This is a genomic window from Pontibacter locisalis (assembly GCF_042684605.1).
Taxonomy (GTDB): domain Bacteria; phylum Bacteroidota; class Bacteroidia; order Cytophagales; family Hymenobacteraceae; genus Pontibacter; species Pontibacter locisalis.
The window spans coordinates 70,632-128,302 of sequence record NZ_JBHULU010000009.1; the positions used below are offsets into that span (position 1 = coordinate 70,632).

Below are 57,671 nucleotides of genomic sequence, written 5' to 3' on the forward strand. Positions count from 1 at the left end.
GGAGCTTAAGTATGATATCTAATTCCTGATCGCGAAACACGGCTCCCTTTTTGAACTCATAACTATTGTCAAAGCGAAGCACAGAGTCTTGCTGCACAACACGATATGTAATCATTTGTGCATTTTCTTTCGCTTCCTCCTCTGTTTTACCTTTAGCCTCGGCGTGTTGTATTATCTCAATATCACTTCCGTTAGACTCCTGCACGTCTATGTAGATGTTGTCGTAGTCTAGGTTGTTGTCATACGCATCCAGTACTATGGTCTCATAGCCAGCTGCAGGTATGGTCTTGGTTGTGATCACTTCACCGGTCCTGCGGAAATTGTTGCTAAACATCATGGCCGTTGCAATTAATGTGAACAAGCTTACAAGCCAAACACCAAACATTGACCAACCCACAATAGGACGGAGGAACGTACGCTTAATTAAAAGACTGACAGCCAGGATAATTAACAGTAGGAGTGGGATTAGCCCTACAATAAAACCTGCCACCAGTCCGAGCCTGGGAAACCCGTTCAGGATCACAGAAGCCGGGAAATCCCCCAGTACCAGGTACTCAGATTCCTCTATAAGCCCCAGTGAAACGAAGAATGCAGAGAATAAACCTATGGTTAAACCGATTGAGATAGCCAGAAGTATAACGCCTGCACCAATTCTTATCAGCGTTATCAGGAAAGCCAAGATGGGACCGAGTGCTTTGCCCATCCAGTTTATGATCTGAGAGATCAGGCGAATCGGGAGTAAGATAATCTTTGCCAATGTACTTTCTTCCCCATTGCTGTCGCGCATGTTCAGGTTGCTTTTCAGCGTCTGCTCGATGCCTGCCAGTGTAACAGGATCGCCCTGCATCTGCATGCGTTCGGTAAGTGTTACAGCCTCTGGCATAGCTATCCAGAGAACAATGTAAGCCAAAATACCAAAGCCACCTGCAAAAATAAGTACCAGGAAGATTACTCTGACTACAGCTACATCTACTCCAAAATATTTGGCAATGCCGCTGGCTACACCGGCCAGTTTCTTGTCTTCGGGATCCCGAAAAAGTTTTTTGACAGTAGTTTCTGGTAAGTGATCGTTCTGAGGCATTGCAATCCACAGCACTACATAAATAATAATGCCTGTTGCGGCAGAAACACCTGCAGAAACAACTCCTAAAAGCACTAGCAGCACAAAGAAAAGCCTGATCCAAAGTGGATCTACCTTGAGGTAATTTGCCAGACCGGCACACACACCGCTTATTACTTTGTGGTTGATGTCGCGGTAGAGTTTTTTTGGTCCAGTGGTGGTGTAGGCATTTTCTGCTTCAGGGCCAGGGGCAGTGTGAGGTATTTCCTCATCCATAGGCTCCAAAACTTCGAAATCTGTAACATCTCCCATTCTAGCAATTAGATACTGTACATCTTCTAGTGATATAACCTGTTTGCCAGGTGCTAGTCTGGCGGAGAAAATTTCGGCAATACGAGCCTCAATATCGGCAACGATCTCTTCGTGATCTTCATAATTAGAGAAGTACGTTCTGATAGAAGCCAGGTATCTGCTTAGCTGCTCGTAACCGTCTTCCTCAATGTGGAAGATGATGCCTTGCAAGTTGATACTTATATTCTTTTTCATAATTGCTGAGATTTCTTGTTTTGGATAATGAATTCGGTGGAGTCAACTAATTCTAACCAGGTAGCGCGGAGCTGCTCTAAGAAGTCGCGGCCGGTATCGGTGAGTTTGTAGTATTTTCGTGGAGGACCCGAGGTAGACTCTACCCAGTTGTACTCTAGAAGCGACGCGTTCTTAAGGCGGGTTAGTAACGGGTAGAGGGTACCCTCCACTACGATCATTTTAGCTGCGGTCAGCTCTTCCAGCATGTCAGACGCATATACTTCACCACGAGAGATAATCTCCAGTATGCAGAATTCGAGAATTCCCTTCCTCATCTGCACTTGTGTGTTTTCTACTTTCATGATGATTCTGTTATAATGTTGAAGCAAAGATAATATAAGGTACTATGTAAAGCAAGGTACTGTTAAGAAATTATTACGGAAGATTTTATTAATGGTTATCAGCTTGAAGATTTATGGTTATAATTGACTATTTTTGGATAAAAATATTATTTAGCAAAAGACAACTAAAAAGCTGCTGCTGGTGTTGAAGGAGCAGCTTTGGAAAGGCTAGTCGTTGATTTTCAGGATTAAACTGTCTTTCTTAAATTGCCTAAATAATAATTGATGCAGAACGCTTACCGGAGAAGTATGAACAGATTTACCCTTTCTTTCTTTGTGTTACTTATGCTTTTAGGCAGCCTGTCAACCATGGCACAGGTGGCTACTCCCAAGTATAGTAATGAATTCCTGAACATAGGTGTAGGTGCACGTGCGTTAGGAATGGGAAATGTTCAGGCTGCCATAGCCAACGACGCCACAGCAGGTTACTGGAATCCTGCCGGACTGCTTAGCCTGCGGCAGAAATACAACATAGCCCTTATGCACTCTGAGCTTTTTGCCGGCATAGCAAAGAACGACTTTGGTAGTTTTGCGATGCCCCTGGATACAAACAGCGCTTTAGCTGTTTCGGTAATCAGGCTGGCAGTGGATGATATTGCAGATACCCGTCGTCTGCAGAATGAGTATGGCTACATACAATATGACAGCATCAGGTTTTTCTCAGTGGCTGATTATGCTATGTTAGTTTCTTATGCCCGCCGCAGCCAACTAATTGAAGGTTTACAATTAGGAGCCAGTGCCAAGATAATTTATCGTAATGTAGGGGAGTTTGCCAATGCCTATGGCTTTGGTGTAGACGCCGGCGCTCAATTAACAAGAGGTTCCTGGCAATTCGGTCTGATGGCTAAAGATGTTACCACCACCTTTACTGCCTGGACGCATAATGTGGAGGCCCTGGAGGAGGCTTATCAGCAAACAGGGAATGACCTGCCGGAAAGTACTGCAGAGCTTACGCTTCCCCGGCTGGTTTTCGGAGTAGGCAAAACGTTCCGGTTCAATGATAAGCTATCAGCTATCCTGGCTACAGATCTGGATTTTACGTTTGATGGCAGGAGAAATGTACTGCTGAATTCTGATGTAGTGTCTGTGGACCCGCATGTTGGGGTAGAATTGGCTTATGCTAAAACGGTGTTTGTGCGCGGCGGACTTAACAACTACCAGGAAACACAGAGCTTTGACGGGAGTACCACTAAACGTATGCAACCAAATTTTGGTGTAGGTTTCACTACAAAAGGTCTGAATTTCGACCTGGCTATGTCCAGAGTAAATGATAAGGAGAGCAACGCAATAGCAGGAAGTGGTACATCATCTGTGATTATCTCTTTTGGTTACTCCTTTAACTAATAGTACAACCATAAGCTATCCAACCAATGCCCGATAATAAAATGTTGAAGCGGCTTATCCTTTTTTTGCTGTTATCTGTTACTGCCCTTGAAACTCATGCACAGCAGCGGTTCGGTAATGAATGGATCAACCACTCCCAAACCTATTATAAGATTAAGGTTGTACAGACGGGGCTTTACAGGTTAAACCATGCCTACCTGAGCAGTATTGGCTTATCGAGTGTAAACCCACAGCATTTTCAGTTATTCAGGAGAGGGAAAGAAATACCCCTTTATGTAGCTGGTGAAGCAGACGGTAGATTAGATGCACAGGATTTTGTTGAGTTCTATGGGGAGCGCAATGATGGTGTTTTAGATAGCGAATTGTATAAAGATCCTTCACACCAGGTACATAAGTTTGCGAGTTATTATACTGATACAGCCGCTTATTTCCTGACAATTAATCCCTCAGGAGGCAAGCGCATGCGGGAGGTAAATCCTACGGCCAATGGTAAATCTCCTGAGCCCTATCATTTACAGAAGTCATTCTATTGGGGGTTTCAAGATTATTATGAGGGAAGACGGTCTGATGGCTATACGCGCATGCCCTGGATGGATAAGGGAGAAGGTCGTGTAACAAATACCTCCCGTTTTGAAAAATCCTATACACTTGGAGGTATCGTTAATGTAGAAGCAACGGGGCCTAAGCCTCAGGTATACTACAGTGCCTTTGCCAGAAATTATATAGATCATAATTTTGCCATTAGAATTGTTGATGCTAATAATGCAGTAAGAGAAATTGCACGGCACCGGATCTATGGAGATGGGCATTTGTATGCAAAATATGTTGCTGAGTTCTCTGATATTACTCCTCAGGGTAATTTTACACTCAGATCATTAGCTGATAGATTGCCTCCATTTCCGAACGGTGCCGAGGATACCAGAAATCAGATAAGCGTTCCTTTTGCTATTCTTACTTTCCCCCAGAAAAGTATATTCCAGGGGAATTCTATGTATTTTTATACAGATTCATCCAGGACCGTTAGCCCTTATTTTGAGTTTTCAAATGCCCCGGCATCAGCTGTAGCTTACGACATAACAGATATTAACAATGTATTCCGTATAGCTGGACATGAGGTGAATGGCAAGCGGGGTTATGTTGTTGATGGCACTGATGGAAAGAGCCACAAAGTTTTTCTGGCAAATACCAATACTGTACTAACACCCCTGCCGGCCCAAAGGGTATCTTTCAGAAAAATAGACCCAGCGGCACACAATTTTATCCTTTTAACGAATAAACGACTGATGGCTCCTGCAAGTGGAGCATCTATGCCTGCTCCAAAGGAATATGCCGCTTATCGGGCTTCTCCCGCTGGGGGTGGTTATGATACTCTTTTAGTATTTGTAGATGATCTTGTGGAGCAGTTTCATTATGGTGAATTCTCCTCTTTTGCCATAAAGAACTTCCTGCACTTTATGTCCTCCACTCCCAGGAACAAACATCTGTTGATTTTAGGTAAAGGAATAGATCTCATGCGCATGAACTATAGGAGTACCGCTGCCAGGTCAATCGATCTGGTTCCTACAGGTGGTAGTCCTGCTTCAGACATAATCTTTTCTGCCGATTTTCACAACAATGATTTTGTGCCAAAAATACCTACAGGAAGGGTTTCTGCCACATCTCCTGATGATATCATTAACTACTTAAATAAGGTTAAGCAGTATGAGGCTGCACCAGAAGGCGTTGAGTGGCGAAAAAATATTTTGCAGTTAGGGGGAGGCAAAACGCTTCAGGAGATAAATTCAATATCTTACTGGTTAAAAGAGTATAAAGAAATTGCTAAAGGTCCCCTGCTTGGAGCTAATGTTATTGAGAAGTACAGACAAAATGTAAGTGAGGTAGTTGAAACAATATCCATTGCAGAAGAACTTAATAAAGGTTTGTCGCTCATTACTTTTTTTGGGCACAGTTCCCCAGGTACAACAGATCTTGATATAGGTTTTGTCTCTGGGCAAGGAACCAATTATAAGAATGAAGGTAAATACCCAGTCATGCTGATGAACGGCTGTAACGTTGGAGACGCTTTCATATCTGGAACCATCACCTTTGGTGAAGATTGGTTAAACACTCCTAATAAAGGCGCTGTAGGTTTAATTGCGCATACCGATGCTGGATTTCCTGATTTGCTAAACTTATATTCTAAAGCTTTTTACACTAAAGCGTTCCAGGATCCGGCTCTTTATGGTTCGTCTATAGGCAAGATTCAGCAGGAAGTTATCCGGAACGTAATGCTGATAACCTCCGGAACCGGAAACTATGATGGAGCGCTGGCCATGGTTACTGAAATGGCGCTTCAAGGTGACCCTTCTCTTAAGCTCTACAGCCCGAGTAAGCCTGATTATTATTTTAAAAACAAAAGCTTTGAGGTAAAAGGGACGGATGGTGAACCAGTAACGGCATCTTCAGAGAATTTTACAGTGTCCGTTAATGTAGGAAATCTTGGTAAAGCTATCAATGATTCTGTGTATGTAACAGTTAAACGCACATTGGCTGATAATTCAACCGTAGTGACCACAGCGCCTTTCAAGGTGGAGCCTATCATAAACGACAGGATAGTAAAGCTAACACTAAGCAACAAAGGACTTGCGGCAGTAGGGATGAACTCGTTCGAAATTAAGTTGGATGGTACTGATGCTGTAGAAGAACTTGATGAGACAAATAACATTGCAATATATCAGCACTTCTTTCCGGTTAGTGGCCTGAAAGCACTAAGCCCTGCAGATTATGCAGTTGTAAAATCGAATGAGGTGAAACTGCAGGTGCAGGCAACCCACGCTCTTTTGAACAAAGATGGCTACTACTTCGAGTTGGATACCACACAGGCCTTTAACAGCAGCCTTAAGAAGTCGCATTCCGTAGGGAATGCCCTATTGCCTTCCTGGCAAGTAAGTCTTCCTAAAGGAGCTGTAGACACAGACAGCACAGTCTATTACTGGCGTGTTCGTTTTCAGACATACCAGCCTGGTGAGGACACAGTTTGGACAACAAGTTCATTCAGGTATATGCCAGCGACTAATGGTGGATGGTCACAGAGCCATTACGGGCAGTTTACCGAAGCATCTACAGATAAGATTAAAAACGAAGGAGACAGGAATGTCAAGTGGGAGTTCCAGAAAACAAAGGTGGAAATTTCCGTGAAAACTGTTGGAGGAGACACCCGCTATACAAATCCTCCTCATGGTATTTTCTATAATGGACAAATGCTCTTTGAGGCAGCTTGTGGAAATCCCGGAGGTAGTGCTACTCCAAGAATTTTTGCAATTGTAGTGAATGATAAAACGTTGGAGATGGTAGAGAAGCTAGGAGCCTCTTTCTGTGCCAGTTTTCCTTACCTCTATGAGTTTGGGGACCTTAACCAGGCTGCCAATAGAGAGAAGATTGTTGCTTTCATGAATACAGTGCCAGAAGGCTATCATGTTGTGGCGATGAGCGTGAACAGAGTACCTTTCGAAAGCTTTACGGCTGCACAGAAAGCAGCATTTGGTTTGATAGGCTCTAATCTTATTCACAATCTTAAAAACGGTTACCCTTTTGCCATTGTAGGCCGAAAAGGAGCAACGCCAGGTACAGTCAACGAAAGAACAGGTGAGGATGGAGGGTCTACAACGATTACCTCACAGCTGCTTATCCTTGATGATATCATTTATTCACGGCAGCCAAAAGGAACTGTCACTTCCACCCTTATAGGTCCTTCGATGCAATGGAAGACTCTGCACCACAACATTGAACGCTATAAAGCAGGTAATGATACCTATACACTAAAAGTGATAGGCATTGATAAGGCTGGCCAGGAGCAAACTATAGTAGAAAGTGTAAATGGAAAGGTACATGACCTTTCAGCTGTTGATGCAAAGAGGTTTCCTTACCTGAGGTTATCTGCTACTTTAAATGATGAGCAGGATCGGACAGCACCGCAATTAAAGCAATGGTTTGTGCTGTATGAGGAAGCACCAGAGGGTATTATCATGCCTGATCTGGCAAAGGTTGGTGGAGAGGTGCTGACGCAGCAGGCGCAGAAAGGTGGAATAAAGGTACCGATGGCTTTTCAGAATATCACGTCCAATGCTTTCCGTGATTCTGTAACAGTAGAGGTAACTGTGCGAGGAGATAATTCCGAGCCTGTTATTTCAAGTTTCAAAATAAAGCCTGTAGGTGCTAATGAGACGGTCAATTTCGAGTTCTCTATGCCAACTTCCTCTATGGAGGGTGATTTCCGATTAAGCATGTATGTTAATCCACGTATTTTGCCGGAGCAGAATTATGCTAATAACATTTATGAGGTAAGCTTTCATGTGAATCCAAAGCTACACCCTATCATGGATGTAGCATTTGACGGCATCCATATCTTAGATGGAGAACTGGTGTCGCCGAGTCCTCTCATTAGTGTGACCTTAAAGGACGAGAATAAGTTTGCTCCCTTACAGGATCCCTCCTCAATGCTTATGACTCTAACAGACCCTAATGAAGTAGTGCGGGAGATATCCTTGATGAACAATGCGGCCGAAGTAAGGTACTTCCCTGCGGATGAGAAAAATGACTTCAGATTGGAATTTAAGCCGGAAAGGCTTGAGAACGGCGTTTATAAACTGGAAGTAAGGGCGAAGGACTCAGCAGGCAGAGCATCTGGTGTTACACCGTACAACATCAGGTTCGAAGTGGAAAATGCCTCTAAGATTACAAACTTTTATCCGTTCCCGAACCCATTCTCTACTAAAACGAACTTTATCTTTACCTTAACCGGTGCTGAGGTGCCCGAGAACATGAAGATCCAGATTTTAACTGTAACAGGTAAAGTAGTAAAGGAGATAATGAAAGAAGAGATCGGACCAATTCGCATAGGGAATAACAAAACGGAGTATGCCTGGGATGGAACAGATATGTATGGTGATAAGCTAGCCAATGGAGTATACCTTTACCGCGTGGTAATGAGCCAGGTTGCCGATGGTATGAAACACATGTATAAGATCGGAGACAAGTCCTTTAAGAATGGTTATGGTAAGATTTACATCTTACGCTAGTCCCTTATCATAAAACATAAAAGGCCGCTACTACAGCGGCCTTTTATGTTTTATGATAAGGTCTTTTTCCTCTTTAGCGTTAGAAAAGAGTAACTGTATTTATTTTTTTCATCCGGTTCATGATCTTCCTTCGCAACTAATTCCCAATCCCCTTCCTTGATTTGCGGAAAGTAGGTATCACCGTCGAAAGTATGATGTACTTTGGTAAGCTCTATGGTATCAACTAAAGGAAGTGCCTGTTTATAAATTTCAGCTCCGCCAATTACACAAACATCATTATCCTGCTGCTTTGCACGCTCAATGGCTTCTTTAACAGAATGAACCACGATACACCCCTCCGCTTCATAGTCTTTTTGCCGCGTAATGACAATAGAGGTCCGGCCCGGCAGCGGCTTACCAATTGACTCAAAAGTTTTCCGGCCCATCAGAATCGGGTGCCCTATGGTAAGCTTTTTAAAGTGCTTCAGGTCAGCGGGCAGATGCCAGATAAGCTGATTATCCTTCCCGATAACATTATTTTCTGCTGTGGCTACTACAATACTTACCATAACTCAGACATTAAAAGTATAGCCTCTAAGCAAATCCTGGATCGGCATACGCTTTTTCCCTTCCATTTGCAGGTCTAAAACAGATACGGCTCCATCCGCAGTTTGTATGTGCAGGAAAGTTTTATTGTCTGTGTGGACATAGCCGGGTTGAGAAGTATAAGCCGTATTATCCAACGCTTCTACTTTAAAGATTTTAAAATTTTTGTCCTGCAGCTGGGTCCAGGCAGCAGGATAGGGGCTCAGGCCACGAACAAAGTCCCGAACCTGCTCTGCAGGCTGATTCCAGTTTATCTGACAGGTATCTTTAAAGATCTTTGGTGCATGCTTTGTCTCGGTGGTAGTAACCTGTGGTTTTGGCCGTACCTCATCCTTTTCAATTGCCTGTACTGTCCGGAGTGCCAGTTCGGCTCCCTTATGCTTCAGCTTTTCGTACAGCGTGCCGAAGTCATCGTCTTCCATGATAGTTATACGATCCTGGAAAATCAGGTCACCGGTATCAATCTCGTGCTTCAGGAAAAAGGAAGTTACCCCTGTTTCTTTTTCCCCGTTTATGATTGCCCAGTTAATTGGCGCGGCACCACGGTATTGAGGCAGTAAAGAAGCGTGTATGTTAAAGGACCCCAGTTCAGGCATCGCCCAAACTACCTCCGGAAGCATTCGGAAGGCCACAATTATCTGAAGATTGGCATTATACCTGCGTAGCTCCTCCAAAAATACTTCTGACTTCAAGTTAGTTGGCTGAAGAACCGGAATATTCTGGGATACAGCATACTCCTTTACCGGAGACTGATGAATCTTTTGCCCGCGCCCTGCCGGTTTATCTGGTGCCGTGATAACAGCTACTACCTTATAATGATGCTCAACAAGTGTTTGCAGGGTAGGAACCGCAAAATCCGGTGTACCCATAAACACTATTCTTAAATCTCTTTTCATGTCTTATTTAAAATCGGGGTACAGCAAATACTGCTTGCGCATTGTCTTGTACTTTGAAAGTTCAGGCTCCCAACTGGCTCTGATCTCTGCCTCTGTTTTGCCGGACTTTACCTGCTCGCGCAGTTTTGATGTACCTGCCAGCTTCTCAAAGAAGTTATTGAAAAACTTATCTTTCTCTGTTGAGTTCTGATACATCTCCAGTAGGTAGGAAAGCGTGAAAGGTTGAGCATCACTTGGCTGTGTGAGGTCCATGCCGTAACAGGTTTGCCCCTTATAAGGCGGGTTAGTTGCTCCGGGGGTACTCACAGGCGTGAAGGAAAAACCCCTCCCGGTATAGTAGGGGCTACCGATAACCTGAAATGGCGTTGGCGTTCCACGGCCCACACTTACGTTTGTTCCCTCAAAGAGGCAAAGCGATGGGTAAAGAATAATACTCTGGTGGTTTGGCAGGTTAGGAGATGGCTTCACCGGTAAAACATAAGCTGTTTCGTGGGTATAGTTCGCTACAGGAACAACCGTAATGTTTGCCTGTTTCTGGTCCTTTAGCCATTTCTGACCATTAATCATCTTTGCAAGCTCTCCAACAGTTAGCCCGTGCACAATTGGGATAGGATGCATGCCCACAAAAGAGGTCTGCTCTTTCTCAAGCACCGGTCCATCTACGTAATGCCCATTCGGGTTAGGGCGGTCAAGGATAAGCACTTCCTTGTTATTTTCTGCTGCAGCCTCCATTACGTAGTGCATGGTGCTGATGTATGTATAGAAACGTGTACCTACATCCTGAATATCAAAAACCAGGACATCCAGGTCTTTGATCTGTTCCGGCTGCGGCTTTTTATTTGCGCCGTACAGCGAAATTATTGGAAGACCTGTCTTCGTGTCTTTCGCGTCTTTGATATGTGCTCCGGCGTCAGCTTCACCTCTGAAGCCATGTTCCGGGGCAAAAATAGTTTTGATCTCTACACCTCTGCTTAATAAAGTATCCACCAGGTGCGTTTCCCCAACAATAGAGGTCTGGTTAACCACCACACCCACACGCTTGCCTTTCAGCTTTGATAGGTATTGATCCATGCGCTCAGCACCCACTCTTAAAGGTTTGGCTGTGGCAACTGGTTCTGGAGAAACTTCCGTTTCGGAAGCGGCTGGCTGTGTGGTTGTAGCCTGTTTTGGAGTGCAGCCGTTAAAGGCAAGCAGCAGCGAAGTGTAAAGTATAACTAAGGGCTGTGTCATCATATTGAGGAATAAGTCAAAATTCATACCTATCTTTAAGGCTGTTTAGAAAATCAGGCGAGTGAACATCTCCAAGTACATATCTGATAAAATATCTGAAGTGCAGTCCGGCACGTTTACGTCGTCGGTTACAAAAATAGCAATTATCAGCATAGCTGCCGGCATTGCGATCATGATTGTGTCATTTGCTATTCTGGAAGGCTTCAGAAACGAAATACGTGAGAAAATTTTCAGCTTTAGCGCCCACCTGCAGGTAACGAAGTATGATACCAACAACTCATATGAGGGCGCACCCATCAGCAGTAACATTGGTATTACTGATTCTATTGCCGGAGTAAAAAAGATACAGCCTTTTGCTCGTAAAACTGCCATCATCAAAACAGATGAGGAAGTATTGGGAGTTGTGCTGAAAGGAGTAGGAGAGGACTACGACCTCAGTACTATGGAGCAGAACCTGGAAACAGGGGGGCTAATCAGTTATAATGATACTGCCTCTTCTAAAGAAGTTTTGTTAAGCCAAACCATAGCCGATAAACTAAAGCTGAAGGTAGGTGATGAGGCAATCTTTTACTTTATCCAGAATCCGCCACGGGCCCGGAAGCTGCAGGTAAAGGGAATCTTTAAAACAGGCTTAGAGGAGTTCGATGAGGTATTTGTGATTGGGGACATTCAGTTGATCCGGGAACTAAACAACTGGCCGGACTCAGTGGCCGGTGGTATAGAAGTGGTACTGAAGGATTTTAACCAGATAGATCGGGTTGCGGAAAACGTGTTTGATGAAATGAACTATGATTTACAGTTGGAGAAGATTACGGATCGCCACGCCCAGCTTTTTGACTGGTTAAAGCTTCTGCGCAAAAACGTCATAATTTTTCTGGTGCTCATCATTTTTGTGGCGACCTTCAACATGATCTCTACCGTTTTCATTATGATCATTGAGCGGATTAACATGATTGGTGTATTGAAAGCTGTTGGTGCCACTGATGCACAAATTAGAAAAGTCTTTTACTTCCGGGGCTTAAACCTTACACTAAAGGGAATGTTCTGGGGAAACATTCTCGGTCTTGGTTTCTGCGCCATCCAATATTATTTTAAAATTATCCCGCTTGACCCCGAGAATTACTACATGGATACAGTGCCTATCAGTTGGAACTTTGGCATTATACTCATTCTCAACCTGATAACGCTGATACTAACGATGCTGGCTATACTTGTACCTGCAGCGATGGTAGCCCGGATTAAACCTGTAAAAGCAATAAAATTTGATTAGTACTTTAACATAATAAGAAAGCCTCTGCAAAACAGAGGCTTTCTTATTATGTTAAACTTGTGCTGCTGAACTTACTTTACTGTTGTTCTCTGAATAGCTGAAGACCTCGCGCTTTGGAACAGGTAAAGCGATGTTGTGCTGCTCAAAGGTGGCTTTTGCCTTTTCTGTAAGATCCCAATACAAGTTCCAGTAATCGGTGCGGTTGCACCAGATGCGGGTACTGATAGTTATGGCATGTTCTGCGAAGTTTGTAACTACAATAGCAGGAGCCGGATCAGGTAGTACGCGTTCATCCTCATTTACCAACTGCTGAATTAACTGCCGCACCATGCCAATATCGTTATGCACAGATATGTTAAACAGAAGCTCGATCCGACGTGTGTTCTCCACTGAGTAATTCACTACTACCGTGGAAGCCAGTGGGCCATTAGGGAGATAAATTGTTTTATTATCAGGTGTTTTCAAAACGGTATTGAAGATATTTATGATATGTACTGTGCCTCCCTGTCCCTGCGCCTCAATATAATCACCAACACGGAAAGGTTTAATCGTCAGTATCAGTACTCCGCCCGCAAAGTTTGACAGGCTCCCTTGTAGAGCCAGACCAATGGCTAAGCCCGCAGATCCAAGAATGGCTATAAATGATGTCATTTCCACACCTATCTGCGCTATTACAAGCACAATCAGCAAAACCCATAGGGTTACTCCGATTATGTTGCTTAAGAATGGTCTCAGGGACTCATCTACTCCCTTTCGAGCCATCAGGTTAAAGATGAACCTGTTCAGCCGCTTTACTACCCAGATTCCAATAATAAGAATGAAAATGGCGATGATTAACTTCATGCCATAGAGCACCACAAATTCCAATACAAAGTTGCGGTACTTATCAATGTCAATCATAAAAATAAAATAGTTGGAGGTAAAAAAATAAAGGGCGCTGCCTGCTCAACAGCGCCCTAAATGGCATTTTAATCAAAAATCATCTTTAATGCAAAGGCTAAGGCAGGTGCCTGCTCTGCAAAATCAGGTTGGGATTAGGGCAAAGCTCCTCATACTTAGCTTTTTCTGAGCTAGTAGCTACTCCCGGGAAATCACCCTGTTTCCCTTCCATAGATTGCATAACCTGGAAGTGCAGGTGCGGTGGCCAGTTTCCATTTTCAGGGTAAGGGCCAACTTCTGCAATTTTTTCGCCCGCAGCAAAAGGTTTTCCTACCTGCAGCCCCTCTAGTGAGGTACGACTCAGGTGGCCATACAAAGTGTAAAACTTCACGCCTTCCAACTCATGCTCCAGAATAATGGTAGGGCCATAGTCGCCAAAATTGTCATTATCCTGAAAGCTATGAACGATGGCATCTAAAGGAGTATATACCGCTGTTCCAGCATTTATCCAAATATCTATACCTAAATGCAGGTTACGGCTTTCGGCCTGCACATCAAAGTGCTTGCTACGGCGGTAGATAAACCTGTCTTCCAGGTAGCCTCCAACCCCAACGGTTGCATTCTGCTCTTGCAGCATTTGCTGCACAGCATCGTTGAAAGCGTCGGTGTCTTGCAGATCAGTTTTCTTTAGCAGTGTATTTTGGGCTGTGAAGTCCAGGGTAGCCACTGCATCTGTATTCAGATCGGCATCCAATACACGGGTGAAGGCATGCCTGTGCCGGCTTAGTATTTCACTAAGATTTTTAGATTTATCCATAAGTAAAAGGAAGAAGCCGGGATGTAGCTTATGCAGGCACTGTTGCCTCTTCTTCTACATATTTAGAGAGTGTTTTAAGACTCTTTGTTTTCCCGAAAAGTTCTTCAGATTTTTTGCTGTAAGCCAGGGCTGCTTCCTGTAACGTTTCGAAAGTGCCCAGGTTGATACGCTGCTTGTTATGGTGGATGATAGCACGGTACTTTTGTGCCTCTTTGTGAACACCACGCACGCCCAGTTTATTCTCTGTTTTGGCGGTATTTCTAACAATTTTACATAGCGGAGCCCATTCAAGGTTCTCGCGTCGACAATCAAGTTTATTGCCATTTATAAAATGGACATATAGCTTTATGTCACTTTCCGGTTTTTCAAGCAACTGTTCTCCAATCATCTTGTGCAGATAAATGGTTTCGTTGCGGTACTTGCCGTTTTTCAAGGGCCAGTTCTTCTGAAAGAAGGCATAGCCATTGGAATGAATACGCAGGTGCTTCAGAAATTCTATCTGTTGCAGGTAAGCGTTGTTCTGGATGTATTCGTAGGTTCTGTCGTCTACGACTACGGTTTTTTCACAGTTTTTGAGTGTCAGTTTGTAGAGCATTATTGTATTTCACTAGTTGTTATTACAAAGAACGGAGGCATGACCATAAAACAATCGCACCTGTGTTGTACTGCTAGTAAGTACGATGCAAAGTTGCGTAAAATTTTAATATTAAACACAAGTTATATTGATTTATTTACATTAAATACAGGAAAATTTTAGTAAATAGCTAATTTTTCTGAGAGACCTTCTGAGAACAGTCCAGATTATTGTAACTTTCAGATCTTAAAAATGTTTAAAGCAAAATCTTTTCGATTAAAGCATCATATAAATGAGTAATCAATATCTTAACCTGAAGGTTGTTGAAATTACCCGGGAAACCTCAGACGCTATCTCCCTTCATTTTGAGCATCCTGAAAAGCAGGCTGTTTCTTACAAGCCGGGGCAGTTTTTAACACTGATTCTTACCATTGACGGGAAAGAAGTTCGCCGTTCTTATTCCCTGAGCAGTACGCCTCATGAAGCGCCAAGACTGGCTGTGACGATCAAAAGGGTTTCAGGTGGATTAATGTCCAACTATCTGCTGGACAATTTGAAAGTAGGAGACGAGATAAAAGTAATGCAGCCTATAGGTAATTTCTGCCTAACCTGTGCACCAGATAATCAACGTCATGTGTTACTATTCGGAGCTGGAAGTGGTATTACACCTCTCATGTCTATCCTCAAGACTGTTTTAAAAGAAGAGCCTAACAGCAATGTAACCCTGCTATATGGTAATAGCGATGAAGATTCGGTGATTTTCAGAGAGCAACTTCAGAAGCTGGAGGAGGAATACGCGGAGCGTTTAAATATCAAGTATATCTATAGCCAGCCAAAATATGACTGTGAGCACCGTGGCCGCATGAACCAGAGCATGATCATTAAGATACTGGAGCGCCTGCAGCTAGCTAAAATTGATAATGGCGTGTACTATATGTGCGGGCCGGAGGGTATGATGGATGAGGTAAGGCATGCACTGGATGTGCTGCATGTGCCTGCTGATCGTATTTTCAGGGAGAGTTTTGTTAGTAATAAACTCATAGAGCAGCAACAGCAGCAAGGTCTCCATGGAGATGTGTCTTCGTCGGAAGATGATGGGGAAATAGTGACGCAAACAGTAACCATTATTTATGAAGGAGCAGAGTATCATGTAGAAGTTGAGCCAGACCAGACTATTCTGGAAGCAGCTCTGGAGCAGGATGTCGATTTACCTTATTCCTGCCAAGCGGGGCTTTGCACCGCTTGTCGTGGAAAGTGCCTGAGCGGAAAAGTGCACCTGGATGAGCGCGAAGGTTTATCTGATGCCGAGCTAGATGAGGGGTATGTTTTGAATTGTGTAGGTCACCCGTTAACAAGTAATGTTGTAATAGAGATCGGTTAACCGCTTTTTTACGTATACATGGGCAGAGCCATACCTTTTTTAGGTGTGGCTCTGTTCTTTTTTTTGCACTTTCGAAGGAAGTGCTTATATTACATTTTTATCATATGTATTGTGATTATGACCATAGCCTCATCTAACTTAACCATACCTAAACGAAAGCCGCGCACCTATCTTGATGAAGATTTTAAGGTAAATAATTGGGAAACCATACAACCGTATTTTGAGGAGCTAAAGTCCCGGGATATCAACAGTGTGGTAGACCTTGAAAACTGGATGTCGGATAGGAGTGAACTAGAGAGCGTTTTATCAGAAGACTTAGGTTGGCGCTACATTCGGATGACCTGCGACACGCAGAATGAAGAAACCACAAAGGCTTTCCAGTATTTCGTGTCAGAGATAGAGCCAAAGATTGCCCCCCTTGATCATGAGCTAAACCTGAAGCTGATGCATTCGCCTTATGAGCCTGCTCTTGAGCGTGAAAAATATAGAATTTACCTGCGGGGCGTAGAACGGGCATTAGAAATATTCAGAGAAAAGAACATTCCCCTCAGCACTGAAATAATTACAAAGCAGCAGCAGTATGCGGCCATCACAGGCGCCATGACAGTGACACTGGATGGAGAGGAAGTGACGCTGCAAAGAGCCGCTGACCGCCTGAAACGTACTGACAGAGCTGTGCGTGAGGAGGCTTGGCGAACAGTGCAGGAAAGACGCTATGAAGACCGCGAAAAGCTGGACAACTTATTTGATGAACTGCTCAAACTGCGTCACGAAGTGGCGAAGAATGCAGATTTTGATAATTTCCGCGATTACATGTTTGCGGCCATGGGGCGCTTTGACTATACACCGCAGGATTGCTTTGATTTTCACGCTTCCATAGAAGAACTGATCGTTCCTTTGCTTACTAAAATTGATGAAGAGCGAAAGCAGAAGTTAGGTGTAGCGGAGCTTCGTCCCTGGGATTTAGATGTGGATCCAACAGGTAAAAAGCCACTGGAGCCCTTCCAGACAGGACAGGAACTATTGGAGAAGACTGTAGAGGTGTTTTATAAGCTAGACTCCTTTCTGGGTGACTGCCTTGCAACTATGCGTGAGATGGGGCACCTGGACTTGGAATCAAGAAAAGGAAAAGCACCCGGTGGTTACAACTATCCGTTGGATGAAATCGGGGTGCCTTTTATTTTCATGAATGCAACCTCCAGCCTGCGGGATGTGATTACGATGCTACATGAGGGAGGGCATGCCGTGCATTCTTTCCTTACCCGTGACCTTAAGCTGAATGCTGCTAAACACCCACCATCAGAGGTTGCTGAACTGGCATCTATGTCAATGGAGTTAATCTCTATGGATTATTGGGACATCTTCTTTCAGGACGAAGATGAGCTGAAACGTGCAAAGCGTACGCACCTGGAAAGTGTATTAGAGACTTTCCCCTGGGTAGCAACAGTGGATAAGTTTCAGCATTGGATTTACGAACATCCTGAGCAATCGCAGCAAGAGCGACATGCTGAGTGGGTAAAGATTTTTGAGACATTCAATCATAAGATCGTTAGCTGGGAGGCCATAGAAAAGTATAAGCCATACATGTGGCAGAAGCAACTTCACATTTACGAGGTTCCGTTTTATTACGTGGAGTATGCTATGGCCCAACTTGGGGCTATAGCAGTCTGGAAAAACTATAAAGAGAGTCCAGCTGAAGGCCTGGCAGCTTATAAGAAAGCCCTTAGCCTTGGCTACACCGTATCTATTGGTGAGGTATATGAGGCTGCAGGCATTAAGTTTGATTTCAGTACAGAGTACATTAAAAGCCTGGTGGACTTTGTGAAGGAGGAGATGTCAAAGATCTGACCTTATCTACATCAAACAAAAAGCCCCGCCGATATGGTGGGGCTTTTTGCTATGTAGCTTAAAAATAAACAGCCTTTGCTTTACAGCCGTACTTATTTATATGAAAGAAAAATTCAAACACCTGGGGGCTGCTCTGTTACTGTTTTTCCTGGCTTCTTCATGTACTACTAATCCTCTTCCGGGAGCAGAGGTAGATGAAAGATCAGTTGATGTAGTGGCAGACATGCAATTAGCTCCGAATGATGTAGTTGGTTCCTATCATGGGTTTATACCATGTGCTGGCTGTACAGCATCAGGTATTACTTATGACTTAGTGCTACTGGAGGATTTTTCTTTTGAGGAATCTTTGGTAGAGGGGCAGGAAGGTGTGCCGGTTACCCGTACCGGTACCTGGAGTATTGAAGATGGTATGGTTGTGTTAGGAGGAGAGGAGGCTAAGCGCACTCGTTTTTCCTTGCCTGCTGCCGGTGAGCTTCGGATGATAGACATGGCTGGTGAGCCTGTCAACAAGGAGCTTGAAGCACAATATAGTTTAAAGAGAAACACAATTTTTGAAGAAGAAGACACCCGGCTTTGGGATAACAAGCACAAGATAGGAGTAGATTTCGTTGCTACCGGGCATGAGCCAGGATGGGTACTGGAAATTGATAAGGAAAAGGAAATGTCCTTTAGAACAAGACCTTCAGAAAGTGTAGTTTTAAAAGCAATCGTTCCAGCTCCTACCTCAGAAGGTAATAAAACCAGTTATAAGGCAATGACTGACTCAGGAGAGCTTATTGTAGAACTCGTGGAGCAGAAATGTACAGATCGTATGTCCGGTAAGGAGAGGCCTTATACGGTTCGTATTAGTGCCAAAGGAGAGGTTTATACAGGTTGTGGAATGTTTTTGGGAAACAACCAAAGCAAATAGTTGTTATGTAGCTTTAGAAGACTGGTATAGCAGAAGCGCCTGTAAGAATTCTTACAGGCGCTTCTGCTATCTTTATTTATAATGGCTTGAACTGCTCAAACATCTGTTTGCAATCGTTACAGTAATGCATAGATCGGCAAAGTGTAGGGCCGAAAGGCGTGCGCATGGTCGTATTGTCGCTATCGCAGTACGGACACTTTGCATACTCTATAATGTCGAGGTCCAGGATCATATCATACTTTGGCGGCGGTGCCAAGCCAAACTCCTTCAGGTGCTGGCGTCCTTTCTCAGATATCTTGTTGCTATCCCAAGGATTGTCAAAGGTCATATTAACGGTGTGCTTGCTGATGCCGTATTTATCCAACGTGCGCTCCACGTCCTTTTTCATGTAGTCCATGGCAGGGCAACCGGCAAAGGTAGGGGTCATGTTCACCGTCACGTGGTCATCTTCCGATATTTCCACACCCGTGATCACTCCCAGGTCCACCAGCGACAACACCGGTATCTCAGGGTCTTTTACCTCCTCCAGCAGGGTTAATATGTTTTCTTTGGTTAGCTTCATTAGGTTATTCTACCATTCGGCAGTTGGGTCGATTTTAAACACTTCAGCCATTTCGTCCAGTAACGGCTGAAGGTGCTCTGTATGATTGCCGTAGCGTCCGCCGAGCTTAGGTTCTAAAGTGTTCAGATCAGGCAGTTTTAACTCTGTCTTTTCCAGTACCGCCTGAATGCGCTTCAGCCATTCAGCTTTCACGGCTTCTTCACCGGCATATATACCGGCATCTATCAGTTCCTGCTCATACTTTGATTGCTCAAACATACCCAACGCATAAGGTAACGCCTCGTTTAAGGACGATTGCAAACGAAGTACAGCTTCCTCAGTTGAGGTGCCTAAGTTTTTGATCCAGGTGTTAGCGTGCAGCACATGGTACTTCACTTCGCCTTTCAGTTTCATGGCTACCTTGGCAGTCGGCTCATAGCTCGACTGTGACAGCATCTCGAACCGGATGATCTCAGCATTATCGTACAGGAAGTGACGGATCAGGCTGAAGTCATACTCGCCGTTTGGCAACTCAACAAGCTGGTTATTATGAAACTGATTGGCATTGCGTGTAAAGGCAACGGTATCTGGCTCTGCTTCACCAAGCTCGTGCAGCAAGGTATAAAATGCAAGGCTATGGCCAATCTTGTCCTGCGCCATCGAAGAAAAAGCAATGTCTTCCTCCAGAATAGGGCCGAATCCGGTCCATTCGGAGTTGCGGTGGCCAAGTATCAACTGGTCGTCTGCCAGTTGATATAGCAGGTCTTTTATCGCTAGCTCGTTCATTATTGGGCGGGTGTGTTTTTACGTTCTTCTTTGTACTTCGTGATCTTGTCCATTACCTTGTAAGCAATGGCTTCGCGGTATTTCTTCTCCGGAACGGTGGTCCACATATCCTTGTCATCCTCCGCCGACTGCAGCACGTCCTTCGACTTCACTACCCACACGTTCACGATCGGTCCTTTCTCGCCAAAAGCCTGCTTTGCCTCCTGCAAGGCATCCAAGTAAGATGTTGCCATCACGCGGCCAGCATGGGTATGGGCTTTCCCGCGCTTCTTCAGGTGAAAAATTTCATACGACTCTGGCTGTTCACCACGCTCGGCAGACGCTTCAATGCGAAGAGTGTCATACACGTTCTCTCCATCATTGCCATAGGGCGTTACCTGGATATTCTCTGTGCGAACAATCCAAAGGCCAACGCAAGGAAACCGGCGGCTGTACTGCTCTTTCGCAAACAGAAATGCTACATCTTCATTAGGGGCATGCACCGGACCTACATAGGTGTGGGCAGCACCTTCCTTCTTTTGGTGGAAAGCTTCATATGTTTCAAACTGATCCATTGCAGGTTTTTCCTCCATTGGCGGTACTTCACCTTCCGGCAGGTTCAGTCGGGTTACTCTCGGGTCTAAGGACTTCAGGCTCATCTTCTATAATTATGAATTATAAATTAGAAATTAGAAATTAGAAATGGCGTTCAGAACTATAGTTAATACTCCAGATCAATTTCTAATTCATAATTTTGAATTTCTAATTTACCGTTAGGCTAACGGTTTTACATACTTGGCTTTCGGGTTAAGCAGGGCTCTGCGTACCCACGCACCACGCTCCTCAGCAGTGCGGCGTACGGCAAGGCGTTCAGCGTTGCAAGGGCCATCACCATTAATCACGCGCTTAAACTCGTCCCAATCCGGCTCAGTAAACTCCCATTGCCCTGTTTCTTGATTTTTCTTCAGGTTCGGATCCGGCACAGTTAAACCAAGTTCCCAAATCTTCGGCACATACATGTCCAGGAACTGCTGACGGCACTCATCATTAGAAGCCATCTTTACTTTCCAGCGCATCAGTGTCTCGGTGTGCGTGCTCATTTTATCGGATGGTCCGAAGAAAGTCATGATCGGAGGCCACCAGCGATTTAGGGCAGCCTGAATCATTTCGCGCTGCTTCGGTGAGCCTGTTGCCATATGCACCACGGCATCGTGGCCATACTTCAGGTGGAAAGCCTCCTCGGCACAGATACGCTCCAAGGCACGTGAGTAAGGGCCGTAGCTACCTTTCGCGTTCGCCATTTGGTTCACAATCGCGCCTGCGTCAATTAGCCAGGAAATAATATTAGAATCTGCCCAGGTAAAGGCAGGGTAGTTGAATACGTTGGAATATTTCGACTTGCCGTTAATCAGGTCCGTCAGCATTTGCTCGCGCGACTTACCCAATGTTTCAGCTGCGCTATACAATAACTGCGCGTGGCCTACCTCGTCCTGTACCTTGGCCATCTGCGCCATTTTGCGGCGAAAGCCAGGGGCACGGGTAATCCAGGTGCCTTCCGGCAATGCACCGATGATCTCAGAGTGGGCGTGCTGCTCAATCATTCGAATCAATTGTTTGCGGTATAACTCCGGCATCCAGTCAGTTGGCTCAATTTTCTCGCCTCTGGCAATGCGTGCTTCAAATTCGGCCAGTTTTGCAGGATCTTCTGTCTGCAGGTCGTCGAATTTAGTAGCCTCGAAAACGTTTCCTCCTCCGTACATAATATTTATAGTTTAAAGGTTCAGTAAAAGTGCCGGACCGCGTTACCAGTCCGGCAGGTTAGTTAGATTGTGTTAAGGTGTCAGGTATAGTTAATTCCTGTGAACTGGTCAGGCCGTTCAGCAGCATTGCTGAAAGGTTTTCAGCTATTTCTTCAGGTGTCATCTTGCCTTCAGGCTTATACCAGGTGTGTATCCAGTTCAAGCCTGATAATATCGTAAGAACTGCAAATTTTTCATCGGCCAGGAAGAACTCCCCCTTTTCAATTCCGGAGCGGATAATCTCCCTAAAGCGAGCCTCATACTTATCACGCAAGGCGAGGTAAGTGCTTAAGTGAGGTTCGCTTAGATGGCGCCATTCATGCAGGAAAACTGCAGAGGCAGCCGTGTTTTTTGTAAGTACTTGCACATGTGCAGCAATGGCAGCTTTTAAGCAATCTGTTGCTGTTGATTCAGAGCCTTCTGCCGTATCCAGGGCTTCAAAAAACTCATCTGCCATTCTGAAGCACACACGTTGCAGAATCTCTTCTTTAGATTTAATATGAGAGTAGATACTGGCTGCCTCAATGCCTAAAGCGTTCGCCAGGTCGCGCATCGATGTTGCCGAAAAGCCTTTTTTCTTGAAGAGGCTGGTAGCCGTTATTTCGATTTGTTCTTTTCTACTCAATGTTGCTTCCATGTTTAATTAACAAATATAAACAACCTAACGTTCGTTAGCAAGTATTTTTCTAAGAACGAAAGATTAAAACAAAGGTTAATGTTTGCTGTAGTACCAGAGAAGAGAGGTGACAGCTTAAGGGGCGATGGTTGCAGAGTATTTAACTTTTTGTAAAGCAATGCATGGGGACTTCCGTATATTTGAATCAGTGTGCCGTAACTATAACTGAACTATATTAATCTGAAATAACATGACTGCAACACTTAACTCTGCGGATAAACAAACGATGGAATTTGTAAACTATCATGTAAATGAGCGTGTGGGATACATTACATTAGCAAGAGCCGAAAAGCGCAATGCACTTAATTATGATGTGGTAACGGAGTTAAAAAGGGCTTTTGCCTTTGCCGAGGAAGATGATACCTGTAAAGTGATTGTGCTGCGGGCGGAAGGGAAGGTTTTTTGTGCTGGAGCTGACCTGGAGTATATTCAGCGCCTGCAGGAAAACGACTATCATGAAAACCTGCTGGACTCTACGCACCTGATGGAATTGTTCCGGTTGATTTATACCTTAAAAAAAGTAGTGATCGCTCAGATTCATGGACATGCCATAGCAGGTGGGTGTGGTCTGGCAGCCATCTGTGATTTTGGTTTTACAGTGCCGGAAGCAAAATTTGGTTACACCGAGGTGAAAATTGGTTTTATACCTGCCATTGTGAAAGTTTTCCTGCTGCGTAAGATCGGGGAGGCAAGAGCAAAGCAACTGCTTTTGACAGGGGATTTGATTTCTGCGGAAGAGGCTGAGAGATTTGGGTTGGTGAACTATCTTGTTCCTGCAGAGGAACTGGAGGAGCGGGTCTTTACTTTTGCGCAAAAACTGTGTGCAGAGAACTCAAAGCAATCCATGGAAGTGACAAAGGAAATGATTGCACGGGTGCAGGAGATGAGCCTGGAGGAAGGGCTTCAGTATGCAGCCGAAATGAATGCTGTGGCGCGAGGCAGTGAAGATTGCCAGCGTGGTATAGCTTCCTTTTTAAACAAAGAGCCTATCAACTGGTAAATTCTGTTTAATCTTAAAAACTATTTGTTAAACTTGCTGTTGATACGTTATGCTGCTGGGTATCGGAATCATGCTAATTACTTTTGTGGCGATGGAAGCCGTGGCCTGGTTCATGCACAAGTATGTTCTTCATGGTTTTCTGTGGTTTTTGCATAAGTCGCACCACTCGCACCACAAACATGCTTTTGAACTAAACGACTTGTTTTTTGCCTACTATGGCACTTTGGCGATGCTGTTCTTTATTTTTGGCAGCGACCCCATTGACTACAGGTTCTGGATAGGTGCCGGTATTACTTTATATGGTGTTGCTTATTTTGTGATTCATGATGTATTTATACATCGCCGCTTAAAGATTTTCGGTAAATCGTCTAACGTTTACCTGAAAGCTTTAAACATGGCTCATAAGGTGCACCATAAAACGCAAGGGAAGTATGGCTCTGAATCATTCGGTATGTTATGGGTAGCGCCGCAGTACTATATTACAGCAAACAAGATTTTAAAGAAACAAGAGAAGAGGAAGCGTGGCACAGTATACGATTAAAGAACTCGAACACCTGTCTGGTATAAAGGCGCACACCCTACGGGTTTGGGAGCAACGGTACAACATACTTTGTCCAAAAAGAACTGAAACAAATATCCGCTATTATGATGATGCGGATCTGAAAGCCATACTTAACATTTCGTTGTTAAACGAGCGAGGCTATAAGATATCAAAGATAGCCAAAATGGCTCCTGAGCAAATTCTGCAAAAAGTACAGCAACTCTGCGAAGAACCGTGCCGGGGCTCACACCATACTAATACTCTGGTGCAGGCTATGGTAGACATGGATGAAGACCTGTTTGATAAAACCTTATCTACGGCCACGCTGCAGATTGGCTTTAAGGATACTATGAGTGAAGTGGTTTATCCTTTTCTTAACAAGATCGGGGTGTTGTGGCAAACAGGTAATATTACTCCGGCGCACGAACACTTTGTTAGTAACCTGATACGTCAGAAGCTAATTGTTGCAATTGATGGGCAGGTAGTGCGCAAACAAGAGGGAGCGCCTACTTTTATTCTGTATTTACCCGAAGGAGAGCTTCATGAACTGGCCCTGCTTTATATGAATTATATTTTAAGGGCTCACAACAAGCACGTTATTTATCTTGGGCAAAATCTTCCATTCAAAGATCTTGAGCTGACCTATGGGCAGTTTAAGTCCAGCTATATATGCACAGTTCTAACATCTGCTCCTGAGCGAGATCAACTGCAGAAGTACTTAAATAAGCTCTCAGACACATTCTCTGAGGCTACTATTGTGGTATATGGTTATTTAGTGCAGAGTAACACTTCTGTTAAATTGCCTCATAATATTGTGCACCTCGAAAAGGTAGGAGACCTGTTGCTCTCTGTAAAATAAATTTGATCCGCAATCCAGCCCCCCTGTTGTTATCGTTTGTTTGGTAACGGCAGGGGGCTTTTTGTTTATAGCTATTCGCAACTAAAATATGTACATACGCACGTGCTGAGCTGTTGTTTGTCTAAAACTGTTTAAAATAATTAAAAATAAATTAGACAGAATAGGTCTTTTTTAAATTATAAGCGTATATTTGTTTATAGTTACCACTTAAAAGATAAACAAAATGACTGCTCTGGAATTCAATAACCTGGTTCAAAACGTAGCTCAGTCCTTGAGGCCAGTGGCTATGAACCTGACACGCGATGTAGACGATGCCAAAGACCTTGTGCAGGAAACTATGTTGAAAGCTCTCACCAACCGGGAGAAGTTTAAGTCAGGTACTAACTTGAAGGCATGGCTTTATACAATTATGCGCAATACCTTCATTAACAACTATAACAAGATTACAAAGCGTAGCAGTAACATCGATAGTTCAGAGTATCTCCAGTACCTGAACACGGATGAAAACTATGTCACGCAAAACAAAGGCACAGCAACTTTCGTCATGAACGATATAAATAAAGCTATTGCCGGTTTGAGCGAGGAACATCGTACCCCTTTCATGATGTACTATGTCGGGTATAAATACTTAGAGATCGCTGAAAAGCTTAAAATCCCTATTGGAACAGTAAAAAACAGGATACACATTGCTCGTAAAGAGCTTAAAAGTGTGTTGAAAGTATACAGGCAAGACGCTTAACATAAAATCCAGGAACTGCACTTGTCTGTATGGCGCAAACTAAAGTAATTGTTATAGGTTCAGGCTTCTCGGGGCTGTCGGCAGCCACCACCCTTGCCGATAAAGGGTTTGATGTGACTGTGCTGGAGAAGAACAGTACTCCCGGCGGGCGTGCAAGGAGCTTTGCTACGCAAGGCTTCACGTTTGATATGGGCCCTAGTTGGTATTGGATGCCAGATGTTTTTGAATCATACTTTAATAGGTTTGGCAAAAGTACAGCTGACTATTACGATTTAAAGCGTCTTGATCCTTCTTACACTGTTGTGTTTGGGGAGAATGATTTCATGGATGTTCCGGCCTCCCTGGATGAGATGCGAATTCTTTTTGAACAACTTGAAAAAGGAAGTGCTCATCAGTTAGATAAATTTTTAGAACAGGCTGCATATAAATACGAAGTCGGAATGAAGCAGCTGGTTTACAAGCCAGGACGCTCCATTACAGAGTTCATGAGTTTAAGCTTGTTGCGTGATGTGATGAGAATGGACATTTTTCAGTCGTTTCATCAGCATGTTCGCCGGTTCTTCTCAAATGAGAAGTTAATAAAGCTCATGGAGTTTCCTATTCTCTTCCTTGGCGCACTTCCCCAAAATACCCCCGCTCTTTATAGCTTAATGAATTACGCAGACATCAAGCTTGGGACTTGGTATCCAATGGGGGGGATGTATAAAATAGTGGAGGGTATGGTAAAGCTGGCTGAAGAAAAGGGGGTTAAGCTTCTTTATGAGCAGGATGTACAGCGCATTGAAGTGAAAAACGGAGTGGCTACCCAGCTGCTTTCTTCAACAAATGTTTTTGAAGCCGATGTAATAGTAGCTAGTGCGGATTACCATCACGTAGAGAAAGAGTTGCTTTCTAAATCCTGCCAAAGCTATTCGGATTCATATTGGGAAAGCCGGGTAATGGCACCCTCCTCATTGTTGTTCTACCTGGGGGTGAACAAGCGGCTTCAGAACTTGAAGCACCACAACCTGTTCTTTGATGAAGATTTCAGACCTCATGCCCATGAAATTTATACAGAGCCGAACTGGCCATCCAAACCACTTTTCTATGTATCGGCTCCATCTGTAACAGATCCTTCTGTTGCACCTGAAGGGTGTGAAAACCTGTTTGTGCTCATACCAGTAGCGCCGGGCTTACAGGATTCAGAAGCAGTGCGTGAGAAATATTTTAATACTGTGATGGATAGATTAGAACGACTAACTGGTCAGGATATACGTAGTTCTATTATATATAAGCGCAGCTATGCGCATGCTGATTTTATAAGCGATTACAATGCTTTTAAGGGAAACGCCTATGGAATGGCAAACACCCTGATGCAGACAGCTTTGCTGAAGCCAAGCCTTAAGAGCAAAAAGGTGAAGAACCTTTATTACACGGGACAGTTGACAGTTCCCGGGCCAGGCGTACCTCCATCCCTTATTTCGGGGCAGGTGGTAGCAAAGGAGGTAGAGAAGGAGTTTGTAGCGCCGGTTGCAGTTAAAGTTTAAAGTACCCTAAACCAAAATCATGCATGGAGCTTTTTAAGGACACCTGTTTGCAATGTAGCAAAGTAATTACCGAAGCTTATAGTACTTCATTTACACTAGGCATCAAAACCCTGGATAAAAAGCTTCACTCTCCCATCTATGCCATCTATGGCTTTGTTCGGTGCGCCGACGAAATTGTAGATACCTTTCACGATTTTGATAAAAGAAAGCTTCTGCAGGACTTTAAACTGCAGACATTCGAGGCAATAGAGTCCGGAATAAGCCTGAATCCGGTGCTTCATGCTTTTCAATGTGTGGTCAATAAGTATGACATTGACAAGGAATATATCGAAGCGTTTCTAAAGAGTATGGAGATGGATCTGGATGATCATCAGTATGATCATGCTCTTTATGAAGAATATATCTATGGGTCTGCAGAAGTGGTTGGTTTAATGTGCCTGAAAGTCTTCTGTGATGGAGATAAGGAGCAGTTTGATCGGCTGAAGAAACCTGCTTGCAGTCTTGGTGCCGCCTTTCAGAAGGTAAATTTTCTGCGCGACATGAAAAGCGATTATAAAGACCGGGGCAGGGTGTATTTCCCGAAGGTGGAGTACCAAAAGTTTAACAATGTCAGCAAAGCTGAGATAGAGGCTGATATCATGAAAGACTTCAAGAATGCTTATGTTGGCATTATGGCACTTCCACGCTCTGCTCGTATGGGAGTTTATCTGGCATATGTCTATTATCTGAAGCTTTTCCGGAAGATACAGGGGCTGCCAGCAACCCACATCCTTAAAGAACGCGTAAGAGTACCTGATAATACGAAGCTAGCCCTTTTGCTAAGCTCATACCTCAAGTACCGACTTAACGTTATCTGATGATTAAATTTGTTACCCTATTACTCCTGTCATTTTCTCTTAGTGCTGTTTTAGCAGACAATGCAAGAAGCTATAAACTACCAGACCTGAGGAAGGAATACCTGGAGGCAAGTAAAGATGAGAACGCCGGGGTGCGGTTTCATGCTAAAATGAGTGCCTATCGGGAAGATGATCCGGTTGTATTGGCTTACAAGGCTGCATCTGAAGCTGTTATGGCTAAATATGTCTGGAATCCATATTCTAAACTAAAGCACCTGAAAACTGCAGCCAGTATTTTTGAGGATGCTGTGGGAATGGATGAACAGCACCCGGAGATTCGTTTTCTTCGCTTTACAGTAGAGTACTATGTGCCCCGCTATCTGAATTTAAGCGAACATCTGGAGGAGGACAAAGAAGTTATAATAACTGGTTTAAAACAGCACCCCAGATCAGGTTTGTCCACAGTGATGGCGCGGACTATGCGTGATTTTTTACTGTCTGAGGAACATTGTTCTCCTGCAGAAAGAAGAGAGTTGTTGGAAATCAGGATTTAATCGCTCTAACATACAATAGGTATAAGTAAGCTTTTAACTTTCTACGCATTTATCCCTTCTTTGCTCATAAAAAAAGATGTATATCTACCTGTACCTGAATATTTTTACCATTCTGTTCCCATTGCTTCTTTCTTTTGATAAGAAGGTAGCATTCTATAAAAGTTGGTCCGCTTTGTGGCCGGCCATACTTGTCAATGCAGCTTTGTTTATTGCCTGGGATGCTTTGTTTACAGAGGCAGGAGTCTGGGGTTTTAATAAGGAATATTTAACCGGAATATACATTTTAAACCTTCCGCTTGAGGAAATCCTTTTTTTTATCACAGTACCCTATGCCTGTGTCTTTATTTATGACGTATTAAATGCCTATATCAGGAAAGATATTTTGCATCCTTATGCAAAAGTAATTGCAGTTGCACTTATACTTATCTTGCCCTTGATTGCTGTTTTTAATATAACCAGGCTATATACTTCTATAACTTTCATTGCTCTGGCTGTTGTTCATCTGGTGCATCTGCGGTACTTCGATACCCGGTATCTTGGTCGCTTTTACTTAGCTTACCTTGTGCATCTTGTTCCTTTTCTTTTAGTGAACGGAGTCTTGACTTATTTGCCTATTGTCTGGTACAATGACAATTTTAACCTGGGTTTACGTATAGTATCTATACCCGTGGAAGACACGATGTATTCTATGCTGATGCTGCTGATTACTATATCCGTATATGAAGGGCTGCGGCAACGTAAAGCAGTTAAACAATATAAGGCCTTGGTTGTATAATGAGTATGAAAAGCCTAAGTGTAACTATTGATCCTAATTCCGGCTTCTGCTTCGGGGTAGTGTATGCCATTCAGATGGCAGAGGACCTGCTGGATGAGCAAGGGTATTTGTACTGCTTGGGTGATATAGTGCATAATGATGTTGAGGTAGAGCGGCTGCAGAAGCGGGGCCTTCGCATTATTGACCATCAGCAGCTACGGGAGCTTCGAAACGAAGCTGTGCTCATACGGGCACACGGAGAACCTCCTGAAACCTATCAGACTGCTCTTAATAACAACCTTACACTAGTAGATGCCTCCTGCCCTGTAGTTTTGAAGCTGCAAAACAGAATAAAGACTTCTTACGATAAAGAGGATAAGATCTTTATCTATGGCAAGCATGGACATGCGGAGGTTTTAGGTCTTTTAGGGCAGACAAATAATGAGGCGGTAGTTTTCGAGAATATGGAAGAACTGCTAAAGCATAAATTGCCTCAGCATATAACGCTCTATAGCCAGACTACGAAAAGCACTGATAATTTTTATCGGATAAAAGGAGCTCTCGAGGAACGTGGTTTTGAAGTTAATGCGAATGATACCATCTGCCGGCAAGTGTCTAACCGGGATAAGGAATTACGCCTCTTCGCTGCAAAGTACAATAAGATTGTCTTCGTTTCTGGCACAAAATCCTCCAACGGAAAGGTGTTGTACCAGGTATGTAAAGACACTAATCCTGATACGCATTTTGTTTCAAAAGTGGAGGAACTGCATCCGGAGTGGTTTAATCCAGGAGATTCTGTGGGTATTTGTGGAGCCACTTCAACGCCCATGTGGCTGATGGAGGAGGTGAGAGAAGCTTTGCTAAACGAAAATTTATGAATCAGGAGTAGCGAATTGTAGTTTAAAGTATAAAGTGAGCGTAGTTTGTGCAGTAATCCTGATCTATAAGAAGTAGAGTTAATGGCCATAGCAACACATTTCGATAACCGCGGTATAGCTATAGCAGCTGTAATAATTTTTAGCTGGCTTGGTCTTCTCGCTTTCCTGCTGACTTCTTACGCTGTAGATTTTAGCTCCCCTCTTACCTGGGTATTCGTGTTATTGCAAACGCATTTATATACCGGTTTATTTATAACAGCGCATGACGCCATGCATGGCGTAGTTGCTCCGGGCAGACCAAAGCTAAACAAGGTGATAGGTGCTGTTGCTGCTTTTCTTTTTGCTTATAACTGGTATCCAAGGTTGTTGCCAAAGCATCACCAACATCATCGGCATGTTGCCACAGAGCAGGATCCTGATTACCATCATGGCTCCTTTTGGCCATGGTACTTAAGCTTTCTCAGAAACTACATCACCTGGTGGCAAATTTTACTAATGGCCATCACGTATAACGTGCTGCAACTTCTTTTTCCGCTGGAAAACGTGATTCTATTTTGGATGGTGCCAGCTATACTGGCCACTTTCCAGTTATTCTATTTTGGTACTTATTTACCGCACAAAGGTGAACATGAGCCGGATAATCTACATAGATCCTCTACGCAGGATAAAAATCACCTTTGGGCCTTTATTTCCTGCTATTTCTTTGGTTATCACTATGAACACCATGATAAGCCGTACCTGCCTTGGTGGCAGCTTTATAAGGCAAAAGGTTAGTCAACGTTAGTCTTTCCGGTCAGGCATGATAGGTTCTTATGTCGTCTCTTTGAGAGTGCTTTCTGATGCCATGGAGCAAATATAACTTTTGAAGTAAATGGTGTAACAATTTTAGGTGCTTAGAGTATAGGGATGAGATAGAATCTGCACTGCTTTCTGATTTACAAATATGTCCTTTGTGCACTTTAACACCCTTATGAGCTTACTATGAAATTACCTTTCCACATCCTCCTGCTTTCCTTGTTTTTGTTTCTTGCTACCATTTCTACAGCTTCGGCACAAAGGGATCCGACATCGTTGAAGGCTGGGGTCAGCTTTGTATGGCTGTCAGACTACGATAGTCAGGGTCTGATGTTTAGTAACAAATTGAGCCACTACTTTACAAAAAATATAACAGTAGGGATGAACGTTGGGTTGCTTTCAGCTTTCCGGTACGACGATCTTAAAGAAATTTACTCTGTGCAGAATACCTTTCTGATGGCTACGTTAGAAGGAAGCATTGATATGATTAACAACGAATCTGTGATATTCAGAGTCGGCGGCGGACCTGGGGTTAGATACAGAGCTGAGATAAATTCTGATGCGGAAGATACTGGCACAGTAGATGGTTCTGTCATCCATATCAAAAGTAATGATTTTGGATTTAACGGCTACCTGGAGAATGACTTTAATATTTTACGAAATGGTGTGGCTGGCGGAAGGATAGATTACTTTTACTATACCAGCGGAACACCAGTGTTGGCGTTGGGTTTTCATATCGGTTTCAAGTTCTGATATTAAATGCGTTAAAAGCAAAAAGGGGAGCCTGTTTCAGGCTCCCCTTTTTGCTTTATGTCCACTCGTTATGGATAAACCTTCCACTTTGCTCCACATCTTCCACTTTATCCCACTTTGCCTGTGGGAATCTATATAAAATACTATATATACTATATCATTGAAGATAAAGTGTTGTATTTCAAGCATTTAATTGTTTGGTGGGTCGTATTTTAGAGAAAAATAGAGAGCATTGCAAAAAAACTTATACCCAATATATAGCGTTAGTGGTGTGGATAATGTGGATAAGTGGGGTGGATAACCATAATTTATCCACAAAGTGGTAAAAAGTGGTAGATAGTGGTTGTGAGAAATCACTGAATCGCTACATTTGTAAAGTCCGAATACCATACGGACCAAACTGCTATTGTTATGAACTTCCTCTCTGGCGAGTATGAATGCAAGATTGACCCAAAGGGAAGATTGGTTTTACCTGCAAAGATAAAATCAAACTTGCCGGAGGCTTCTGGCAATCATGTGGTGCTGATGCGGGGGTTTGAGCCTTGTTTGGTTTTGTACCCTAAAGCAGAGTGGAAGGTGATTTATGATAAGGTAGCAGGCTTAAATGAGTTTAATGAGGAGTACCGTCACTTTCAGCGTAACTTCTTTCGTGGCAACACGGAGATAGAATTAGACGGAGCAGGCCGGTTCATTGTGCCAAAAACGATGGCGCGTTTTGCCTCGCTAGAGAAAGAGGCAATTGTAGTGGGGTTGGGTAACCGTGTTGAAATCTGGAATCCGGATCAGTATGAAGAGTTCCTGATAAAGGATCAGCAGAATTTCTCACAACTAGCTCAAAAGTTTTTGGGTGATAAACCGGCAGAAGAGCCATTGATTTAATGGAATACCATCGTCCAGTCTTGTTTGAGGAATCGGTTGATGCATTGGATATCAAACCGGATGGCATTTATGTTGATGTGACCTTTGGGGGTGGCGGACATTCTGCTTCCATCGTGAGTAAGCTTACAACCGGTAAGCTTTACAGTTTTGACCAGGACAAGGACGCAGAGGAGCAGTCGAAGAAAATTGATAGTCCTAACTTTCAATTTGTTCGGGCAAACTTCAGAGATCTGAAGAAGTATCTGCGCCTCTACCGCGTTAAAGAAGTGGATGGTATATTGGCAGATCTGGGAGTTTCATCCCATCAGTTCGATGTGCCGGAGAGGGGTTTCTCTACCCGCTTTGAGGGGCCGCTTGATATGCGGATGAATGCCGAGACCGGGATGACTGCCGAAGAGGTGCTGGAGACTTATTCGGAAGAGCAACTGCACAGGATTTTCGGGATCTATGGAGAGGTGAAAAATGCCAAGACTTTAGCCCGGACAATAGTGGAAAAACGGGCGAGGGGTGCTTTTCAATCCATTGGTGATTTTAAGAAGGCTATCAGCTCCTGCACACCAAAAGGGAAAGAGAATAAATACCTGGCGCAGGTATTTCAGGCGCTTCGCATAGAAGTGAATGATGAGATGAAGGCGCTCGAAGAGATGCTGGAGCAAGCGGCGGAGGTTCTGAAGCCAGGGGGTAGGTTAGTGGTGATTTCATACCATTCTCTTGAGGACAGACTGGTGAAGAATTTCATAGCAAAAGGTAAATTCTTCGGAGAAGTAGAAAAGGACCTTTACGGTAATGAAATAAAGCCTCTTGAGGCAGTAACCAGAAAACCGATTGTACCATCAGAGCAGGAACTACTTGAAAACAGCCGCTCCAGAAGTGCTAAACTCAGGATAGCAGAGAAAAGGAAATAAGATGATTGAATGCTGGGCTAGAAAATAGCCTGTAAATAACAGTAAATACTATGGCTTCTAACGTTATGACTAAGCAAGCAGGCACATCGGGGGTAAACTCGGTGCGCATGAAGCCAGAGCAGAAGTCTGAGAAGCCTAAGAAAAAAGGCTTCAGCCTGTTTAAAATATTAGATAAGTATACCAACGTTGATGCGTTGTTCGAAGAAGGGGTGCCGCTAAAGTACTTGCCTTATATATTGTACCTTACCCTTATTACCCTCTTCTATATCGGTAATACCCACTTCGCCGAGAAGACCATTCGTAGGATTGATAAAATCAAAATAGAAACGGAAGATCTTCGTGCAGACTATACCACGCTAAAGTCTGACTATATGGAGGCTAGTAAGCAATCCGAGGTAGCTCGTAACGTAGAGCCTCTCGGCCTTGTTGAGAGTTCATCACCACCCTACCAGGTTATAGTGCCGGCTGATGAATATTAAGAAGTCCATAGTGGTCCGGGTGCGGGTAGCCTTTTTGGCTGTCTGCCTTTTTGCATGTGCTATTGTGTACAAAGTAGTGCACATACAGTTCATGGAAGGGGCGCGTTGGAAAAAGATATCCAAGGAACGCCGAATCCGGTATCAGCCTGTCTATGCCACAAGAGGGAATATCTATTCCGATAACGGAAGTATTCTGGCTACCTCTCTGCCTTTTTACCGTGTAGCATTTGACCCAACTGTTTCGGATGCTGCTTTGTTTAACGCTGGCGTAGATTCCCTGGCAATGCTTTTGTCACGCTTCTATGGTGATAAATCAGAGGATTACTATAGGAGAAAGATAAAAAATGCCCGTCACGCAGGCAGAAGGTATATCCGGCTTAACAGTGAGCAGATTAATTACCAGGATAAGAAGATGATGCTGAAATGGCCCATCTTCAGAGCTGGTAAGAACAAAGGCGGGGTGATTTTTGAGAAGGTAGAGAAGCGGTTTAAACCTTTTGGCCTGCTGGCTGAGCGTACAATTGGCTTCATTAATGAAGACAAGAACGGTGCGGGACTTGAGTACAGCTTTAACAATGATTTGGCAGGTACAGACGGTGAGGCACTGTTTGAACGTATTGCCGGCGGTAATAAGCCTATCTATGATGGTACTGAAGTAAAGCCGCAACATGGCTATGATATTCAGACAACACTTGATATCAATTTGCAGGACGTAGCTGAGAATGCCTTGTATAAAGCTTTGGAAAGAACAAACGCTGAATATGGCTGCGTCATTATGATGGAAGTGAAGACAGGCGAGATAAAAGCTATGGCTAACTTGGGTAAGACTAAGGGTGGTTACATAGAAGATTATAACTATGCGGTTGGTAGCCAGGGGCGCACAGAGCCGGGGTCCACTTTTAAACTGGCTTCTATGATGGCCTTGTTTGAGCACGCTCCACAGGTAAGCCTGACAGATACCATAGATACAGGGGATGGCAGGTATCGTATAAAGAATACTACCATGACTGATGCAAAACATGGTGGTTATGGCAAGTTAGCTGTGCATGAGATTTTTGAGAAGTCATCTAACATTGGCGTTGCCAAACTAATGGAGCAGTACTTCAATGGTAATCAAAGGGCCTATGTGGAGTACCTGAACAAGTTCGGACTTAACTCAACTCTTGGGTTTCAGATGGAAGGGGAGGCCCGGCCGTATATGAAGCATCCGCAGGATAAGAACTGGTACGGCACAACTCTTACTTCCATGGCTATTGGGTATGAAACCAAGCTCTCGCCGCTTCAGACGCTGGCTTTCTACAATGCCGTAGCCAACAACGGAGTTAAAATCCAACCTATAATTGTAAAGGAGATACGAAAGTCAGACAAGGTGATACAATCCTTTAAGACAAGAGTATTGAATGAAAAAATTTGCTCCGACGAAACCCTGGAGAAATTAAAAACAATGCTGGAAGGTGTTGTAGCACAGGGTACAGCTAAGAACATATACAACACAGACTACAAAGTAGCAGGCAAAACCGGAACAGCCCGTAAGGTGAAGAACGGCCGCTATGTAATGGAGTATTCAACTTCCTTTGCAGGCTATTTCCCGGCTGATAACCCGAAGTATAGCTGCATTGTGATAATTGACAGTCCGAAAGGGGTAAACGTGTATGGGGGAGATGTGGCTGCGCCGGTGTTTAAGGAGTTGGCTGATAAAGCCTATGCCAGAGACCTGGCAATGCATAAGTCGTTACGTGCACGCGTGGCGCCAAACAAAGATAGCATGCCAGGCGTAGCGGCAGGAAACCAGGATGATCTGGCTTATATCTGCAATAAGATTGGCATCAGTAACCACCCGAATGGGTCAGACGAAGAGTGGGTAAAAGTCGAACCACAGCGTCGCTCACTAAACTTTAAACCAAATCCGGTTTTAATCAATAAAGTGCCTGATGTGAAGGGTATGACATTGCGCGATGCATTATTCATACTTGGTAATCAGAATCTGAAAGTAAGAGTGGAAGGGGTTGGAAAGCGGGTGCAGAGACAATCGCTGTTACCAGGCACTGATATTACAAAAAACGCTAGAATAACAATTGAATTAAGCTAATGCAGTTGCTGCAAAACATATTAGAAGGAGTAGAAGTGCTTGACATCAAAGGTGACGTAAAGGTGCCCATTGATACCATCACGTTTGATTCTCGTCAAGTAAAAGAAGGAACAGCCTTTGTGGCTGTGCGTGGAGTACAGGCTGACGGACATGAATACATACCAAAGGCTGAAGAGGCACGCGCATCGGCTATCGTATGTGAAGCTCTGCCAGATGTGTTGCAGCAGGATATAGCATATGTGCTGGTTGGTGACTCTGGAGAGGCCTTAGGTAAAATGGCGTCTGCTTTTTACGGACATCCTTCCAAAAAGCTGAACCTTGTTGGGGTAACCGGTACGAATGGTAAAACCACTTCAGTTACGCTTTTGCACAAGCTTTTCCGTGAGTTGGGTTATCATGTAGGTATGATATCAACGGTGCAGAACCAGATAAACGAAAACGTAATTCCTTCTACCCACACTACGCCTGATGCGGTAAAGCTAAATGAGTTGCTGGCACAGATGGTAAAGGCCGGCTGTTCATACTGCTTTATGGAGGTCAGTTCACATGCTATGGTGCAGAAGCGCGTAGCTGGGGTGCAGTTCAAAGGGGGGGTGTTCACAAATATATCGCACGATCACCTGGACTACCACAAGACTTTTGATGAGTATATAAAAGCTAAGAAGCTGTTTTTCGACGGTTTACCGAAGGGGGCTTTTGCACTTGTAAATGCTGATGATAAGCGTGGCCCCGTAATGGTGCAAAATACAAAAGCCGATATTCATTACTACGCCTTACGAAAGGCTGTAGAATTCAAAGGGCGTATCATAGACAATACCATTCAGGGACTTCACATGGAAGTGGATGGCCATGAAATATGGTGTAAGTTGATAGGCGCATTCAATGCCTACAACTTGCTGGGCGCTTACGGTGTTGCGGTACTTTTAGAGGAAGATCCGGTGGAAACGCTGACAGTCCTTTCCAGCTTAAGTTCAGCCGCGGGCCGTTTTGATTACATTGTTTCTGATTCACAAATCACGGGCATTGTTGACTATGCTCATACGCCAGATGCGCTGGAAAATGTGCTGACAACAATTCAGCAGATCAGAAATCCAACACAAAAGGTAATTACGCTGGTGGGATGCGGCGGGAACAGGGATGCCGCTAAGCGTCCGTTGATGGCGGATATTGCTTGCCGGTACAGTGATAAGGTAATTCTTACCTCTGATAACCCTCGTTTTGAAGAACCACAGGCAATTCTGGAGGATATGCAGAAAGGGGTAAAGCCGCTTGATTTTAAGAAGACCTTATCTGTGCTGGATAGAAAAGAAGCAATAAAGACTGCCTGTATGCTAGCAGAGCCAAACGATATTATTCTTATAGCCGGTAAAGGACATGAGACTTACCAGGAAATTAAAGGCGTTAAATATGACTTTGATGATAAACAGGTATTGCGGGAGATGTTTAAGCAGTTAGGAAAATAGTTAATAGTATAAAATAAGCCGAAGAAAACAGAATAGTAAGTAAATGCTCTATCACCTCTTTACATACCTGGATCGTGAGTTCGATTTTATCGGGGCTGGTGTATTTCAATACATCTCCTTCAGGGCAGGTATGGCTACTCTTTTATCGCTGCTGATTGCGATGATTTTTGGCGGCAAGCTTATTAAAATGCTGCAGCGTAAGCAGGTTGGCGAGAGCATACGCGACTTAGGGCTGGAGGGACAGCTTGAAAAGAAAGGAACGCCTACTATGGGTGGCCTGATCATTATTCTGGCGATCCTGGTGCCTACACTGTTGTTTGCACGTCTTGATAATATTTACATCATCCTGATGCTGGTTTCTACCATCTGGTTAGGGTTGATTGGCTTTCTGGATGATTATATCAAAGTTTTCAAGAAGAATAAAGAAGGGTTGGCCGGCCGTTTCAAGGTGATGGGGCAGATAGGTCTGGGTTTGATTGTTGGCCTCACCCTTTACTTTAATGATGATGTAGTGGTGCGCCAGTACATTTTCGCTGATGGAACCACCTCTGCGGTTAATGCTTCCAGCAGGTGGACGGATGTACATAGTATGATCACAACCATTCCGTTCCGAAAGAACAATGAACTGGATTACTGTAACCTGTTTTCTTTTGCAGGACCATTATTCCAGGATTGGTCCTGTTACTTGTATATTCCATTTGTGATCCTGGTAATTACAGCGGTTTCGAATGGGGCAAACATTACAGACGGAATAGATGGACTGGCGGCAGGAACTTCTGCTATTATAGGTATGACACTGGCATTCTTTGCCTACCTGTCCGGTAACACCATTTTCGCGGATTACCTGGATATCATGTTTATACCGAACTCAGGAGAGCTGGCTATATTTTGTCTAGCCTTCGTAGGGGCATGCGTGGGCTTCCTGTGGTATAACACATACCCGGCGCAGGTGTTTATGGGCGATACAGGCAGTTTAGCAATAGGAGGTATCATTGCAGTGCTTGCGCTCATCGTGCGTAAGGAACTGTTGATACCAATTCTCTGCGGGATATTTTTGGTAGAAAACCTGTCGGTAATGCTGCAGGTGAGCTATTTTAAGTATACAAAAAAGAAGTATGGCGAAGGGCGACGGATCTTTAAGATGTCGCCGCTGCACCACCATTACCAGAAACTGGGCTACCATGAGTCTAAAATTGTAGGGCGTTTCTGGATTGTGGGTATCATGCTGGCCATTTTAACATTGGCAACACTGAAACTTCGCTAATAACCAATTGGGCAAAAAATGAAAATAGCAATACTAGGAGCAGGGGAAAGTGGAGTCGGAGCAGCTTTGCTGGCGCAAGCAAAGGGGCTGGAGGTATTTGTTTCTGATATGGGGCAGATAAAAGAGCAGTATAAAGCCAAGCTGGCTACTGCTGCTATTCCTTTTGAAGAGGGGAAGCATACCTTTGAACGTATTCTGGATGCAGATCAGATTGTTAAAAGTCCAGGTATCCCTGATAAAGCCCCTATCATTCAGGAGGCTATTAAAAAAGGTGTTGCAGTTATCTCGGAAATAGAATTTGCCGGCAGGTACACAGATGCGAAATTTATTGGCATAACTGGTACAAATGGTAAAACTACTACGACCCTTCTAACCTACCACCTGCTGAAAAGTGCTGGTTTAAATGTGGGGCTGGCAGGAAACATTGGGGAGAGTCTTGCCGAAAAAGTAATTGAAAACAAGTACGAGTACTACGTGCTGGAGCTGAGTAGTTTTCAGTTAGATAACATGTATCAGTTTAAGGCGCATGTTGCTGTACTGCTTAACATCACCCCAGATCACTTGGATAGGTATGAGTACAGCATGGACAAATATGCCGCCTCTAAGCTGCGGGTAGCGCAGAATATGACTGGAGCTGACTTCTTTGTGTTCAATGCAGATGATGAAAACATCGCGAAGGCATTTAAATCAGAGGCTTTTGCTGGAACTGCGGTTCCGTTTAGCCTGAAAGGTGCGGAAGGAGTCAGAGTGTACTTTGAAGATAAGCATATCAAAGTGACGGAGAAGTTTTATGAAGGCACTGTTGATACATCAAAGTCTGGACTGATCGGAAAACACAACCAGTACAATACCATGGCAGCTGTTGCGGTGGCTAAACTTCTCGGGGTTGAAGACAAGCAAATTGAGCAGGCACTGGAAACCTTTGAAAATGCTGAGCACCGTTTGCAGCAGGTGGGGGTAGCGAAAGAGGTAACGTATATCAATGACTCTAAAGCTACCAATGTAGAGGCAGTTTGGTATGCATTGGACGGTATTAAGCAGCCCATCATCTGGATTGCCGGAGGTGTGGATAAGGGAAATGACTATAGCACTTTAGTAGATCTGGCACGGGAAAAGGTAAAAGTGCTGATCTGCCTGGGTAAAGATAATGAGAAACTGAAGCAGGCATTTGGACGAGTTATACCAATCATTGCCGAAACCACTTCCATGGATTATGCTGTGCGGCTAAGCCGTTCACTGGCAACTCCTGGAGATGTCGTGTTACTATCGCCGGCATGCGCCAGCTTTGATCTGTTTAACAATTATGAGCACCGTGGACAGCGTTTTAAGGAGGCTGTAGAGAAAATAGTTTTGAAGAAATAAATTTAAGCATAACCGGTTTAGCCAAAGGTTTATGATAAAGGAGTGGTTACAGCAGAACCTGAAAGGAGATGCAGTGCTTTGGGGCATTGTGTTCGCCTTTTCGCTAATCAGCGTGGCAGTAGTTTATTCTGCGACAGGTACGCTTGCATACAGAAACAGAGACGGCAATACGGAATACTTCCTGTTCAAGCATTCGTCCCTGATTCTGTTGGGGCTTGCCTGTATGTGGGTGGCTCATAAAGTGCACTATCGCTACTACTCCCGGTTATCATTGTTTGCGCTTATACTGTCGGCACCACTTCTTTTGATTACTTATTTCTTTGGCTCAAATATTAATGAAGCAAGCCGTTGGGTAACCATTCCGGTAGTCGAACTCACGTTTCAGCCTTCTGACCTGGCAAAGCTTGCCCTGATTTCTTACCTGGCAAGCATGCTTTCTAAAAAACAGAAAGAGCTTGAAAACTGGCAGCGAACACTTGTTCCTATGCTAGTTTGGACTGTTGCAATTTGTGGACTTATTGCCCTAACGAACACGTCTACGGCAGTACTGCTTTTCCTGACATGCATGTTGCTGATGTTTATCGGGCGGGTTCCTTTCAAGTACCTGATTTCAGTTATTTTGATTGGTACAGTAGTAGGAGGTATTGCGCTAGCTGCCGGTCAGCGCCTTGACACAGCCGTGAGCAGGGTAGAAGATTTCATGGATCCGAATAAAACTGCCTTCCAGTTAGAGCAGTCTTACATTGCTATTGCTACTGGGGGAGTCGTGGGCAAAGGTCCGGGTAACAGTGACCAGCGAGATATATTGCCTCACCCATACTCGGACTTTATTTATGCTATTATCCTGGAAGAATATGGATTGTTAGGAGGGGTGGCTGTGTTGTTCTTATACCTGGCCTTGCTGTACAGGGGACTTGTGACGGTGCAAAAGAGTAATGGGGCCTTTGCCGGCCTGCTATCCGCCGGGTTGAGTTTTAGTCTAGTTATCCAGGGGATGATTAATATGGGAGTAGCCGTTGGTCTTGGTCCTATTACAGGTCTGCCGCTGCCTTTGCTGAGCATGGGAGGAACCTCTCTGATTTTTACAGGAATATCCCTAGGGATTATACTTAGTGTGAGCCGCAGTGATGAAGAGTTAAAGCGTGAAGCATTAGGTGAAAATATTTCTACACCAGTGAAAGCTCCTGTTAATGCCTGATAAGCAAAGACCATATCGCGTAATAATCAGTGGTGGTGGCACCGGCGGGCACATTTATCCTGCTGTGGCCATTGCAAATCAACTGAAAGCCTTAAATCCAGCAACAGAAATTCTGTTTGTTGGGGCAAAGGGGCGGATGGAGATGACACGTGTTCCGGAAGCTGGTTACAAGATTATCGGCCTTTGGATCAGTGGGATACAGCGCCGTTTGACGATGGATAACCTGTCTTTCCCATTGAAGGTTATTTCCAGTGTGCGGGCATCACATAAAATCATAAAGGATTTTAAGCCTGATGCAGTAGTTGGTGTGGGAGGGTATGCAAGCGGTCCGCTGTTGTATGCGGCTACAGCCCGTAACGTGCCATCGCTTATTCAGGAGCAGAATTCTTATGCTGGCATAACCAATAAACTGCTTGCAAAGCGAGTTAATAAAGTATGTGTGGCCTACCCAAATATGGAGGAGTTCTTTCCTGCTGACAAGTTAGTGCTAACGGGAAACCCTGTACGCAGTGACATTATGGACAGCGCAAAAAAGCGGGACGAGGCTCTGGCGCATTTTGGCTTAGACAATAATAAAAAAACAATATTGATTATTGGGGGCAGCCTTGGTGCCAGAACCATTAATCAAAGTATAGCAGCTGGTGTGGAACGCATAGCAAAAGCTGGTTACCAGTTAGTCTGGCAAACAGGTAAAGCGTTTTATGAGGAAGCGCTTGCAATTGAAGAGAAATATAAAGGGCAAGGCGTTCGGACGTTTGACTTTATAAAGAGAATGGACCTTGCTTATGCTGTAGCTGATGTGGTGATTTCCAGGGCGGGCGCTTTGTCAATTTCAGAATTGTCATTAGCAGGTAAGCCGTCTATATTGGTGCCTTCACCGAACGTGGCAGAAGATCATCAGACAAAAAATGCCATGGCCTTAGTGCAGCAGCATGCAGCTGTACTTGTACGTGACATTGATGCACAGCAGGAACTTGTGAATGCTGTACTTGAATTGGCAAAAAATGAGGAAGAGCAGCGTCAATTAAGTGACAACATTCTTAAAATGGCCAGGCCACATGCCGCTGCAGATATTGTAAATGAGTTAATAAAGCTGATCAGGTGAAACTGGAAGATTATACATATATCTACTTCTTAGGAATTGGTGGTATTGGCATGAGTGCCATTGCCCGCTGGTTCAACGCGAAGGGGTACCCTGTTTGGGGTTATGATAAAACGCGTACGCCGCTTTGCGAAGCACTGGAGCAGGAGGGGATACGTGTGCATTATGAAGACAATGTAAATCTGCTGCCACAAGAGATACTGGAGAATAAGGAACAGACGCTGGTTGTGCTCACCCCTGCTATTCCTGCAGAGCATACCGAATGGGCTTACCTGAAGGATAAGGGGTACACTATAAAAAAACGTTCTCAAGTACTGGGTATCATTACCTCTGCTGCCTTCACGGTCGCAGTGGCGGGTACACATGGTAAAACAACCACATCTTCCATCGTTACCCATCTGTTGCACCATGCAGGAGTGGATTGTTCTGCTTTTTTGGGTGGTATTTCTACTAACCTGAACTCTAACCTGTTGATTGGTGAAGGAGGTGTTGAAAAGGAAATAATAGTGGTGGAGGCCGATGAGTATGATCGCTCATTCCTAACCCTGTTTCCGGATATTGCAATCGTAACTTCCGCAGATCCAGATCATTTAGATATTTATGGTGACAGAGCGGAACTGATCCGTACTTTCCAGAGGTTCATTAGCCAGATTAAGCCTGGTGGTTACCTCTTCTTGCACGAGGATACAGATCCGGTTTTGACAGACTTAGTACAGGAAGGGGTGCACGTAATCAAGTACAGTTTAAACAAAGGTCAGGCGCATGTTCAGAACTTGAGCATCGATGGCCGGTGGTTTAAGTTTGATTCTGTAAGTCCCTTTGGTAACATTGGATCACTACAGCTTGGTTTGCCCGGTTTCCACAATGTGGAGAATACATTAGCGGCTATACTTGTTGCCCAGGCACTTAAGGTGCCGCAGCAAGAAATAACTTCCGGAGTTGAGACATTTTCGGGAGTGAAAAGGCGCTTTGAGTTTGTTTTTGAGGGGGAGGGCAAGGTGTACATCGACGACTACGCACACCATCCAAAAGAAATAGAGGCATTCATGACCTCCCTACGTGCTCTATACCCAAACAAGCGGATAAAGGTACTATTTCAGCCACATCTCTATAGCCGTACAAGAGACTTTGCAGAAGAGTTCGCAGAGAGCCTGAGTAAGGCAGATGAGTTGGTGTTGCTGGACATTTATCCGGCACGTGAGAAGCCTATTCCAGGAGTATCCTCTGAGATGATTCTGGAGCGGGTGCAATGTGATGTAAAAGAAATATTGCCAAAAGAAAATATAATTGAAAATCTCTTCAAAAACGGAGATTTTGATGTACTGGCTACAGTTGGAGCCGGTGATATAGACATGCTGGTAAAGCCTATCAGAAATTTTTTAGAAAAAGAACGTCATGGGCTTGAATAGTAAAATAAAATCTTTAATTTTTGCAGGTTGTAGCATTGTCACAATCGGAGCACTTGCAGGTTTTGCATCTTCTAGGCAAAATGAAAAAATCTGTAAAAAAGTGTCAATAAAAATTGATAATGAGTACAACAATTACTTTATTGGGGATAGGGAAGTTAGAGACCTTTTAACTCGCGAAGGCGAGCGTAAATTAGAGGGTTTACCCAACCGCGCTATTGACCTCAAAAACCTCGAGAAACGCATTGAAGCGAATAAGTTCGTGAACGATGCAGAAGTTTACCGGGGACTCGATGGAAACATTCATGTTAAAGTAAAACAGAACAGGCCTATTGCAAGACTTATACGATCAGATCAAGATGTATACATTGATGTGGAGGGACACACACTTCCTCTCTCTGACAGATACACCGCTCGTGTAATACCAGTCACAAAATCGGCTTTGATTAAATCCCTTGATGATGAGTTCTTTCAGGATTCAACGGGACAGGACTATCTTTCCTTACTGCAGTTTATTGAAAACGACCGGTTCTGGAAAGCACAGCTTGCACAGATGCATATCGACGGCAAGGGCAAGATTACTTTTTTACCCCAGGTTGGAGACCATACCATTGAGTTTGGTAAGCCGGTAAGGGTTGAGGCAAAATTCAGGAAACTGATGATCTTTTATAAGGAAGTGCTGCCTGTAATGGGCTGGGACAAATATAAAAGAGTTAATGTAGAGTACGAAGATCAGATTATTTGTGAATAATAAACAGGATATGCAGAACGACAAAATAGTAGTAGGCTTGGACATTGGCACCACCAAAGTTTGCGCACTTGTTGGTCGGAAGAATGAGTTTGGGAAGCTGGAGATACTGGGGATGGGTAAGGCTGCATCTGAGGGTGTGGTACGCGGCATAGTTAGTAACATCGATAAAACGGTAGATGCTATCCGGAAAGCTATCCATCAGGCCGAGGAGCAATCCGGAATAAACATCGGAGTGGTAAACGTTGGCATTGCAGGGCAGCATATCAAAAGCTTGCAACACAATGGCAGCATTACACGGCAGGTAACGGATCATGAAATTACTGTAGAGGATGTGAACCGTCTTACTAACGACATGTATCGTTTGGTAACTCCTCCGGGCAGTGAAATCATCCACGTAATGCCGCAGGAGTATAAAGTAGATTTTGAGGAAGGCATTGTTGATCCGGTTGGAATGTCTGGCGTGCGCCTGGAGGGAAACTTTCACATTATCACGGCACAGTCTAACGCCATCAACAACATCAACAAGTGTATCACACGTGCCGGTCTTACAATAGACAACCTGATTCTGGAGCCTTTAGCATCATGCATGTCGGTGTTAAGCGACGAGGAGAAGGAAGCGGGTGTAGCCTTGGTGGATATTGGCGGTGGTACAACGGATTTGGCGATTTTCAAAGACAATATAATTCGCCATACAGCTGTTCTACCATTTGGTGGTAACATCATAACTTCCGATATTAAGCAAGGATGCATGGTAATGCAAAACCAGGCGGAACAGCTTAAAGTGAAGTTTGGAAAGGCAATAGCCGATGAAGCTTCTGAAAACGAGATTGTTTCAATCCCTGGCCTGCGTGACCGCACACCAAAAGAGATTTCGTTAAAGAACCTTGCTTATATCATTGAGGCAAGAATGGAAGAAATTGTAGAGCTGGTATATGCCGAGATTGTTCGTTCCGGCTATGCTAACAGCCTTGCGGCCGGTATAGTTATTACAGGGGGCGGTGCGCAACTACAAAACCTGGTGCAGCTGGTGGAATACATCACCGGTATGGATACGCGAATCGGTTATCCTAATGAGCACCTGGGTAAATCAAAGATTGATGCTGTTAAGAGCCCGATGTATGCTACGAGCGTAGGTTTGGTGCTGGCAGGCTATCATTCTATTGAGCAACTTGCTGCCGGTTATTCAGAAACACCGGAGCATACAGAGTACCAGAAGCCAGTTCAGAAAACAGCCAAAGAAAAAGAAAGCAATGGCGGCCTGTTTAGAATGATCAAAGGCTTCTTAACAGACGACATAGACGACAAACAAAGTTATTAACCCATTAAGAGCAGGAGAAATTAGCATGACTTCAATGTACACTTTTGACTTACCATCTAGCAGTAAGTCCATCATTAAGGTGATTGGCGTCGGGGGCGGTGGAAGCAACGCTGTAAATCATATGTATAGCCAAGGCATCAAAGATGTTGAGTTTATCATATGTAATACCGATGCACAAGCCTTAAAAAGCAGCAGCGTACCTAATAAACTAGGTATTGGCCAGAACCTTACCGAAGGTCTGGGTGCAGGGGCGAATCCTGAAAAAGGCAAACACGCTGCCTTGGAAAGCAAGGAAGAAATAAGGGAGATGCTGAGCTCTGACACTAAAATGGTGTTTATTACAGCAGGAATGGGTGGTGGTACCGGTACAGGTGCTGCACCAGTCATTGCCAAAGTTGCCAAAGAGCTCGGTATACTTACAGTAGGTATCGTTACAGCTCCTTTTGCTTTTGAGGGAAAGAAGAAGAAGATAGCTGCTGAGAACGGTGTAAAAGAACTAAGCGAGAACTGCGATACTATTCTGGTGATCCTGAATGATAAGCTGCGCGAGATGTTCGGTAACCTTACTATCCGTGAGGCCTTTGCCAAAGCTGATAACGTATTGACTACAGCCGCTAAGTCTATCGCGGAGATTATTACTGTTACTGCTGAGGTTAACGTGGACTTTGAGGACGTGAAAACGGTAATGAAAGACTCTGGCGCTGCAGTTATGGGTTCTGCAACTACAGAGGGTGAAGGCCGTGCCTTACGTGCTGCTGAAGAAGCCCTTTCTTCTCCGTTACTTAACAACACAGATATTCATGGTGCTCAGAAAATTCTTCTTTCAATCATGTCTGGTGAGCAGGCGGAGTTGGAAATGGATGAGTTAACTGAAATCACAGAGTATATACAAGACAAAGCTGGTCAGGAAGCTGAAGTTATCTTCGGCCATGGTATTGATTCATCTTTAGGACAGAGCATCCGGGTTACAGTAATTGCCACTGGTTTTGCTAGTAATGCCGAAAGCATCATAGAGCCAAAGAAAACAGTATTTGATTTAGATAGCCAAAAAAAAATAGAGTCGACCGAGCCAGCTAAAGTAGAGCAGGCTGAAGTTGCCGCTTTTGTTTCGAAGCCGGTTGTTGCTCCTATTGCTACTCCACAGCCATCTTCACCAGTTCAGCCACAGCAGCATAACAACAATTATGAGCAGCAGCCTGTTCATAGACCAGTTGAGCAGCCACAGCGTATTGTTTTCGAGCTGGATGGAAGTTCACAGCATGATACTACTGCTTCTTATGAAGAGGAGAAACGTACTGCAGCTCGTGAAGCAGACAGGCTAGCTGAGGAGCGTGAGCTGATGCAGCGTCGTGCTGAAGAGCGTCGTGAGCGCCTGCGCATGCTCAGCTCTGAAATTACTTCTGAAGCTATTAAGGAGAAACTGGATGTGCCTGCGTACCTACGTCGTAACGTAGCACTTGAAAAAGTGTCTCATTCATCGGAGCGTAACATTTCACGTTTCAACCTGAACGATGACAATGAAATACTAGGAGACAACCGTTTCCTGCATGATAATGTAGATTAGTAAGTCTGATCAGGAACATAAAGGAGGGGCCGTAGCTAATTACTACGGCCCCTCCTTTTTTATAGTATGTGCAGTTTGCTAAATAAAACTTTACCGTTTAAAATTTAAGGAACTGCTCAATATGTTGTTCCAGTAGTTCCTGGTATAGCTTGTTTGTAATGCTTGTACCATCAAAGTTCTTTTCGATATGAGCAAGTTTAAGCTTCATGGCCATCGTATGCATTCCCAGGTAATTTAAAATGTCAGTCAGGTGGCTCAACGATAAGCCGCTTCCCTGCATGCCTGAAGATATCCCGATTAAAGCTCCTTTCTTGTCTTTGAAAGTATTAGGGTAAGTAAGCCCGTCAATAAATGCCTTTAAGACGCCAGGAAAAGAGGAGTTATACTCCGGAACTACGAAAACAAACTTGTCAGAGGTAGCTATCATATTGCTCAACTTGTTGAATTGGGCATTTTTTCCAACATTATCATAAAGTGCTGAAACTGTAAAGTCAGATGGCAGCTCTGCAAGGTCTAGTATTTGGAAGGCTTCTCCTCGCTCCTCGAGTAAACCAGCGTAAAGTTTAACTATGGCTATTGAATTTGAGTCAGGTCTGTTAGTGCCTGATATGAGTGTGATCATAGGTGATAATTGATTTTATAACTTAACAGCAATAAAACATTTAGGTTCTTATTATTTGTAATGCTGTCAAATGTAAATAAAAAAGGCGAGGAGCTTTGTTGCAGCCTCGCCTTCTCTGTTAGTTACTACTAGAATGCTTATGACGCTACGTTCTCGGAAGTCAACTTTGCGCCAAGATACTCACGGTTAAGCATTGCAATATTCTCAAGGGATATACCTACAGGGCATTCAGCTGCGCAGGCACCCGTGTTAGTACATGCACCAAATCCTTCAAAGTCCATTTGCGCTACCATGTTTTCTGCACGTGTCTTGCGTTCAGTCTTACCTTGTGGTAACATTGCAAGCTGTGATACTTTAGCAGAAACAAACAGCATAGCAGAAGCATTTTTACAGGCTGCCACACAGGCACCACAACCGATACAAGTTGCTGCATCAAAAGCCTTGTCTGCAATAGATTTAGGAATTGGAATTTCGTTAGCGTCTGGCACACCACCTGTGTTCACAGAGATATAACCACCAGCCTGCTGTATACGATCAAATGCAGAACGATCAACTACCAGGTCTTTGTGCACTGGAAAAGCAGCAGCTCTCCATGGTTCAATAGTAATGGTGTCACCATGCTTAAAGTGACGCATGTGCAGCTGACAAGTTGTAGTTCCTCTTTCCGGACCATGTGCACGACCGTTGATGAACAGGCTGCACATACCGCAAATACCTTCACGGCAGTCGTGGTCAAAAGCAATTGGCTCTTCACCAGCTCGTAGCAGGTCCTCGTTCAATACATCCAGCATCTCCAGAAACGACATGTCAGGAGAAATGCCTTTAACAGGATATGTAACCAGCGCTCCAGCTGTTTCTCTATTTTTTTGGCGCCAAACCCTCAATGTCAGGTCCATTGGTTTAGCATTTGGATTACTTCCAGCCATTTTATTTCAAATTAGAAAGTATAAATCATGAATTAGAAATTATCAGAACTGATGCCTCTTTTAGAACAAACTTCCCGGGCTATTCAACTCTGATTGTGAATTTCTAGTCTTTAATTATCATCAATTATTTGTAGCTACGCTGTGTTAGCTTCACGTTTTCAAACTTCAGCTCTTCCTTATGTAGGATAGGGTCATTACCTACGCCTGTGAATTCCCAGGCAGCCACATAAGTATAATTTTCATCATCGCGAAGAGCTTCGTTTTCCGGGGTTTGGTATTCTTCACGGAAGTGACCACCGCATGATTCATTTCTGTTCAGGGCATCATCAACCATTAGTTCTCCAAGCTCCAGGAAGTCAGCTACTCTGTTAGCTTTCTCCAGTGTCTGGTTCAATTCTTCCCCAACTCCGGTAACTTTAACATCGCGCCAGAATTCATCACGTAGTTTGCGGATTTCGCCTTTAGCAAATTTAAGTCCTTCTGCAGTACGGGCCATTCCGCAGTAGTCCCACATCAGCAATCCAAGAGCCTTGTGGAAATCGTCTACAGTACGCGTTCCTTTGATAGACAGCAAGAGGTTGTTTTTCTCAATAACGGCCTGCTCTGCTTCTTTGAATGCCGGGTGATCTACGCTTACTTTATCATATTTCTGGTTTGCCAGGTAATCACCTATCGTGTAAGGCAACACGAAATAGCCATCAGCTAAACCTTGCATCAGTGCCGATGCACCTAAACGGTTAGCACCATGATCAGAGAAGTTAGCTTCACCGGCAGCATAAAGACCTGGTACATTGGTCATTAGGTTATAATCTACCCAAAGACCGCCCATGGTGTAGTGTACAGCCGGGTAAATACGCATTGGTCTTTCGTATGGGTTCTCGTCTGTGATCTTTGCGTACATCTCAAAGAGGTTACCATACTTCGCAGCAATTGCTGGCTGACCATCACGCTTGATAGCATCTGCAAAGTCAAGATACACCGCTAGTCCTGATGAACCTACACCACGTCCTTCGTCGCAAACTAATTTGGCGTTACGAGAAGCCACATCGCGTGGAACAAGGTTACCGAAAGCTGGATATTTACGCTCCAGGTAGTAATCACGGTCTCCTTCTGCAATATCATTAACAGTGATTTCGCCTTTCCTTAGCCTTTCTGCAATTTCTTTTGTTTTAGGCACCCAAACACGTCCGTCGTTACGAAGTGACTCAGACATAAGGGTTAGCTTAGACTGGTACTCACCGGATACAGGAATACAGGTAGGGTGTATTTGCGTAAAGCAAGGGTTTGCAAACAAAGCCCCTTTCTTATGTGCTCTCCAGGCTGCCGTAGCATTTGAACCCATGGCATTAGTTGAAAGGAAGAATACGTTACCGTAGCCACCTGTTGCTAAGACCACTGCGTGCGCGCTGTGCGACTCAATCTTGCCTGTGATAAGGTTACGAACCACAATACCTCTTGCCTGGCCATCTACAATAACAAGGTCAAGCATCTCTGTACGTGGGTACATTTTTACCTTGCCGTAAGCAATCTGGCGGTTCAGGGCAGAGTATGCTCCTAAAAGAAGCTGCTGCCCCGTCTGGCCGCGTGCGTAGAAGGTACGGGATACCTGAGCACCACCAAATGAACGGTTAGCAAGAAGGCCGCCATACTCACGCGCGAAAGGTACCCCCTGTGCTACGCACTGGTCGATAATGTTAACTGATACCTGTGCCAGGCGGTAAACGTTAGCTTCACGGGCACGGTAGTCACCACCCTTAATTGTGTCGTAAAAAAGACGGTGTACTGAGTCGCCGTCGTTCTGATAGTTTTTAGCAGCATTTATACCACCCTGTGCCGCAATAGAGTGTGCACGACGAGGAGTGTCCTGAAAACAGAAAGCTTTTACATTGTAGCCAAGCTCTCCGAAAGTGGCAGCAGCAGATGCACCAGCAAGGCCAGTACCAACTACAATGATATCGTATTTACGCTTGTTTGCCGGGTTAACCAGCTTCACATTAAATTTATGTTTATCCCATTTCTCCGCTAACGGGCCTTCAGGAATTTTCGAATCTAATATCATAGTAAACTATAGCAGTTTGTTATAATTCAAAGAAAAAGAAAAAGTACAGAGGAATAATAGCAAAGCCAAGGCAGATTATTACTGAAAAGGCATATCCAAACTTCTGAATGAATGGCGTGTACTTCTTATGCGTAAGACCAAGAGTCTGAAACGCACTCTGGAACCCGTGAATAAGGTGATAAGCAAGCGCGATCATAGAAATCACGTAGATTGCCACATACCACCAGATCTGGAAAGACTGTACCACTCTTAGGTAAAGGTTATCATAGCTGGCACCTTCTATTACAATGCCTTCTAAACCACCGAATCTTGCAGGAACAAAGAAATTCCACAGGTGGATGATCAGGAACACAAGGATAACTGTTCCTAGTAAACCCATGTTACGGGAAGACCAGGTGCTGTTTTCCTGAGGATGCTGCTCTGCATAATCGATTGGACGAGCCGCTTTGTTTTTACGTGTTAAAACGATCGCATCGTAAATGTGGAAAAGGAATCCCAGTACAAGTACAATCTCCATGAAGCGGATAACAAAGTTATTCGCCATAAAATGAGAGTAAAGATTGAACGCTGCGCCTCCATCATCGTTAAAGAGTTGTAGGTTTCCCACAAGGTGAACTACAAGGAAAGAGATCAGAAAAAGACCCGTGATCGACATAATGATCTTGCGTCCGATTGTACTGGAAAACGTCTTAGTAAACCAATTCATCTGTATTAGTTATAGATTATTAATGAAGCATTTTTTAATTCTCAAAGGTAGTGGCAGACCTTTTATAAAACAATTTTAGGTTAATATTTTGAATCAATCTAAATTGGCATGCGTAGGATTGAAAACCACCTATATTTTAACCTACTTTTCTTACAATTGTTGACAATAAATTCAAACTTTTTTAGTTTAATATATAACTGATTTTTGCCAAACCCTATTTATATGCCAAACTGTTTACGCACTAGGTATCTGCTGCATGGGGGTCTGCTCTGGGTGTTATTGTTGCTGTTGGGAACATTAACAGATGCACAGGCCACACACATTAGAGCAGGAGATATTGTAGCCAAACGGGATACTACGCCAAACCCTAACCCGTTTCGTTTCTTCTTCACAATGAAAATCTATACTGACAGGGCTTCACAGGCTGATGACCCGACAGTACAAATTAACACGGGAGCTGGCACAATTCTTACAGTACCAAAGTTTTCGCATGCTGAAATAGGTGACCCTGCAGACCTGGTAGATGTGGAGGTTTATAAGTGGGAGTATACTTATCCTGCTGCCGGAAGCTATACCACCTCCTGGACAGGTATCAACCGGAACCCTAACATTCTGAACGTTACCCCACCCTCAGATCAGCTGACCTTTTACATTGCTACAACAATAAACATAAACCCGCTGAGAGGCTTTAATAGTACACCAGTGCTAACTGTTGCACCAGTGGATTTAGCTGCCGTAGGTCGGGTTTTTGTGCATAACCCTGGTGCATACGATGCAGACGGTGATAGCCTTGCCTTTAAACTTCGTGTGCCTTTACAAAGAGTAGGTGGAGTTGGAACGGGTAACCCTACACCAGTGCCCGGATATGTATTACCCCACCTGCGATTCACGGGTGCCGGCTGTACAACTTCCTCAGGTACAGGTAGTGCTTTTCTAACCCTCGATGTTACCGATGGGCAGCTGGTTTGGGACTCGCCCTGTAGGCAGGGAGAGTATAATATTGCCTTTGTAGTGGAGGAATGGCGGGTATCGGAGAATGGCGCGATAAAAATTGGCGAGGTAGTCCGGGATATGCAGATTATTGTAAAGGAAACGCCAAACAGACCTCCAAAGCTGGAACCAAAGGATACCTGTATTGTAGCAGGCACTACACTTACAGACATTGTGCGTGCGACAGACCCGGATAAAGACTTTATTAAATTAACCGCATCTAGTGGTATCCTTCCTCCGGCAACGTTTACACAAACTGTAAACAATGCAGGTACTGCTGCCGGGCGTTTCAGCTGGTCCACCAGTTGCAATGATGTGCGGGAGCGCCCTTACCAGGTTGTTTTTAAAGCTGAAGACATCAGACCACCAAGTGAAACAGATCTGGCTGACCTTCAGCCATGGAACATAACGGTTGTTGGTCCTCCTCCTCAGAATCTCCTTGCAACCGGGGCCGACCGGAATGTTACGCTCACCTGGGACCCATATATTTGTCAGAATGCCTCTACTATTCGTATTTATCGGCGAGAGGGGCCATCCGGATTTGTGCCTGATCATTGTGAGACCGGAGTGCCAGCCAGTACAGGTTATGTTCTGATAGGTGAAGTAGATGCCGGTGAGGTTACTTTTTTTGATGATAACAAGGGTGCCGGTCTGAAAGCGGGAGTAGAATACTGTTACATTATTTATGCAGAATTTCCTTCACCTGCCAGAGGTAAGAGTTTGGCATCAAATGAGACATGTATTGCGGTAGATCAGGACATCCCGTATTTAACCAATGTTACAGTTGACAGAACAGATGTAACAAATGGTCAGATCACAGTGAAGTGGACTCAGCCGCGCAACGTTGAAAAGCTTACACCGCCACTCGAGTATCGTCTCTTCCGCAAGGAGGGCATACAACCAGGAGGTGGCTATGTGGAGGTTAAGAGAACCCGTACCTTGTCTGATACAACTTTTGTAGATGCAGGGCTTAATACTGTAGAGAAAGCTTACCGCTATAAATTAGAGTTCTTCCAGGCACCAGCTCCGGGTGGACAGCCTACTGCCTTACGCGACAGCACAGAAGCATCCAGTGTTTTCTTAACTGTTGCACCTCCGGCAGGAGACCAAAAAGAACTTGTGCTGAACTGGACCTATAACGTGCCCTGGAATAACATAACGGGTAAGCATCGTATTTATCGTGCAGTAAATGGTACCGGAAACTTTACCTTGATAGACAGTGTGACAGCAACGGCTACAAGTGGCACTTACACGGATAAAGGTACTTTTGGCGGAGTTGCCTTGCAGCGCGGAGTAGAATATTGCTACTATGTGCAAACAGTTGGCTCATATGATATCAAAGGTTTGCCAAAACCGCTGCTAAACAATAGCCAGAGGGTCTGTGCTACCTTGCCTAAGGATGTGTGTGCGCCAATTTTAAGTATACAGCAACTTGACTGCGAGGTGTTCAATCAGAACCCTACAGAGCCGCCTTATCAGAATGTGCTGACGTGGGAGCCTCAAATAACAGGCGATTGTACGGCTGAAATAGACTTTTATACAGTTTACTTTAAAGCTTCGGCAGAGGCTGAGTACATTGAAATCGGTAGAACCGAGGAGACTACTTTCATACACTCAGGACTTCAATCCTTTGCAGGATGTTACCAGGTGACCGCCACGGATGTAAACGGAAGGCAAAGCCCTCGCAGCAATGAGGTGTGTAACGACAATTGTATTAGCTTTATGCTGCCAAACATCATCACTCCAAACGGGGATGGTAAGAACGATGTGTTCCGCCCGGACAAAAAGACTTCTTTTATCAAGAGCTCTAACTTTAAAGTGTTTAACCGTTGGGGTGTGTTGGTGTACCAGAAAAAAGCCGATGGAGGAGGTGATGACGTGTACATTAACTGGCCAGGTGTAGATAACGAGGGCAACAGATTAACAGACGGTACTTACTATTATGAAGTTGAGGTAGAGTTCTTTACACTTGATCCATCAAAAGCCAGATCGAAGTATAAAGGCTGGGTTGAGATAGTAAGATAAGAAGTTTAAAGAATGCAGAGCTTTACAAAAGACATAGAAAAGCTAAGAACAAGAGCCATCGTTTTTTACGATGGCTCTTGCGGCTTTTGTCAGGCAAGCGTACAGTTTGTGTTGAGGTATAACACAGATCAGAATTTATACTTTGCTCCTCTAGAATCTGGTGTGTTAGAGGCTGTAGTGCCTCCGGAGAAAATTCCTGCTCCTTTACCAGACTCTATTTTGTTTTACGAGCACGGAAAACTCCTTACAGAGTCAGAGGCAATCCTTCATATTGCCCGGTATCTTAAATTTCCATTCTCCCTGTTTTCAAATTTCCGCTTTATTCCTTTATCTTTCCGCAATTTTGTGTACCGGTTCATAGCCCGACACCGCTATAAAATTGCCGGGCAGAGAGAAGTTTGTATGCTGCCAAGTCCTGAACAAAGGAGGAGGTTTATCTAAGTCTGCATACCTTATTCTCATGTGGAAAGTACAGCTTTAAGGGCAGAGGTTTTGCCACAGCAGCTCTACTTTGCCAATTGTAACTAAGTAACCAGCAATCAATAAAATAAATTAACTAGCAAATGAAGAAGGCATACGTTTTCCCGGGACAGGGTTCACAGTTTGTGGGTATGGGTAAGGATCTATATGAGCAGCATGAAGAAGCAAAACAGCTGTTCGATAAGGCAAACGAGATCCTGGGTTTCAACATCACCGAGATCATGTTTAATGGTACGGATGAAGAACTGAAGCAGACAAAAGTTACACAGCCAGCTATATTTCTTCACTCTGTAGCACAGGCAGTCGTAGCGAAGGATTTTAACCCGGATATGGTAGCAGGGCATTCGCTTGGTGAGTTCTCGGCCTTGGTAGCCAGCAAAGTGCTGAGCTTTGAAGACGGTTTGCGTCTTGTGTCGAAGCGTGCGCTTGCTATGCAGGCAGCCTGCGAGGCTAATCCTTCTACAATGGCTGCTATTCTTGGCCTGGAAGACGATAAAGTAGAGGAGGTATGTGCCTCTATAGATGAGGTTGTCGTGGCAGCTAACTATAACTGTCCGGGCCAGCTTGTTATCTCCGGTTCAAACAAAGGAATCGAGATCGCCTGTGAAAAAATGAAAGAAGCAGGCGCCAAACGCGCTTTGCCACTTCCGGTAGGTGGTGCATTCCATTCACCGCTTATGAAGCCGGCAGAGGAAGAGCTAGCAAAAGCAATAGAAGAAACTAAGTTCTCTGAAGGCATCTGCCCGATTTATCAAAACGTGGATGCCATGCCACACACAGAACCTGCTGAGATAAAGCAAAACCTGATTAAGCAGCTTACAGCCCCGGTACGATGGACACAATCTGTACAGCAGATGATCTCCGATGGAGCCACTCACTTTGTGGAGTGCGGACCGGGCAAAGTGTTGCAAGGTTTAGTGAAGAAAATTGATCGCAATGCAGAGGTGAGTTCTGCTGAGTAGTTCCCATACATCCAAAGTGCCCTCTCCGGTAAAGGCCAGAGAGGGCACTTTCTTTTTAGGGCTTCTTATGCCTTAGGTGCTTCTACAGGCACCTGTGTAGCAACATTTAGCTGGTACAGCAAAAGTTCTTCTTCATCATTGGGTATTTTAACCATTGTGATGTATTTAAGACCCAGCTTTTCCAGAAGCTTTTGCGAGGCAGTATTTTCTTTTGTAGTGATAGCGCAGATCTGATCTATGTTAAAGCAGCTGAAAGCGGCTTCTTTTATTTTGTTTGCGGCCTCAAAGGCATATCCATTCTTTTCATACTGCGGAAGAAAGGCAAAGCCAATGTCAATGCCGTCTAATCCCACCCTGTCATAAAGGCCACAAGTACCTAACTTTACACCATCTGATTTTCGGATAATAGTGTAGTTGGAGTATCCCAGCCTTTCTAATTGCGGCATCATCCTGTTCTTGATGTATGCTTCAGCATCTTTTAAAGAGTTTACTTTTCTGTCTCCTATAAATTGCAGCCATTTTGGCGTGTTCAGGAGCTCATAAATAAAAGAAGCATCTTCATAAGCAGTTGGCCTTATGATTAGCCGCTCCGTCTCGAATGATCTAAAAGTGGTCATGGTATTTTCGTAAGGAGGTATACCGTTTAAATTATAGTTTTAGTTCTTTCACCTCTAATGTGTCAGGACACTCTTTCAGCAACTGGATGACTCTTTTATTCAGCAGAGGGTGTTCTATACCTGGAGCAATCTCAGCCAAAGGTAAAAGTGTAAATCTACGCAGGTGTAGCTGTGGATGGGGAATTGTAAGCCTTTGTGTCTGCAGTACCAGGTCGCCGTAAAAGAGGATATCTATGTCAATCACACGGGAACCCCAATGCTCCTGCCGGATACGTCCGAGGTCGTGCTCTATCAGGTTAATGTTTTGCAGGACTTTATCAGGGGAAAGGTCCGTTTCTACTTCCAGTACCTGGTTTAAAAAATTTGGCTGATCGGTCTTTCCCCAGGCAGCGGTTTCATATATTTTAGAAGTGTCTGTTATACCACCTACCCGAGCTGCAACAGACTCTCTGGCCTGTTGTAAATAAGTTGTGCGGTCGCCCAGGTTGCCGCCCAATAACAAGTATACCTTAGGCATGCCGGTGAAAGAAGTCAATGGTTAAATCAGCTGCTGCATGTGCTGCCTTTGGAAGTTCTTCATGCTCGTAAGGATGGTGGCCTCCAAACGAATGGTCCGCCTCTGGTAGCAGGTGCATTTCAGCATCAGGTTTCCAGTTTTTCAAGTCATGAGCCATCTGAGTAGGTAAAGTCTCATCTTCCTCCCCGTGCAAC

Annotated in this window: 53 protein-coding genes (2 of these 53 cut by a window edge); 33 read left to right on the top strand and 20 right to left on the bottom strand. The window is 44.2% G+C overall.

Translation table 11 applies throughout. The annotated features are described in order from the left end of the window. Both ACFSRY_RS05990 and ACFSRY_RS05995 read right to left on the bottom strand, forming a co-directional pair. Positions 1–1,606, bottom strand: partial view of a PspC domain-containing protein gene (locus ACFSRY_RS05990; protein WP_377504056.1) — the 5' portion only. It extends 905 nt beyond the left edge of the window; 1,606 of the gene's 2,511 nt are visible here — the first part of the coding sequence; the start codon lies at positions 1,604–1,606; its stop codon lies beyond the left edge, outside the window. Next, positions 1,603–1,947, bottom strand: a complete 345-nt coding sequence (locus ACFSRY_RS05995; RefSeq protein WP_377504058.1) for a PadR family transcriptional regulator — start codon at positions 1,945–1,947, stop codon at positions 1,603–1,605. Before ACFSRY_RS05995 ends, ACFSRY_RS05990 begins: the two co-directional genes overlap by 4 nt. A gap of 288 nt (positions 1,948–2,235) precedes the next feature. On the opposite strand from ACFSRY_RS05995, the gene ACFSRY_RS06000 reads away from it, so the two are divergent. Beyond that, positions 2,236–3,330: a putative type IX sorting system protein PorV2 gene (locus ACFSRY_RS06000; RefSeq protein WP_377504060.1), complete on the top strand. Its 1,095-nt coding sequence runs from the start codon at positions 2,236–2,238 to the stop codon at positions 3,328–3,330. A 26-nt stretch (positions 3,331–3,356) separates the two neighbouring features. Then, positions 3,357–8,387, top strand: coding sequence for a putative type IX secretion system sortase PorU2 (gene porU2, locus ACFSRY_RS06005; RefSeq protein ID WP_377504062.1), 5,031 nt, complete (start codon positions 3,357–3,359; stop codon positions 8,385–8,387). Between the two features lie 50 nt (positions 8,388–8,437). Here porU2 and ACFSRY_RS06010 read toward each other — a convergent pair whose 3' ends face one another. The 3 genes from ACFSRY_RS06010 to ACFSRY_RS06020 are packed head-to-tail and all read right to left on the bottom strand — an operon-like array spanning position 8,438 to position 11,125. Continuing rightward, positions 8,438–8,935, bottom strand: coding sequence for a dihydrofolate reductase (locus tag ACFSRY_RS06010; protein WP_377504064.1), 498 nt, complete (start codon positions 8,933–8,935; stop codon positions 8,438–8,440). Between the two features lie 3 nt (positions 8,936–8,938). Next, positions 8,939–9,868 (bottom strand): methionyl-tRNA formyltransferase, encoded by a 930-nt coding sequence (gene fmt, locus ACFSRY_RS06015; RefSeq protein WP_377504065.1) that lies wholly within the window; start codon positions 9,866–9,868, stop codon positions 8,939–8,941. Positions 9,869–9,871: 3 nt separating this feature from the next. Further along, positions 9,872–11,125 (bottom strand): exo-beta-N-acetylmuramidase NamZ family protein, encoded by a 1,254-nt coding sequence (locus ACFSRY_RS06020; protein WP_377504066.1) that lies wholly within the window; start codon positions 11,123–11,125, stop codon positions 9,872–9,874. Positions 11,126–11,159: 34 nt separating this feature from the next. On the opposite strand from ACFSRY_RS06020, the gene ACFSRY_RS06025 reads away from it, so the two are divergent. Further along, entirely contained in the window at positions 11,160–12,368 is a 1,209-nt protein-coding gene (locus ACFSRY_RS06025) for an ABC transporter permease (protein ID WP_377504068.1), read from the top strand. Between the two features lie 51 nt (positions 12,369–12,419). On the opposite strand, the gene ACFSRY_RS06030 is transcribed toward ACFSRY_RS06025, so the two are convergent. The 3 genes from ACFSRY_RS06030 to ACFSRY_RS06040 form a co-directional block, all read right to left on the bottom strand. Next, complete coding sequence (locus ACFSRY_RS06030; protein ID WP_377504069.1) at positions 12,420–13,268, bottom strand: mechanosensitive ion channel family protein; 849 nt, start codon at positions 13,266–13,268, stop codon at positions 12,420–12,422. A gap of 97 nt (positions 13,269–13,365) precedes the next feature. Further along, positions 13,366–14,064 carry a peptidoglycan DD-metalloendopeptidase family protein gene (locus ACFSRY_RS06035; protein WP_377504070.1) on the bottom strand — a complete coding sequence of 233 codons (699 nt, stop codon included), beginning with the start codon at positions 14,062–14,064 and terminating at the stop codon, positions 13,366–13,368. 28 nt (positions 14,065–14,092) lie between these two features. Next, positions 14,093–14,659: an HNH endonuclease gene (locus ACFSRY_RS06040; protein ID WP_377504072.1), complete on the bottom strand. Its 567-nt coding sequence runs from the start codon at positions 14,657–14,659 to the stop codon at positions 14,093–14,095. A 271-nt stretch (positions 14,660–14,930) separates the two neighbouring features. Between ACFSRY_RS06040 and ACFSRY_RS06045 the strand changes: the two genes are divergently transcribed. From ACFSRY_RS06045 to ACFSRY_RS06055, 3 genes are all read left to right on the top strand, one after another. Then, positions 14,931–16,019 (top strand): FAD-binding oxidoreductase, encoded by a 1,089-nt coding sequence (locus ACFSRY_RS06045; protein WP_377504074.1) that lies wholly within the window; start codon positions 14,931–14,933, stop codon positions 16,017–16,019. A 117-nt stretch (positions 16,020–16,136) separates the two neighbouring features. Then, a complete protein-coding gene (locus ACFSRY_RS06050; RefSeq protein ID WP_377504075.1) occupies positions 16,137–17,867 on the top strand; it encodes a M3 family oligoendopeptidase in 1,731 nt (576 codons plus the stop codon). 100 nt (positions 17,868–17,967) lie between these two features. After that, entirely contained in the window at positions 17,968–18,777 is an 810-nt protein-coding gene (locus tag ACFSRY_RS06055) for a copper resistance protein NlpE N-terminal domain-containing protein (RefSeq protein WP_377504077.1), read from the top strand. Positions 18,778–18,853: 76 nt separating this feature from the next. On the opposite strand, the gene paaD is transcribed toward ACFSRY_RS06055, so the two are convergent. From paaD to ACFSRY_RS06080, 5 genes are all read right to left on the bottom strand, one after another. Further along, positions 18,854–19,339 carry a 1,2-phenylacetyl-CoA epoxidase subunit PaaD gene (gene paaD, locus ACFSRY_RS06060; RefSeq protein ID WP_377504079.1) on the bottom strand — a complete coding sequence of 162 codons (486 nt, stop codon included), beginning with the start codon at positions 19,337–19,339 and terminating at the stop codon, positions 18,854–18,856. Positions 19,340–19,348: 9 nt separating this feature from the next. Beyond that, complete coding sequence (gene paaC / locus ACFSRY_RS06065) at positions 19,349–20,104, bottom strand: 1,2-phenylacetyl-CoA epoxidase subunit PaaC (RefSeq protein WP_377504081.1); 756 nt, start codon at positions 20,102–20,104, stop codon at positions 19,349–19,351. Further along, positions 20,104–20,742 (bottom strand): phenylacetic acid degradation b, encoded by a 639-nt coding sequence (locus ACFSRY_RS06070; RefSeq protein WP_377504082.1) that lies wholly within the window; start codon positions 20,740–20,742, stop codon positions 20,104–20,106. Before ACFSRY_RS06070 ends, paaC begins: the two co-directional genes overlap by 1 nt. A gap of 114 nt (positions 20,743–20,856) precedes the next feature. After that, a complete protein-coding gene (gene paaA / locus ACFSRY_RS06075) occupies positions 20,857–21,843 on the bottom strand; it encodes a 1,2-phenylacetyl-CoA epoxidase subunit PaaA (RefSeq protein ID WP_377504083.1) in 987 nt (328 codons plus the stop codon). Positions 21,844–21,901: 58 nt separating this feature from the next. Continuing rightward, the gene (locus ACFSRY_RS06080) at positions 21,902–22,519 is read right to left on the bottom strand and encodes a TetR/AcrR family transcriptional regulator (RefSeq protein ID WP_377504085.1); all 618 of its coding nucleotides are present in this window, start codon (positions 22,517–22,519) and stop codon (positions 21,902–21,904) included. 265 nt (positions 22,520–22,784) lie between these two features. On the opposite strand from ACFSRY_RS06080, the gene ACFSRY_RS06085 reads away from it, so the two are divergent. The 24 genes from ACFSRY_RS06085 (at position 22,785) to ftsZ (ending at position 47,573) form a co-directional block, all read left to right on the top strand. After that, a complete protein-coding gene (locus ACFSRY_RS06085; RefSeq protein WP_377504418.1) occupies positions 22,785–23,558 on the top strand; it encodes an enoyl-CoA hydratase/isomerase family protein in 774 nt (257 codons plus the stop codon). Between the two features lie 70 nt (positions 23,559–23,628). Beyond that, positions 23,629–24,099: a sterol desaturase family protein gene (locus tag ACFSRY_RS06090; protein ID WP_377504087.1), complete on the top strand. Its 471-nt coding sequence runs from the start codon at positions 23,629–23,631 to the stop codon at positions 24,097–24,099. Further along, positions 24,080–24,958: a MerR family transcriptional regulator gene (locus ACFSRY_RS06095; protein WP_377504089.1), complete on the top strand. Its 879-nt coding sequence runs from the start codon at positions 24,080–24,082 to the stop codon at positions 24,956–24,958. Before ACFSRY_RS06090 ends, ACFSRY_RS06095 begins: the two co-directional genes overlap by 20 nt. A 223-nt stretch (positions 24,959–25,181) precedes the next feature. Next, complete coding sequence (locus ACFSRY_RS06100) at positions 25,182–25,697, top strand: RNA polymerase sigma factor (RefSeq protein ID WP_377504091.1); 516 nt, start codon at positions 25,182–25,184, stop codon at positions 25,695–25,697. A 29-nt stretch (positions 25,698–25,726) separates the two neighbouring features. Then, positions 25,727–27,223 carry a phytoene desaturase family protein gene (locus ACFSRY_RS06105; RefSeq protein ID WP_377504093.1) on the top strand — a complete coding sequence of 499 codons (1,497 nt, stop codon included), beginning with the start codon at positions 25,727–25,729 and terminating at the stop codon, positions 27,221–27,223. Between the two features lie 23 nt (positions 27,224–27,246). Next, entirely contained in the window at positions 27,247–28,080 is an 834-nt protein-coding gene (locus ACFSRY_RS06110; RefSeq protein WP_377504095.1) for a phytoene/squalene synthase family protein, read from the top strand. Further along, complete coding sequence (locus tag ACFSRY_RS06115) at positions 28,080–28,613, top strand: hypothetical protein (RefSeq protein ID WP_377504097.1); 534 nt, start codon at positions 28,080–28,082, stop codon at positions 28,611–28,613. The genes ACFSRY_RS06110 and ACFSRY_RS06115 overlap by 1 nt, the downstream gene beginning before the upstream one ends. A 76-nt stretch (positions 28,614–28,689) precedes the next feature. Then, the gene (locus ACFSRY_RS06120) at positions 28,690–29,388 is read left to right on the top strand and encodes a lycopene cyclase domain-containing protein (protein WP_377504099.1); all 699 of its coding nucleotides are present in this window, start codon (positions 28,690–28,692) and stop codon (positions 29,386–29,388) included. A gap of 5 nt (positions 29,389–29,393) precedes the next feature. After that, positions 29,394–30,245 carry a 4-hydroxy-3-methylbut-2-enyl diphosphate reductase gene (locus ACFSRY_RS06125; RefSeq protein WP_377504101.1) on the top strand — a complete coding sequence of 284 codons (852 nt, stop codon included), beginning with the start codon at positions 29,394–29,396 and terminating at the stop codon, positions 30,243–30,245. A gap of 81 nt (positions 30,246–30,326) precedes the next feature. Beyond that, a complete protein-coding gene (locus tag ACFSRY_RS06130) occupies positions 30,327–31,019 on the top strand; it encodes a fatty acid desaturase (protein ID WP_377504103.1) in 693 nt (230 codons plus the stop codon). Between the two features lie 207 nt (positions 31,020–31,226). Continuing rightward, complete coding sequence (locus ACFSRY_RS06135; RefSeq protein ID WP_377504105.1) at positions 31,227–31,793, top strand: hypothetical protein; 567 nt, start codon at positions 31,227–31,229, stop codon at positions 31,791–31,793. A gap of 411 nt (positions 31,794–32,204) precedes the next feature. Next, positions 32,205–32,672, top strand: coding sequence for a division/cell wall cluster transcriptional repressor MraZ (gene mraZ, locus ACFSRY_RS06140; protein ID WP_377504107.1), 468 nt, complete (start codon positions 32,205–32,207; stop codon positions 32,670–32,672). Next, positions 32,672–33,577 carry a 16S rRNA (cytosine(1402)-N(4))-methyltransferase RsmH gene (gene rsmH / locus ACFSRY_RS06145; protein ID WP_377504110.1) on the top strand — a complete coding sequence of 302 codons (906 nt, stop codon included), beginning with the start codon at positions 32,672–32,674 and terminating at the stop codon, positions 33,575–33,577. The genes mraZ and rsmH overlap by 1 nt, the downstream gene beginning before the upstream one ends. 50 nt (positions 33,578–33,627) lie before the next feature. After that, the gene (locus tag ACFSRY_RS06150) at positions 33,628–34,056 is read left to right on the top strand and encodes an FtsL-like putative cell division protein (RefSeq protein ID WP_377504112.1); all 429 of its coding nucleotides are present in this window, start codon (positions 33,628–33,630) and stop codon (positions 34,054–34,056) included. Continuing rightward, a complete protein-coding gene (locus ACFSRY_RS06155; RefSeq protein WP_377504114.1) occupies positions 34,046–36,145 on the top strand; it encodes a penicillin-binding protein in 2,100 nt (699 codons plus the stop codon). The genes ACFSRY_RS06150 and ACFSRY_RS06155 overlap by 11 nt, the downstream gene beginning before the upstream one ends. Further along, a complete protein-coding gene (locus ACFSRY_RS06160; protein WP_377504116.1) occupies positions 36,145–37,608 on the top strand; it encodes a UDP-N-acetylmuramoyl-L-alanyl-D-glutamate--2,6-diaminopimelate ligase in 1,464 nt (487 codons plus the stop codon). Before ACFSRY_RS06155 ends, ACFSRY_RS06160 begins: the two co-directional genes overlap by 1 nt. Before the next feature lie 43 nt (positions 37,609–37,651). Continuing rightward, positions 37,652–38,872, top strand: coding sequence for a phospho-N-acetylmuramoyl-pentapeptide-transferase (gene mraY / locus ACFSRY_RS06165; RefSeq protein WP_377504118.1), 1,221 nt, complete (start codon positions 37,652–37,654; stop codon positions 38,870–38,872). An 18-nt stretch (positions 38,873–38,890) separates the two neighbouring features. Further along, a complete protein-coding gene (murD, locus tag ACFSRY_RS06170; protein ID WP_377504120.1) occupies positions 38,891–40,234 on the top strand; it encodes a UDP-N-acetylmuramoyl-L-alanine--D-glutamate ligase in 1,344 nt (447 codons plus the stop codon). Positions 40,235–40,265: 31 nt separating this feature from the next. After that, positions 40,266–41,432, top strand: coding sequence for an FtsW/RodA/SpoVE family cell cycle protein (locus tag ACFSRY_RS06175; RefSeq protein WP_377504122.1), 1,167 nt, complete (start codon positions 40,266–40,268; stop codon positions 41,430–41,432). After that, positions 41,425–42,537 (top strand): undecaprenyldiphospho-muramoylpentapeptide beta-N-acetylglucosaminyltransferase, encoded by a 1,113-nt coding sequence (gene murG, locus ACFSRY_RS06180; RefSeq protein WP_377504124.1) that lies wholly within the window; start codon positions 41,425–41,427, stop codon positions 42,535–42,537. Before ACFSRY_RS06175 ends, murG begins: the two co-directional genes overlap by 8 nt. Further along, on the top strand, positions 42,534–43,943 hold the full coding sequence (gene murC, locus ACFSRY_RS06185; protein WP_377504126.1) for a UDP-N-acetylmuramate--L-alanine ligase: 1,410 nt from the start codon (positions 42,534–42,536) through the stop codon (positions 43,941–43,943). Before murG ends, murC begins: the two co-directional genes overlap by 4 nt. Before the next feature lie 100 nt (positions 43,944–44,043). Beyond that, positions 44,044–44,691 (top strand): cell division protein FtsQ/DivIB, encoded by a 648-nt coding sequence (locus tag ACFSRY_RS06190; protein WP_377504128.1) that lies wholly within the window; start codon positions 44,044–44,046, stop codon positions 44,689–44,691. 10 nt (positions 44,692–44,701) lie between these two features. Then, positions 44,702–46,009, top strand: a complete 1,308-nt coding sequence (ftsA, locus tag ACFSRY_RS06195) for a cell division protein FtsA (RefSeq protein WP_377504130.1) — start codon at positions 44,702–44,704, stop codon at positions 46,007–46,009. Positions 46,010–46,034: 25 nt separating this feature from the next. Further along, on the top strand, positions 46,035–47,573 hold the full coding sequence (gene ftsZ, locus ACFSRY_RS06200; RefSeq protein WP_377504132.1) for a cell division protein FtsZ: 1,539 nt from the start codon (positions 46,035–46,037) through the stop codon (positions 47,571–47,573). A gap of 97 nt (positions 47,574–47,670) precedes the next feature. Here the strand turns inward: ftsZ and ACFSRY_RS06205 are convergent, their stop codons facing one another. The 4 genes from ACFSRY_RS06205 to ACFSRY_RS06220 all read right to left on the bottom strand — a co-directional run bounded on the left by ACFSRY_RS06205 (position 47,671) and on the right by ACFSRY_RS06220 (position 51,886). Next, the gene (locus ACFSRY_RS06205; protein ID WP_377504133.1) at positions 47,671–48,195 is read right to left on the bottom strand and encodes an NADPH-dependent FMN reductase; all 525 of its coding nucleotides are present in this window, start codon (positions 48,193–48,195) and stop codon (positions 47,671–47,673) included. Positions 48,196–48,332: 137 nt separating this feature from the next. Further along, positions 48,333–49,091, bottom strand: coding sequence for a succinate dehydrogenase/fumarate reductase iron-sulfur subunit (locus ACFSRY_RS06210; protein ID WP_377504421.1), 759 nt, complete (start codon positions 49,089–49,091; stop codon positions 48,333–48,335). A 154-nt stretch (positions 49,092–49,245) separates the two neighbouring features. Continuing rightward, positions 49,246–51,180 (bottom strand): fumarate reductase/succinate dehydrogenase flavoprotein subunit, encoded by a 1,935-nt coding sequence (locus tag ACFSRY_RS06215; RefSeq protein WP_377504135.1) that lies wholly within the window; start codon positions 51,178–51,180, stop codon positions 49,246–49,248. Between the two features lie 19 nt (positions 51,181–51,199). Beyond that, on the bottom strand, positions 51,200–51,886 hold the full coding sequence (locus tag ACFSRY_RS06220; protein ID WP_377504137.1) for a succinate dehydrogenase cytochrome b subunit: 687 nt from the start codon (positions 51,884–51,886) through the stop codon (positions 51,200–51,202). A 222-nt stretch (positions 51,887–52,108) separates the two neighbouring features. Between ACFSRY_RS06220 and ACFSRY_RS06225 the strand changes: the two genes are divergently transcribed. The 3 genes from ACFSRY_RS06225 to fabD all read left to right on the top strand — a co-directional run bounded on the left by ACFSRY_RS06225 (position 52,109) and on the right by fabD (position 56,343). Then, a complete protein-coding gene (locus ACFSRY_RS06225) occupies positions 52,109–54,901 on the top strand; it encodes a T9SS type B sorting domain-containing protein (RefSeq protein WP_377504139.1) in 2,793 nt (930 codons plus the stop codon). A 12-nt stretch (positions 54,902–54,913) separates the two neighbouring features. Beyond that, positions 54,914–55,342: a thiol-disulfide oxidoreductase DCC family protein gene (locus ACFSRY_RS06230; RefSeq protein WP_377504141.1), complete on the top strand. Its 429-nt coding sequence runs from the start codon at positions 54,914–54,916 to the stop codon at positions 55,340–55,342. Positions 55,343–55,464: 122 nt separating this feature from the next. Then, positions 55,465–56,343, top strand: coding sequence for an ACP S-malonyltransferase (fabD, locus tag ACFSRY_RS06235; RefSeq protein WP_377504143.1), 879 nt, complete (start codon positions 55,465–55,467; stop codon positions 56,341–56,343). Between the two features lie 65 nt (positions 56,344–56,408). On the opposite strand, the gene ACFSRY_RS06240 is transcribed toward fabD, so the two are convergent. The 3 genes in view from ACFSRY_RS06240 to ACFSRY_RS06250 are tightly spaced (at most 31 nt apart) and all read right to left on the bottom strand, a layout consistent with a single transcriptional unit that may run on beyond the window. After that, positions 56,409–56,960, bottom strand: a complete 552-nt coding sequence (locus tag ACFSRY_RS06240) for a GNAT family N-acetyltransferase (RefSeq protein WP_377504145.1) — start codon at positions 56,958–56,960, stop codon at positions 56,409–56,411. A gap of 31 nt (positions 56,961–56,991) precedes the next feature. Next, a complete protein-coding gene (gene folK / locus ACFSRY_RS06245) occupies positions 56,992–57,477 on the bottom strand; it encodes a 2-amino-4-hydroxy-6-hydroxymethyldihydropteridine diphosphokinase (protein ID WP_377504147.1) in 486 nt (161 codons plus the stop codon). Further along, on the bottom strand, positions 57,470–57,671 hold the final stretch of the coding sequence (locus ACFSRY_RS06250; RefSeq protein ID WP_377504149.1) for an alpha/beta hydrolase family protein. The gene runs 644 nt beyond the window's last position; 202 of the gene's 846 nt are visible here — the last part of the coding sequence; its start codon lies off the right edge, out of view; it ends in the stop codon at positions 57,470–57,472. Before ACFSRY_RS06250 ends, folK begins: the two co-directional genes overlap by 8 nt.

What these genes read in the sequence shown, in the direction of transcription:
- ACFSRY_RS06090 (WP_377504087.1), top strand. Translation starts at nt 23,629, where the DNA reads ATGCTAATTACTTTTGTGGCGATGGAAGCCGTGGCCTGGTTCATGCAC.
- ACFSRY_RS06040 (WP_377504072.1), bottom strand. Translation starts at nt 14,659, where the DNA reads ATGCTCTACAAACTGACACTCAAAAACTGTGAAAAAACCGTAGTCGTA.
- paaA (WP_377504083.1), bottom strand. Translation starts at nt 21,843, where the DNA reads ATGTACGGAGGAGGAAACGTTTTCGAGGCTACTAAATTCGACGACCTG.
- ACFSRY_RS06045 (WP_377504074.1), top strand. Translation starts at nt 14,931, where the DNA reads ATGAGTAATCAATATCTTAACCTGAAGGTTGTTGAAATTACCCGGGAA.
- ACFSRY_RS06215 (WP_377504135.1), bottom strand. Translation starts at nt 51,180, where the DNA reads ATGATATTAGATTCGAAAATTCCTGAAGGCCCGTTAGCGGAGAAATGG.
- ACFSRY_RS06070 (WP_377504082.1), bottom strand. Translation starts at nt 20,742, where the DNA reads ATGAGCCTGAAGTCCTTAGACCCGAGAGTAACCCGACTGAACCTGCCG.
- ACFSRY_RS06125 (WP_377504101.1), top strand. Translation starts at nt 29,394, where the DNA reads ATGAAAAGCCTAAGTGTAACTATTGATCCTAATTCCGGCTTCTGCTTC.
- ACFSRY_RS06175 (WP_377504122.1), top strand. Translation starts at nt 40,266, where the DNA reads ATGATAAAGGAGTGGTTACAGCAGAACCTGAAAGGAGATGCAGTGCTT.
- ACFSRY_RS06150 (WP_377504112.1), top strand. Translation starts at nt 33,628, where the DNA reads ATGGCTTCTAACGTTATGACTAAGCAAGCAGGCACATCGGGGGTAAAC.
- ACFSRY_RS06225 (WP_377504139.1), top strand. Translation starts at nt 52,109, where the DNA reads ATGCCAAACTGTTTACGCACTAGGTATCTGCTGCATGGGGGTCTGCTC.
- murD (WP_377504120.1), top strand. Translation starts at nt 38,891, where the DNA reads ATGAAAATAGCAATACTAGGAGCAGGGGAAAGTGGAGTCGGAGCAGCT.
- ACFSRY_RS06220 (WP_377504137.1), bottom strand. Translation starts at nt 51,886, where the DNA reads ATGAATTGGTTTACTAAGACGTTTTCCAGTACAATCGGACGCAAGATC.
- ACFSRY_RS06205 (WP_377504133.1), bottom strand. Translation starts at nt 48,195, where the DNA reads ATGATCACACTCATATCAGGCACTAACAGACCTGACTCAAATTCAATA.
- ACFSRY_RS06030 (WP_377504069.1), bottom strand. Translation starts at nt 13,268, where the DNA reads ATGATTGACATTGATAAGTACCGCAACTTTGTATTGGAATTTGTGGTG.
- ACFSRY_RS06010 (WP_377504064.1), bottom strand. Translation starts at nt 8,935, where the DNA reads ATGGTAAGTATTGTAGTAGCCACAGCAGAAAATAATGTTATCGGGAAG.
- mraZ (WP_377504107.1), top strand. Translation starts at nt 32,205, where the DNA reads ATGAACTTCCTCTCTGGCGAGTATGAATGCAAGATTGACCCAAAGGGA.
- ACFSRY_RS06210 (WP_377504421.1), bottom strand. Translation starts at nt 49,091, where the DNA reads ATGGACCTGACATTGAGGGTTTGGCGCCAAAAAAATAGAGAAACAGCT.
- ACFSRY_RS06055 (WP_377504077.1), top strand. Translation starts at nt 17,968, where the DNA reads ATGAAAGAAAAATTCAAACACCTGGGGGCTGCTCTGTTACTGTTTTTC.
- ACFSRY_RS06115 (WP_377504097.1), top strand. Translation starts at nt 28,080, where the DNA reads ATGATTAAATTTGTTACCCTATTACTCCTGTCATTTTCTCTTAGTGCT.
- paaC (WP_377504081.1), bottom strand. Translation starts at nt 20,104, where the DNA reads ATGAACGAGCTAGCGATAAAAGACCTGCTATATCAACTGGCAGACGAC.
- ACFSRY_RS06110 (WP_377504095.1), top strand. Translation starts at nt 27,247, where the DNA reads ATGGAGCTTTTTAAGGACACCTGTTTGCAATGTAGCAAAGTAATTACC.
- folK (WP_377504147.1), bottom strand. Translation starts at nt 57,477, where the DNA reads ATGCCTAAGGTATACTTGTTATTGGGCGGCAACCTGGGCGACCGCACA.
- paaD (WP_377504079.1), bottom strand. Translation starts at nt 19,339, where the DNA reads ATGAAGCTAACCAAAGAAAACATATTAACCCTGCTGGAGGAGGTAAAA.
- fmt (WP_377504065.1), bottom strand. Translation starts at nt 9,868, where the DNA reads ATGAAAAGAGATTTAAGAATAGTGTTTATGGGTACACCGGATTTTGCG.
- ACFSRY_RS06230 (WP_377504141.1), top strand. Translation starts at nt 54,914, where the DNA reads ATGCAGAGCTTTACAAAAGACATAGAAAAGCTAAGAACAAGAGCCATC.
- ACFSRY_RS06050 (WP_377504075.1), top strand. Translation starts at nt 16,137, where the DNA reads ATGACCATAGCCTCATCTAACTTAACCATACCTAAACGAAAGCCGCGC.
- ACFSRY_RS06120 (WP_377504099.1), top strand. Translation starts at nt 28,690, where the DNA reads ATGTATATCTACCTGTACCTGAATATTTTTACCATTCTGTTCCCATTG.
- ACFSRY_RS06105 (WP_377504093.1), top strand. Translation starts at nt 25,727, where the DNA reads ATGGCGCAAACTAAAGTAATTGTTATAGGTTCAGGCTTCTCGGGGCTG.
- ACFSRY_RS06135 (WP_377504105.1), top strand. Translation starts at nt 31,227, where the DNA reads ATGAAATTACCTTTCCACATCCTCCTGCTTTCCTTGTTTTTGTTTCTT.
- rsmH (WP_377504110.1), top strand. Translation starts at nt 32,672, where the DNA reads ATGGAATACCATCGTCCAGTCTTGTTTGAGGAATCGGTTGATGCATTG.
- ACFSRY_RS05995 (WP_377504058.1), bottom strand. Translation starts at nt 1,947, where the DNA reads ATGAAAGTAGAAAACACACAAGTGCAGATGAGGAAGGGAATTCTCGAA.
- porU2 (WP_377504062.1), top strand. Translation starts at nt 3,357, where the DNA reads ATGCCCGATAATAAAATGTTGAAGCGGCTTATCCTTTTTTTGCTGTTA.
- fabD (WP_377504143.1), top strand. Translation starts at nt 55,465, where the DNA reads ATGAAGAAGGCATACGTTTTCCCGGGACAGGGTTCACAGTTTGTGGGT.
- ACFSRY_RS06160 (WP_377504116.1), top strand. Translation starts at nt 36,145, where the DNA reads ATGCAGTTGCTGCAAAACATATTAGAAGGAGTAGAAGTGCTTGACATC.
- ACFSRY_RS06085 (WP_377504418.1), top strand. Translation starts at nt 22,785, where the DNA reads ATGGAATTTGTAAACTATCATGTAAATGAGCGTGTGGGATACATTACA.
- mraY (WP_377504118.1), top strand. Translation starts at nt 37,652, where the DNA reads ATGCTCTATCACCTCTTTACATACCTGGATCGTGAGTTCGATTTTATC.
- ACFSRY_RS06000 (WP_377504060.1), top strand. Translation starts at nt 2,236, where the DNA reads ATGAACAGATTTACCCTTTCTTTCTTTGTGTTACTTATGCTTTTAGGC.
- ACFSRY_RS06080 (WP_377504085.1), bottom strand. Translation starts at nt 22,519, where the DNA reads ATGGAAGCAACATTGAGTAGAAAAGAACAAATCGAAATAACGGCTACC.
- ftsZ (WP_377504132.1), top strand. Translation starts at nt 46,035, where the DNA reads ATGACTTCAATGTACACTTTTGACTTACCATCTAGCAGTAAGTCCATC.
- ACFSRY_RS06035 (WP_377504070.1), bottom strand. Translation starts at nt 14,064, where the DNA reads ATGGATAAATCTAAAAATCTTAGTGAAATACTAAGCCGGCACAGGCAT.
- murG (WP_377504124.1), top strand. Translation starts at nt 41,425, where the DNA reads ATGCCTGATAAGCAAAGACCATATCGCGTAATAATCAGTGGTGGTGGC.
- ftsA (WP_377504130.1), top strand. Translation starts at nt 44,702, where the DNA reads ATGCAGAACGACAAAATAGTAGTAGGCTTGGACATTGGCACCACCAAA.
- ACFSRY_RS06240 (WP_377504145.1), bottom strand. Translation starts at nt 56,960, where the DNA reads ATGACCACTTTTAGATCATTCGAGACGGAGCGGCTAATCATAAGGCCA.
- ACFSRY_RS06100 (WP_377504091.1), top strand. Translation starts at nt 25,182, where the DNA reads ATGACTGCTCTGGAATTCAATAACCTGGTTCAAAACGTAGCTCAGTCC.
- ACFSRY_RS06020 (WP_377504066.1), bottom strand. Translation starts at nt 11,125, where the DNA reads ATGAATTTTGACTTATTCCTCAATATGATGACACAGCCCTTAGTTATA.
- ACFSRY_RS06130 (WP_377504103.1), top strand. Translation starts at nt 30,327, where the DNA reads ATGGCCATAGCAACACATTTCGATAACCGCGGTATAGCTATAGCAGCT.
- ACFSRY_RS06155 (WP_377504114.1), top strand. Translation starts at nt 34,046, where the DNA reads ATGAATATTAAGAAGTCCATAGTGGTCCGGGTGCGGGTAGCCTTTTTG.